The organism is Actinoplanes sp. SE50/110 (assembly GCF_900119315.1).
Classification (GTDB): Bacteria; Actinomycetota; Actinomycetes; order Mycobacteriales; family Micromonosporaceae; genus Actinoplanes.
This window is the reverse complement of sequence record NZ_LT827010.1, coordinates 2575001-2631938: the sequence shown is the minus strand read 5'-3', so window position 1 is coordinate 2631938 and position 56938 is coordinate 2575001. Positions and strand designations below refer to the sequence as shown.

Sequence of the window (56938 nt, the reverse complement as noted above, 5' to 3'; positions counted from 1 at the left end):
TGGCCGGCGTGGTGAGCAATTTCGCGTCCGGCAGCCCGGACGGGCTGGACGCGACGGCCCGGCAGGGCTGCACATTCGACGCGGCCGGCCGGATCACCGGCGGGCACTGCATGGCGCAGCGGGAGCAGGCGCATCAGATGGCGGACAGCCCGCTCGCCGGGTACGGCATCCGCGGCCTGCACCATGCGGCGCTGTCGACCGGGCTGGCCGGGGTGGCCGGGGTGCTGATCACGTTCGGGATCGGGCTGGGCGGGTTCTGGCTCGTCCGCCGGCGGAAGGTGTCCTGAGGATGGGGGCGGGGCACTCGCATCCGCTGTATCTGGACCGGCGGGGCCCCCTGCACCGGCTGGCGCCCGAGGTCAAGATCGTGGCGGCGCTGCTGTTCACGGTGGTCGTGGTGGTCACGCCACCGACGCTCTACGCCGCCTTCCTCGGCTACCTCCTCCTGGTGGCCCTGCTGGCCGCCGCCGCCCGGGTGCCGGTGGGGTGGCTGGCCAAACGCGCCAGCATCGAGCTGCCGTTCGTCCTGCTCGCGCTGGCACTGCCGGTCCTCGGGCACGGCGCACGGGTCACCTGGCTGGGCCTGTCGCTGTCGGTCGACGGGCTGCACGGGGCGTGGAACATCTTCGCCAAGGGCACCCTGGGCGTGCTCGCCTCGCTGCTGCTGGCCGCCACCACCACGATGCGTGACCTGATCCTCGGGCTGGACCGGCTGCGGGTGCCGTCGGTGTTCACCCAGATCGCCACGTTCATGCTGCGCTACATCGACGTGCTCGCCGACGACGCCCGGCGGATGCGGATCGCCCGGCTGTCCCGCGGCTACGATCCACGGTTCCTGTGGCAGGTCAAGGCGTTCGCGGTCGGCGTGGGTTCGCTGTTCCTGCGCTCCTACGAGCGGGGCGAGCGGGTCTACCTGGCGATGGTGTCGCGCGGCTACACCGGGCGGATGCCACAGCTGACCGGGCCGGTCGCGCCGGCCGGGCAGTGGGCGGTCTCCGCGGTACTGCCGCTGCTCACCGCCGGCATCGCGGTCGCCGCGGGGGTGCTCGGATGACCGCGCTGCGGATCACCGGGTTGCACTACTCCTACCCGGACGGCCGGGCCGCGCTGCGCGGCGTCGACCTGACCCTCGCCGCCGGCGAACGGGTCGCGCTGCTCGGCCCGAACGGCGCCGGCAAGACCACTCTGGTGCTGCACCTCAACGGCATCCTGCACGGCGGGGGCGGACAGGTCGAGGTCTCCGGACTGCCGGTCACCCCGGGCGACCGGGCCGCGATCGCCGAGGTCCGCCGCCGGGTCGGCATCGTCTTCCAGGACCCCGACGACCAGCTGTTCATGCCGTCGGTCGCGGAGGATGTCGCTTTCGGCCCGGCCAATTGCGGCGTACGCGGCGCCGAGCTCGAGGCCCGCGTCGACGAGGCGCTGCGGGCGGTCGGCATGGCCGAGCATCGGGATCAGGTCCCGCATCACCTGTCGTTCGGCCAGCGCCGCCGGGTGGCGGTGGCCACCGTGCTGGCGATGCGCCCGGAGATCCTGGTCCTGGACGAGCCGTCGTCGAACCTGGATCCGGCCAGCCGCCGGGAGCTCGCCGAGATCCTCGAGTCGCTGCCGGTCACGCTGCTGATGGTGACCCACGATCTGCCGTACGCGCTGGAGTTGTGCCCGCGCTCGGTGATCCTGGACGCGGGCCGGATCGTGGCCGACGGTGCGACGTCCGCGCTGCTGGCCGACCGGGACCTGATGCGGGGGCACCGGCTGGAGTTGCCGTTCGGCTTCGACCCGGTGGCCGCGGTCAGAGGACGCCGGGAGTCCGGCGCCCTCTGAGCGGGATCAGGCGGCCTCGGCCAGCGTTTCCGGGCCCGCTGCTTCCGGACCCGTTTCCGGGCCGGCGATGATGGCCTGCCAGGTCTGCCGGCCGACCACACCGTCGGCGTCGAGACCCGCCCGGGCCTGGAAGGCGCGGACCGCCGACTCGGTCTCCGGGCCGAACTCGCCGTCCGGCACCGACTCCCGGCGGAACTTGTGTTGGACCCCGGCGACCGCATTGCCCTGGGCGCCGGGTCCGACCTCCTTGATCAGCGCCAGCCACGTCTCCGCGCAGACGATGCCGTTGTCGGGGAGACCCTTCGTGCGCTGATAGGCGCGTACCGCATCACCGGTCTGGGCGCCGAAGACGCCGTCCACGGTGACCGTGTGACCGTGTGCACGCAGCAGGTATTGCAGCGTGGGCACGGGATGTTGCGTCGAACCCTGTCGGGTCGTCGGCCAAGGGCTGAGCGTACCGGCCATCCGGGGTCCCCTTCCTCAACGTCGAGTAGGCGTGTGTCATTCACCTTCGCGTCATCCGGCGTCGAAAGAAAGGGTGAAGTATCTCTCCGCCCACACTTTGTAAGGCGGAGAGGCACTCAAACCCTCCTAGATCAACTTTGCGCCCAGTCCTGGAGTGACCAATCCCGCACCTCGGGCATGTCCTCCAGGTGCTCCACCACGTAGGTCGCGTGCTTCTCCAGCTGCGCCTCGCACCACGCCTTCAGCTCCGACGCGCCGCTCGGCAGCCGCCTCGCGTTGTTGATCGCGTCGATCACCAGGTGGTAGCGGGACGCCTTGTTGCGCACCGTCATGTCGAACGGCGTGGTGGTGGTGCCCTGCTCGATGAAGCCGCGCACCCGGAACCGGTCGGCGTCCGGCCGGCCGTGCACCAGCTGGTGGATCGCCCCCGGGTAGCCGTGGAAGGAGAACACCACGTCGACGTGGTCGGTGAACAGCTCGCGGAACATCGTCTCGCTCATGCCGTGCGGGTGGTCCTTGGGCCGCGGCAGCGTCATCAGGTCGACCACGTTCACCACCCGGGTCCTCAGCTGCGGCAGCCGCTCCATCAGGATCCGCGCGGCGGCCACCGTCTCCATGGTGACCACGTCGCCGGCGCAGGCCAGCACGATGTCCGGGTCGCTGTTGCCGTCGTCGGTGCCGGCCCACTCCCAGATGCCGGCCCCCTTGGCGCAGTGGTCGATCGCCTGGTCCATGTCGAGCCACTGCAGCTGCGGCTGCTTGTCGATGACGATCAGGTTGATGTACGACCGGGAGCGGAAGCAGTGGTCGGCCACCGACAGCAGCGTGTTCGCGTCCGGCGGCAGGTAGACGCGGGCGACGTCGCCGCGCTGGGTGAGCACGTTCTGGATCAGACCGGGGCCCTGGTGCGAGAAGCCGTTGTGGTCGTTGCGCCAGGCGGTCGAGGTGAGCAGGATGTTGAGGCTCGGCACCTTGGCCCGCCAGGGCAGGTGCGAGGCCTCCTGCAGCCACTTGCCGTGCTGGATCGTCTGCGACGCGCTGACCATCGCGAAGGCCTCGTAGGTGGCGAACATGCCGTGCCGCCCGGTCAGCGTGTAACCCTCCAGCCAGCCGTGGCAGTTGTGCTCGGAGAGCACCTCCATCACCCGGCCGGTGGGGCTGAGCTGCACGTCGTCCGGGGTGACGGTCTCCATGAAGGCCCGGTCGGAGACCTCGAAGACGGCGCCGAGCCGGTTCGAGTTCGTCTCGTCGGGGCAGAACAGCCGGAACCGGTCGTCGTTGCGCGTGTAGATGTCGCGCATCATCTCGCCCAGCTTGCGGGTCGACTCGGCGCGCCCGGCGGCCGGCGTCTTCACCTCGACCGCATAGTCCCGGAAGTCGGGCAGGTCCAGATCCCGGGTGAGCCGGCCGCCGTTGGCGTGCGGGCTGGCACTCATCCGCAGGTCGCCCTCGGGCGCCAGGTCACGGACCGGGCCGGTGGGCGCACCGGTGGCGTCGAACAGCTCGTCCGGCCGGTAGGAGCGCAGCCACTCCTCGAGCATCCGCAGGTGGTCCGGGTTGTCCTTGACCCCGGAGAGCGGGACCTGGTGGGCGCGCCAGGTGCCGCCCACGGTCACCCCGTCGACCGTCTGCGGGCCGGTCCAGCCCTTCGGCGTGCGCAGGATGATCAGCGGCCAGTGTGGACGCCGGCCGTCCCCGGCCCCGCCGCGCGCCGCCGCCTGGATGGCCCGGATCCGGCCCCAGGCCTCGGCCAGCGCCTGCGCGAACCGGTGGTGCATGCCGGGCAGGTCGTCGCCGCCGACCTCGATGATCGCGTAACCGTGGCCCTCCAGGAGCTTGCGCACCTCGGCCGGATCCTTGCGGGCCAGCACGGTCGGGCCGGCGATCTTCGCGCCGTTGAGGTGCAGGATCGGCAGGACCGCGCCGTCGTGCTCCGGGTTGATGAACGAGATGCCCTTCCACGAGCCCTCCAGGGGCCCGGTCTCCGCCTCGCCGTCACCGACCACGGCGATGGTCAGCAGGTCGGGGTTGTCCATCACCGAGCCGAACGCGTGCACCAGCACATAGCCCAGCTCGCCGCCCTCGTGGATCGAGCCGGGCGTGGTCACCGATACGTGGCTGGGGATGCCGCCCGGGCTGGAGAACTGGCGGAACAGCCGCAGCAGCCCCTCCTCGTCCTGCCCGACCCGGGGGTAGACCTCCGCATAGGTCCCCTCCAGGTAGCCCGCGGCGACCAGCGCCGGGCCGCCGTGCCCCGGCCCGGCCAGATAGATCGCCTGCTGGCCGGTGGTCTTGATCAGCCGGGAGACGTGGGCGTAGATGAACGACAGGCCGGGGCTGGTGCCCCAGTGCCCGAGCAGCCGGGGTTTGATGTGCTCCGGCTTCAGCGGCTCCCGCAGCAGCGGATTGCCCTGCAGGTAGATCTGGCCGACGGTGAGGTAGTTGTTCGCCCGCCACCAGGCGTCGAGGCTCGCGACCTCGGTGTCGTCGGGGTGGGCCAGCCTGCGCACCAGGTCCTCATGGTCGAGCACAGCGGTCACGATCTTTCCTTCCCGGAAGGCTTCGTCGATGCTCACTCTTCTCGGCCAGGACCCTGCCGGGCAGGGTCCTTCGGCCCCTTCGAGCGGGACGATACCCCCGGGATCAGACGACATTCCGGGTCGTCGACGTGAACTACCGGGTGACCCGCTCCCGCAACGCGGTCAGCGCGGTCGCGTACATCCGGGTCTTGATCGTGCCGAGCGTGTCCCCCGCGTTCGGGGCCAGCGTCGCGGCGAGCCGCACCGCGGTCGGCAGCACCGCTTCCGCCTCCACCGCCTGGTCGACGATCGCCGCGGCCCGCGCGTCGGTCCCGCCGTAGCGCCGGCCGGCGGTCATCGCCTCGTGGGCCACCTGCGGTGCCAGCCGTCCCTGGATGAGCGCCGACATGCCCGGCGTGAACGGGATGCTGATGTTCACCTCGGGCAGGCACCAGAACCCGCGGTCGGCCCGCATCACCCGGAAGTCGTGCGTCAGCGTCAGCATCGCCCCGGCCGCGAACGCATGCCCCTGGATCGCCGCCACGGTCGGCAGCGGAAGAGCGAGAAACCGGGCGAGCAGATTCTGTACGTCCTGGGCATACTGCGCGAAATCGTCCCCGTGCGTGCCGAGCCACTCCAGGTCCAGCCCGTTCGAGTAGAACTTCCCGGACGCCGTGGTGACCAGCGCCTTCGGCGTGTCCGCCTTCTCCACCTCGTCGAGGGCGGCACCGACCGCCGCGAGCCAGTCGGGGTGGAACCGGTTCTCCGAGTCACCGAGGTCGAGAATGAAGACGTCGTCCTGACGGTCGAGCGTGGGCATGGCATCTCCTGTCGCTGATGTTACCCGTCGGTAACTTCGCCATCTTTCCGCACCCCGCCCAGCCGGTCAAGGCGACCCCGGCAGCGGCCGTCTACGCTCCCGGTGAGCCGCTGCGTCAGGGACCGATGGGGTGGCAGCTGTCACGCCGTGCAGAAGCGCATCGCCCATAGGCGTGCGGGAGTACAACACCGAACGGCCCGACCTGGCCTTGCCGACGAGCCCGGTGCCGAGCAGTATCGCGAGGTGATCGCCGACGGCTCCCGGTGCCAGCGCGAGAGTCCGCGCCAGTTGTGTCGTGCTCGTCGGCGTCGCCAGAGCGGTGATCAGCCGGGCCCGTGACCGGCCGAGCAGAGCTGCCAGCGAGGCGGCCGGCGGCGCGGGGTCGAAGAGCGTCGCGCTCCCGCGGGCGGGATGGACGATCGCCTTGGGCCAGGGGTCGTCGGCGAAGACGGCGACGCCGGGCCAGATGGTGACCGAGGGCACGAGCAGGAGGCTCTCGCCGTCGAGCGACACCGTGCCGCCCGAGCGGCCGGCCGCCTCGATCGTGCCCTCGCGCCAGCGGACCTGGGACGAGACACCGGCGAGCGCGGCAGTCCACCCGGCACGACCCAACTCGCCGGAACGGTGCACGACGTCGCGTTCGCAGACGGCGCGCAGACGTGGCCAGTCGTCGGACAGCAGCACGTCCAGGCGCGGGCGAGGAAGTCCGCCAGGCGGTCGAGCACATCGCCGGCGAGCAGGATGGAACGTGCCGGCGACGTGGCGTCCGGACAGCGCGCCAAGTACCAGTCGATCTCTTCGCGGACGGCGGGAAGGGGCTGAGAGCGAACCTGTAAAAGATCTTGATCGATGGTCTGCGCCACTGGGCCGTTCGCTGTTCAACGCCGCATCGGCCGGCGCGCAACTGCTCGGTCTGGCCCTCGGCGGCGCCGCGGTTGCGGCGATCGGCGCACGCCACGCGCTGCTGATCGGCGCCGGCTGCCACGCGGTCGCCGCCGTGACCGTCCGATTCGGGCTGCCGGACCTGACCGGCGCGGCGTCGACCGGTTCGCCGGTGCGGGCGAGCCTCACCGGTGCCGGCACACTGCTGAGCAACGGACCGGTCCGGCGGCTGCTGCTCGCGCAGTGGCTGCCGGCCGCGTCCATGATGGGCACCGACGGCCTGCTGGTGGCTTTCGCCTCCGGGCGAGGCTTTCCCGGTGCGGCTGCCAGTGTGCTCCTGGCCGCGTCGCCCGCCGGCATGTTCGCCGGCGAGCTGGTGATGGGCCGGCTCGTCCGCCCCGCCCACCGGCCACGACTGGTCGCACCTCTGATGCTGCTGACGGGTGCGCCGCTGCTCGCGCTCGGCGCCGTCGCTTTCCCGGCGTCCGTTGCGCTGCTCGTGCTCGCCGGCTTCGGTTTCGCCTACGGCGTGGGTCTGCAGCAACCGTTTCTCCAGGCGGTGCCCGCCGAGTCGCGCGGGCAGTCGTTCGCGCTCCTCAGCACCGGTGCGATGACGCTGCAGGGGCTCGGCCCCCTGGTCTTCGGCGCCGCCGCCCAGCTCACCACCCCGGGCTTGGCGATCGCCGCCGCCGGGCTGGCGACGATCGCCTGTCTCCCCCTGGTCAGGCCCTGGTCCGGTCGTCGCGGCAACGACTAACCCAGGGCCAGGGTGCAGCTGTCCTGATCGGCCCGCAGTTCGGTGATGCCGGAACCGAGTTGGACCCGCCACGGCAAGGCGTCGCCGGAGCGCCCGATCCGGATCTCGTCGCCCTCGCGAGCGACCGTGAACACCGTGTCCGCGCCGGACGGCCCGGGGACGACCACCGCGACCCGGTCCGCCGGCGGTTCACACAGGCGCAGCGTGACGCCGTCGCGGTAGTCGTAGTCGGGGCGGTCGTGGCGGGCGCCGACCGGGATCACCGCGCCCGGGCGGACCAGCAGGGGGACGCTGAAGAAGTCGTGGGTCTCGCGGACCCAGCCGGGTCCTTCGACGATCTCGCCGGTCAGGTAGTGGGTCCAGCGGCCCGCGGGCACGTAGTAGCGGACGTCGCCGGCGGCGCTGAACACCGGGGCGACCAGCAGGTCACCGCCGAGCAGGTACTGCCGGTCCAGGTAGGCGACGGCCGGGTCGTCGGGGAACGCCAGGTACAGCGGGCGCATCACCGGCAGGCCGGTCAGGTGTGCTTCGCGGGCGGCGCCGAAGACGTACGGCATCAATCGGTGTTTGAGGTGGGTGAAGGTGCGGAGCACGTCGACGGATTCCTCGTCGAAGTTCCACGGGACGCGGTACGACTTGGAGCCGTGCAGCCGGCTGTGCGAGGACAGCAGGCCGAACGCCACCCAGCGTTTGAAGACGGCCGGGTCGGGCAGGCCTTCAAAGCCGCCGATGTCGTGGCTCCAGAAGCCGAAACCGGACGACATCAGGGACAGGCCACCGCGCAGGCTCTCCGCCATCGAGGCGAAGTTGCCGGTGTTGTCGCCGCCCCAGTGGACCGGGAACTGCTGGCCGCCGACCGTGGCGGAGCGGGCGAACAGCACCGCCTCGCCCTCGCCGCGCGCTTCCCGCAGCACGTCGAAGACCACCCGGTTGTACAGCTGCGTGTAGTAGTTGTGCATACGTTCCGGGTCGGAGCCGTCGTGCCAGGCGATGCCGTCGACCGGGATCCGCTCGCCGAAGTCCGACTTGAACGCGTCCACGCCCATCTCGGTGAGGGCGCGCAGTTTCGCGGCGTACCACTGCCGGGCCTCGGGGTTGGTGAAGTCGACCAGCGCCATGCCGGCCTGCCAGCGGTCCCACTGCCAGACGTCGCCGCCGGTGGTGCGCACCAGGTAGCCGCCGGCCTTGCCCTCGGCGAACAGCGGGGATCGCTGGGCGATGTACGGGTTGATCCACAGGCAGACCCTGAGCCCCCGGCCGGCCAGTCGTTTCAGCATGCCGGCCGGGTCCGGGAAGATCCGGGTGTCCCACTCGAAGTCGCACCAGTTGAACTCGCGCATCCAGAACGTGTCGAAGTGGAACACGCTCAGCGGCAGGTCCCGGTCGGCCATCCCGTCGACGAACCTGTTGACCGTCTCCTCGTCGTACGACGTGGTGAACGAGGTGGTCAGCCACAGCCCGAAGGACCAGGCCGGGGGCAGCGCGGGCCGCCCGGTCAGCGCGGTGTACCGGCGGATCACGTCGGCCGGCGTCGGACCGTTGATGATCAGGTAGGAGAGGCGCTGCCCGGCGACGCTGAACTGGGTGCGGGTGACCATCTCGGAGGCCACCTCGAAGGAGACCCTGCCCGGGTGGTCGACGAGCACCCCGTAGCCGGCGCTGGTCAGGTAGAACGGGACGTTCTTGTACGCCTGCTCGCTGCTGGTGCCGCCGTCCTCGTTCCAGATGTCGATGCTCTGACCGTTCTTGACCAGGGGCCCGAACCGTTCGCCGAGGCCGTAGACGACCTCCCCCACCCCGAGGTCCAGCTGCTCGTGGACGAAGTCGCCGGCCGGCCCGGAGACGACGCCCATCCCCTTCCCGCCACTGCCGGTGATCCGCCGGTCGCCGGCCAGGAAGTCGAGTCCCCAGTCGTCGCCGGTGTCGACCCGGGCGGTCAGCGTCCCGGAGGTGAACGTCGACGCGGTGACCGTGACGTCGGCCGGCTGCCCGCCGATGGTGAACTCCGGACCCTTGGCGACACCGCCCTGGAAGTGTTCGACGGTGACCCGGATGACGTCGTCCATCGGCGCGGTCAGGGTGACCGTGATCAGCGGCGCGTCCAGGGTGTCGCCCCGGTCGCGCACCCGCCGGGTGGCGGCGTAGACGGTCAGCGAGTCCGGCCCGGGAACGCTGTCCTGCAGGTGAGCGGGGTGCACGACGGTGAGGCCGTCGCGCTTACGCCAGTAGCCGTCGGTGAACCTCATGTGTGGGTGTCCTTTTTTCTCAAGATCACTTGATGGCGCCGGCGGCGATGCCGCGCGTGAGGGTCCGCTGGAAGATCAGGAAGAAGACCATCGCCGGGATGATGCCGATCAGCGCGGACGCGCTGGTGGTCGTGGCGTCCATCATCCGGTCGCCCTGCAGCACGCCGAGGGCCACCGGGACGGTCTGGTTGTCGTTGGAGATCAGGAAGATCAGCGGCAGGAAGAACTCGTTCCACGTCCAGATGAAGAAGAACGTGAACAGCACCGCGAGGGTGGGCCGGCTGACCGGGACAACCACCCGCCACAGCGCGCGCCACTTCCCGGCGCCGTCGATCGCCGCCGCCTCCAGCAACTCCCTGGGGAACTCGGTGTAGACCGAGGTGAGCAGGTACGTGCCGAAGGCGCTCTGGATGACGGTGAAGATGATGACGATGGAGAACAGGCTGTCGTAGAGGCCGAGCTGCTTCGACAGGTAGTACAGCGGGTAGACCAGCACCTCCTGCGGCAGCAGGTTGGCGATCAGGAAGAAGACCAGGAACCAGATCCGGCCCTGGATCCGGCCGATGCCCAGGGCGTACGCGTTGAACACCGACAGGATCACGCCGAGGACCGCCACCACCAGGCTGGTGATGAAGCTGTTCCAGAGTTTGAGCCCGAAGTCGACCCGGTTCCAGAAGTCGACGATGCCCTGGAGGTAGAGGTGGTGCGGCAGCGCGAGCGGGCCGTGCGCGGCGTAGTCGGCCGGGCTCTTCACCGCGTTGACCGCGATCACCAGCAGCGGTGCGACGACGAGCAGGAGCAGGACGAGCAGCAGGGTCAGGATCAGGAAGCGGCCCGGGTGGCGTCCGCGCAGCGGGACACGTTCCGGGATGCGGGTCCGCGGTGCGCGCGTGGCGGTGACGGTCATCGGTGGTTCAGCTCCGCTCGGCACGGTTCTGCAGGCGCAGGAAGACGATCGCGAGGATCACGATCAGGACGGTGAGCACGGTGGAGATCGCCGACCCGTACCCGACCTGGGCTTTCTCGAAGAAGTTCTTGTAGGCGAAGTACGACGGGACCAGCGTCGCGTTGCTGGGGCCACCGCGGGTCAGCACGAAGATCTGCCCGAAGATCTTGAGCGAGGCGATCGTGGTGGTGACCAGTACGACGTACAGCTCGGGCCGGATCATCGCGATGGTGATCCTCCGGAACCGCTGCCACCAGGAGGCGCCGTCCAGGTCGGCCGCCTCGTACAGCTCGGGGTCGATGCGCTGCAGCCCGGACATGAACATGACGATCGGGTAGCCGAGCTGGCACCAGATCATCACCGCCATCACGCTGTACAGGGCGTACTTCGGATCGCCGAGCCAGTTGCGGGACAGCGAGCCCAGCCCGATCGTCTCCAGGATCCGGTTCAGCGCGCCGTAACCGGGGTGCAGGATCCAGCCCCAGATGATGCCGGTCACCGCCACCGGGAGCACCTGCGGCAGGTAGTAGCCGGAGCGCAGGATCGACGCCCAGCGGTCGCTGAACTTCTTGGCCACGTAGTCGAACAGCACCGCGGCCAGCACCAACCCGAGGAGGGTCGGCACCACGGCCATCGCCAGGATCAGCAGGACGATGTGGCCGAACGAGGCCCAGAAGTTGGCGTCGGCGAAGAGCCGGGTGTAGTTGCCGAAGCCGACCCAGCGGGGGCTGCCGATCCCGGTCCACCGGGTGAAGCTGATGTAGATCGTCATCACCAGCGGGACGACGATCACCGCGGTGGAGGCGACGAGTCCGGGCAGGAGATAGACGGCGTATCCGCGATTCTTCACGACCGGGAACCTTTCTCCGTCGTGGGCGGCCCGGTCCGGGCCATCCACGACCGGACATCACTTGCCGAGGTCGGCCAGGTTCTCGTGGTACGGCTTGGCGACCTCGTCGAGGAACGCCTTCGGGGTCTTGGAGCCGTTGATCAGCCCCTGCACGCCGGCGACCATGACGTCGTAGTAGCCGGGGGCCGGCCAGTCCGGGTAGAACGCCAGAGCGTCCGAGGTGGTGAGCCTGGTGAAGTTCTCGATCAGCTCCTTGTTCCTCGGATCGGTGATCGCCGCCGGGTCGGCCGCCACCGGCACGCCGCCGCTGTTGCCCAGCAGGTTCTGGATCTCGGGCGACATGGTGATGTCGATGAAGTCGTACGCCAGGCTCTTGGCCCTGCTCTTCGCCGGGACGACCCACAGGTTGCCGCTGGAGCCGGGGTGCAGCGTGTTGCCGGGGAACAGGAAGGTGCCCCAGTCGAAGTTCTTCACCTCTTTGGCGAACCGGCCGTACCACCAGGAGCCGCTGATCAGGATCGGGAACCTGCCCTGCTCCCAGGAGACGCCCATGTCCTCGGCCTTGATCCCGGCCGCGTCCTTGGCGAGGTAGCCCTTGGACACCCAGTCGGCGAAGGTCTGCGCGCCGTAGCTGAGCACCGGCCCGTTGAAGTCCACCTTGTTCTTGTACAGCTGGTAGTCGTCGACGAAGGCCCGGTCGGCCTTGGCGAGCGCGAGCTCGTAGAAGATCTGCTGGGCCGGGTACTCGGCGCCGCCGACCGCGAGCGGGGTGACCCTGTTCTTGACGAAGGTGTCCATCGCCGCGGTGAACTGGTCCAGGGTGGTGGGCACCGCGATCTTGAATTTGTCGAACAGTGCCTTGTTGTAATAGACCATGACGTACTCGCCGTAGTTGGGCACGCCGAAGAACTTGCCGCTGCCCATGATGCCCTGGTCGGTGTACTTGGCGGTGGTCTGCAGGCTGGCGCTGAGCTTTTTGTCCCAGCCGCGCCTGGTCGCCTCGTCGGTCAGGTCGGTCAGCAGGCCCTGCTTGGCGAGCAGGCCGGCGGTGGCGTTGCCCTTGTTGTACTCCAGGATGTCCGGCGCGCTGTCCGAGTTGAGGATCATCTGGGCGTTCTGCTGGATCTGCTCGAAGCTCTTCTCCTCGAACTTCACCTCGACGCCCGGGTGCTTCTGTTTGAAGATCTCGATCGCCCTGTTCCAGGCGATGCCCATCGCGCTGGTCGGGCCTTCGTAGTGCCAGAGGGTGAGGGTCTTGGCGTCGGCACCGTCGTCGGACGAACCACCGCCGCCACAGGCGGCCAGGGCGACGGAAGTGGTCGTCGCGAGGGCGCCGGTGAGCAGCCCACGTCGGGTGAGTGTCATGAGTGTCCTCCCAGGGGGAAGCTGAAAGGGAACTGTCGAAGCGCTTCGACCCGCTCGTCGCATTGTCGAAGCGCTTCGACAATGGCCTTGCCGCAGACGCTAGGGAACCGGGGACGCAGATGTCAACGGTGTGACGGCGGGATTTCGCGGCAGCTGTCCCGCTCGGCCAGGCTCGGCTCGAGCAGTCGGGTGAACTCGACCCGGCGGTTGTCCAGCAACCGCATCGCGGTCTCCACCGCGATGGTCCCGACGTCGTGCGCCGGGATGTCGATCGACGTCAGGGCGACCGGCATCGCGACCGCCACGTCCCGCGGGCAGAGCGCGACGATCGAGATGTCCTGCGGCACCCGCCGGCCGGCCGCGTGCAGCAGGTCGAGCAGCGGCCGCAGCGCCTCCTCGTTGTGCACCACCAGGGCGGTGAGCCCGGGCAACTCGGTGTCGAGGTCGGCCAGCGCGGCCCGGACGCCGTCGGCGCCGGGCTCGCACGGGTGGCTCACGGTCCGCAGCCCCAGTTCCGCGGAGGCGCGCAGGAAACCGGTCAGGAAGCGATCGGCGTACGTCGTCTGCCGCTGGTACACCGCGGGCGACGGACCGATCAGCCCGATCCGCCGATGCCCGTGCCCGGCCAGGTGCCGCAGGGCGAGGGCGGCGGCCGCCTCGAAATCCAGGTCGACGCAGGCGATCCCGGCGTGGTCGGCCGGCAGTCCGATCAGCACCGACGGCTGCTTGAGCCGCCGGATGGCGGGCAGCCGCAGGTCGTCGCGCTCGATGTCCATCAGGATCAGCGCGTCCACCATCGTGCTGTGCGCCACCCGCTCCAGCCCGGCGGTCCCCTCGTCCTTGGTCAGCAGCAGCACGTCGTGGTTGAACGACCGGGCCGCGGTCACCACGGCCGTCGCGAACTGCATGATGACCGGCACGTTCACGTCCAGCCGCAGCGGTGCCACCAGGGCCAGCACGTTGGTCTTGCTGCTGGCCAGCGCCCGGGCGCCGGCGTGCGGGTGGAAGCCGAGCTCGGCGATGGCGGCCTGGACCCGGGCCCGGGTCTCGGCGGAGATCGGACGGCGGCCGCTCAACACGTACGACACCGTGCTGGGCGACACGCCGGCCGCCCGTGCGACGTCGTTGATCGTCGGCACCGCGCCTCCCCCGGACATCCCGCTCCCTGCCCAACCCCGCTCCTCGCGATCCTAGTCACCACCCCGTCCACGGCCGGTCCCCACGGTGCCGCCACCGGCCGTGGGGCGAATCGCGGCGGGGAGCCCGCTCCCATCCGGCTCCCCGCCGCGAGTCTCATCGGATATCGAACGACGCGATCCGCAGCCCGGGACCGGGCAGCAGGTACACGTCCTGCCGGCCGGACGCCGCGGCGAGCGGCGCGGTGACGTCGGTGTACGCGTAGACGCCACCGGTGTCGCGCACCGTCGCCGTGCCGAGCAGGCGCCCGCCCGGCGACCCGAGCCGGACCTGGACCGTCCCGGCACCGGCCGCGCGGACCGTCACCGTCCGGCCGCCATGCAGCGCGGCGTCCCGGAAGGCGATCCAGTCGCCGGCCGTGACCCCGCCGACCACCGTGCCGGCGGCCCTGGTCTCATCCAGCAGCCGCACCCCGGCGTAGTCGTCGAAGGTCTCCGCCCGGGTCACCCGGGACAGATCGCGCGGCGGGATCGTCTCGCCCCGGACCGAGACGCTGCCCCGCTGCCGGATGTCCGCGGACGACGAGCCGACCAGCACGTCGTACACCGAGCTCTCGGTCACCCACCGTTGCCGGGTGACGTCCCACCGGGCCAGGTCCCGCGGCGTCAGCGGGAAGCTCACCACTCTGGTCTGCCCGGGTTGCAGCGTCACCTTCCGGAAGCCGCGCAACTGCTCGACCGCGGTGACGTCCCGGGACGTCCGCTGGTGCGTGTAGAGCTGGACCACCTCGCTGCCGGCGCGTTTGCCGGTGTTGGTCACCGCGACGGTGACCCGGCCGCCGCCGGCCTTCAGCCCGCTGTACCGGAAGGAGGTGTACGACAGCCCGTGGCCGAACGGATAGAGCGGCTCGGCCGAGCTGTACTGATACGTCTGACCGGTCTTGACGATGTCGTACCGGTTCAGGTCGGCCGGCAGCTGGTCCACCCCGCGGTACCAGGTCTGGGTCAGCCTCCCGCCCGGGTTCACGTCGCCGTAGAGCACGTCAGCCAGGGCGTGCCCGGTCTCCGCGCCGGCGTGCGTGGTCCAGACGATCCCCGGTACGTGCGCCTGCGCCCAGGTGATCGCCTCCGGGTAGCTGCTCTGCACCACCACGACGGTGCGCGGGTTGGCCGCCCGGACCGCCTCGATCAGCGCCTCCTGCCGGGCGCCGAGCCCCAGCCCGGTCCGGTCGTGCGCCTCCCGCCCGGCGACGAACGGGTTCGTCCCGACCACCACCACGGCGGTCCGCGCCCGGCGGGCCGCGGTGGCCGCCGCGGCCACCCCGTCGGCGATGACCTCCCTGGCGAAGTGGGCTGCCGAGGCGGCCGGGCCGAGCCCGAGCCGGCCGTCCGCGCCGATCGTCACGTACGTGTTCGGGCCGAACCAGCTCTCCTGTGTCTCGTACCCGGCGTAGTGCAGCACCACCGTGCCGTCCGTCTGGTCCTCCACCTTGAACTGTTGCTGCACGAACCAGCCGGTCGGCTCGGACTCCTTCGTCACGAACGGCCCCCAGTTGTAGCCGAGCAGCTTGCCGGTGCCGACGTTGCGCAGCGTCGACACCCCGTCGCCCCAGTCCACCGCGTCGAACTGGGCGGCGCTGCCCGCCGTGGCGGCGGTCGCGGCGACCGCGGACGGGTCGGCGGCGCTCACGTACCGCCCGGTCGCCACGTCCTTCAGCGCGATCCGGTCGGCGCCCGGCGCATAGGTGGCCGGCGACTTCGCGCTGATCCCGTCGAGCGGGGTGACCCGATACGGGAGCTGACCGCCGTACCAGTCGGTGTAGACGGTGTCGCCCAGCGGCCCGGAGACTGCGACCGATCCGCCGGCCGCCAGCGGCAGCACGCCGGTGTTCTTCAACAGCACCATCGACGAGGCCGCGGCCTCGCGGGCCAGCTGCCGGTGTGCCGGGCTGTCCACGTCGGACGCGGGTATCCCGGCGTACGGGCCGCCGTCGGGGTCGAACTCGCCGAGCCGGAAGCGGATGCTCAGGGCGTCGCCGACCGCGGTGTCCACCTGGCGCACGCTCAGCAGTCCCTGGTCGATCGCCTGCCTCAGCGCGGTCACGGTCGGAGCGCCGTCGGTGTCGTCGACCGTGAAGCTGTCCCCGCCCGCCTTGACGATCGCGGCGTCCGCCTCGGCCTGGGTCGCGAAGTAGCCCTGCGAACCGGTCAGATTGGTCGGCGCCCCGGCGTCCGTGACGTTGAACAGCCGCCGGTCACTCCAGCCGCGCACCAGGCCGCCGAGGTCGGGGTCGACGGTCGCCGGCCGTCCGTTGACCAGGTTGTAGGACGACATCACGCCGGTCGCGGCGTCGGCGCGCAGCGGGATCTCGAAGGTCTTGCGGTCGTACTCGTTGAGCACCCGCTGCGGCACGTTCGACGAGGTCCGGTCCCGCCCGGTCTCGTTGTTGTAGGCCGCGTAGTGCTTGAGCGTCGGCGCGGTCAGCAGATGGTCCGGGTCATCGCCCTGCAGGCCCCTGCCGTACGCGGTGGCCACCGTCCCGGACAGCAGCGGGTCCTCCGAGTAGCCCTCCTCGTTGCGCCCCCAGCGCGGGTCGCGCAGCAGGTTGACCACCGGCGCCCACAGGTTGAGGCCCCACACCGTCGGATTCTGCGCGTGCAGCCCGCGGGCCTCGTCGCCGACCGCGGCGCCGACCTGCCGGACCAGCGCCGGGTCCCAGCTGCTGGCCAGGCCGACCGCCTGCGGGAAGACGGTGGCCGTCGCGTCGGTCTTGGCGCCGCCGTTGGTGTAGTCGGTGGACCAGGCCACGCCGTGCAGCGCCTCGGTGCCGGACTTGAAGACGGCGATGCCGAGCCGCGGGATGGCCGGCTGGTACTGGTGCAGCAGGGACAGCTTCTCGTCGAGGGTGAGCCGGCCGACCAGGTCGTCGACGCGGGCCGGCAGCGCCAGGGTGGGGTCCCGGAACGGGTAGCTCTCGGCCGCGGGCGCGGGCGCGGCCGTCAAGGGCAGGGTGAGCAGGGCGGCGGCCAGGGCGGCGAGGCCGCGTCTCTTCCGCATGGCGATCTCCCTCGAAGCAGGCGAGGACGAGGACGGGCGTCGGATCGCTTCGACATCGTGGGCGGACCACCGCATCGAAGCGCTTCGACGCATGGGGGTCACCATAGAAGGAGCCCGATGCGAGAGGCAACACCCGCCGGAAATCCGGCCGAAACCGGGGCGCGCATCCCGGCACAATGGGCGAGTGCGATTAATCGTGATCGGCGGGGACGCGGCGGGCATGTCGGCGGCGTCCCAGGCACGCCGCAGGCGGGGCCCGGACGAGCTGGCCATCGTCGCCTTCGAGAGGGGTCGCTTCGTCTCCTACTCGGCGTGCGGCATCCCGTACTGGATCGGCGGCGCGGTCGACGGCCCCGAGGCGCTGGTCGCCCGCACCCCGGCGGAGTTCGCCAAGGCCGGCATCGAGGTGCGCACCCGCCACGAGGTGACCGACATCGATCTGAAGGCGCGGAGGGTCACCGTCCGCGATCTCGACGCCGGGCAGAGCCGGACCGAGCCGTTCGACGACCTGGTCTACGCCACCGGCGCCACCCCGGTCCGCCCACCCTGGGCGCGGACCGGGGCGCGCGGCGTCTTCGGGGTGCAGACCCTGGAGGACGGCGCCGCACTCGACGCCTTCCTGGCGGCGGAGCGGCCGGCCACCGCGGTCGTCGTCGGCGGCGGCTACATCGGCGTCGAGATGGCCGAGGCGATGATCAACCGGGGCCTGCGGGTCACCCTGATCGAGCGGTCCGCGCAGCCGATGGGCACCCTCGACGAGGACATGGGCGCACTGGTCGCCGCCGCGGTCCGCAACCTCGGCATCGACCTGCGCACCGGGGTCACCGTCGAGGCCCTGGAGTCGGCACACGGCAAGGTCACCGCGGTGGTCACCGACGCCGGGACGGTCCCGGCCGGCGTCGTGGTCGTCGGCTTGGGCGTACGACCGGCCGTGGCGCTCGCCGAGGCCGCCGGCCTGCCGTGCGGTGACTCCGGCGGCCTGCGCACCGACCTGGGGCAGCGGGTCGGCGAGCGGGTCTGGGCGGCCGGCGACTGCACCGAGGTGCTGCACCGGGTCAGCGGCCGGCGGATGCACGTTCCGCTCGGCACCCACGCCAACAAGCAGGGCCGGGTCGCCGGCATCAACATCGGCGGCGGCCACGCCACGTTCCCCGGCGTGATCGGCACCGCGGTCACCAAGGTCTGCGATCTGGAGGTGGCCCGCACCGGCCTCAGCGCGGCCGAGGCGGAGCAGGCCGGCTTCGGCACGGTCAGCGCCGTGGTGGAGTCGACGAGCCGGGCCGGCTACTTCCCGGGCGCCGCCCCGATGACCGTCAAACTGATCGCCGAGCGGGGCACCGGCCGCCTGCTGGGCGCCCAGATCGTCGGCCGGGCGGAGGCGGCCAAACGGATCGACGCCTGCGCGGTGGCGGTGTGGAATGAGATGACGGTGGGTGACATGACCGGGCTGGATCTGGGTTACGCCCCGCCCTACGCCCCGGTCTGGGATCCGATTCTGATCGCCGCCCGCAAAGCCGGGGACGCCCTCTGACAGCGGCGTCCCCGGTCCTTGAGCGGCCCTACCCGGTGACGGTCCCGATCTCGACGGCGCCGCGGCCGACGACCGCGCCCTCGTCGGTCTGGAAGGTGACCTCACCGAACAGGTGCCGGCCGGCCGGCGGGACCGCGGCAACGGTCACCGAGCCGGTCACCGACGCGCCGGCGCCGGCCGCCAGCGGCACCGGCGCGCCGGGCACGTCCACGCTGCCCAGCGCCGGGCTGAAGTAGGCATCCCGGTAGTCGTACGCGGTCGACCCGCTGGGCACCGAGTAGCCCTGCACCTCCACCTTGTACGTGCCGGCCGCCGGCGCGTTCACCGTGACCGCCTCCTCCGAGTCGCCGTCCGCCGACTTGCCGACCTGCACCCCGTTCTGGTCGTAGACGAACAGGTCCAGGTCGGCGGCCGGGTCGGCCGGGCTGCCGATCACCACGGTCAGCCGGCTCACGCCGGCCGGCACCACCACCGGGTAGTCCTGCACGCCGCCCTGCTCGATGGTCGGCCGCTGGCTCAGCGCGCTGCCCAGCGGGCCACCCTGCGGGACGACCGCGATCGGCCCGAACCGGTTGGTGACCGTCCAGGTGGCCGGGGTGGCCGTGCCGACCTGCACCGACGGCAGCGACACGGTGGCCGGTTCGACGGTGACACCCTGCACCTTGGCGGTCAGCGTGAACGGATTGCTCAGCACCGGCGACGTCCGCCGGGACTCGACCGCGAGCTCCCAGACGCCGGGCAGCGGGTTGTCGTACGACCGCTCCTCGGGTTTGCACGTCGCCGGGTCGGAGTAGTTGGTGTAGCAGTTCGGGCTGGAGTTGGACTCCACCGGCACGCCGTAGGGGTTGATCGCGGTCCACCGGGTCTGCGAGCCGGCGGTCAGGCCCGCGAGGTCCACCTGCAGCGTGGTGGCGTTCGCCGGCACGGTGACGAAGAACGAGGTGGTCGAGTTCCGGTCCACCGCGCCCGAGAACGTGCTGGCGTAGGCCGGCTGCACCGCGTCCAGCCCGGCGACCACGGTGTTGAGCACCTCGAAGTCGACGCCCGGGGTGACGGGGTCGTCCACCCTGAGCAGCGCGCTGGTCACGCCCCTGCCGGCGGTGACCCGGACCGGCACCTTGACGGTCTTGTTCAGCGGCAGCCCGATCACCGGCACCGTGGCGAACGCGTGCCGGTCACCCTGGAACGACAGGGTGTGCAGCAGGGTCCGGTCCGGTCCGCTGGTCCGGGTCAGCGACAGGGTGACCACCCTGGTCTGCCCCGGCCGGAAGCCGCCGGCCGACGCCGCGCACCGGTTGTAGATGCCGGTGCCGACCCCGGGCGGGGTCAGATACTGCGCCAGCGGGGTGCAGACCGCCGCCGAGGAGGTGTAGCCGCGCACCTCGGCGATCCGGGTCAGCAGCTTCCACGACGCCGGCACATCCAGCTGGCCGGTGCCCTGCTCGTACGTCTGCTCGCCGCGGATCGGGTCGGCGGTGGAGTAGATCGCGCGCCGCAGCTGGGCCGGGGTCACCGTCCGCTTGGTCTGCTTGGCCGCCGAGAGCAGCAGCGCGGCCGCGCCGGTGGCCTGCGGGGCGGCCATCGAGGTGCCGTTCTCCATGGCGTAACCGACCGGCAGGGTGTAGCCGACGGTGGTCAGACCGGCCACCGGCTCCCAGGTGGGGGTGGCCGAGATGGCCGAGCCGGGCGCGGTGATGTTCGGCTTGAAGCCGCCGTCCTCGCGCGGGCCGCGCGAGGAGAACGGGAACAGCTGCCGCGCCTTGCGGGTCTCCGAGCCGTAGTTGGCCAGCCAGGTCTGCTTGCTGATGCTGGCCGCCACGCTCACCGCGTCGGTGGCCACCGACGGGTCGCCGATGGTGTTCACGCCCGGGCCGGAGTTGCCGGCCGAGATGAACAGCTGGACGCCGTACTTGGTGATCAGCTGCTGGTAGAGCTGCGCCTGCGCGCTGGAGCCGTCGTTGAGCGCGGGCAGGCCGCCGATCGACAGGTTCACCACGTCGACGTGCCGGTTGACCACCAGGTCGACCATGCCGGTGGTCAGCGCGGCCGCGGTGCAGCCGCCGCCCCAGGAGCAGGCCCGGGCGGAGACGATCTTCGCGCCGGGCGCCTGGCCGTCGAAGTTCCGGTTGCCGAACAGGTCGTTGCCGGCCGCGATGCCGGCCACGTGGGTGGCGTGCAGACCCTCCGGGATGCCGATGTTGACGAAGTCGGCGACCTGGCCGGGCAGACCCGCCGGGGTGAGGTCGACGTCCTCGCGGTACTCCACGACGAACGGCATCCGCTCGGCGACCGGGGTGGCCGGGTTGTCCACGCCGAAGTAGCCGACGTCCTGCTTCTCGGCGTACGGCCGCATCACGGCGTCGTCGGTGAAGTCGTTGTTCTGGTTCACGTCGACCCGGATGTCGTGGCTCACCGGGTCGTAGAGGATGCCCCAGACGTCGGTGGTGTCGCCGTCGCGGTTGACGTCACCGGCCGGCTCGGAGGCCGCGGTGATCGACTCGGCGAACCGGTTGATCAGGTAGTTGCCGGCCGGTGCGGTCCAGGTCGCGCCGGCATAGGTGAAGCTCGGCCCGGCCACCGGGGTGCGCATGGCCCGCCAGGTGGCGTCGCTCTCGACCAGCGGGTCGGTGGCGGTCACCCAGTCGACGATCTTCCGCTCGCCGGTGGTGGTCTTCTGCAGGGCCGGGTGGGCCAGGTCGACACCGCTGTCCATGATGCCGATCGTCACGCCGCGCCCGTCCCAGGTGGGATGCCGGCGCTTGAAGTCGACCGAGCCGGTCTCACCGGTCGGCAGGTACGGGTTGTCCGCCGGGGTGTCCGCGCCCGGGCCGGCCGGAAGCGGGGCCTGCTTGCCGGCGCCGCGGTCGGCGGCCACGTCCGGCTCCGGCACCTTGACCGTCTCGTCCAGGTCCAGGCCGGTGACGCCGGGCAGCTTCGCGGCGCTGAGCACCTTGCCGGTCGGCACCGAGGCCAGCACGTAGCCGACCTGGTCGAAGCGGCGGGCCACGGTGCCACCCAGAGCCTTCAGCCGGCCGGCCACGTCGGCGGACCGGCCCTGGCCGGTGGCGATGATGACGGTGACGCTCGGCTTGTGCTCGGCCTGGGCCGCGGCGAGCAGCCCGGCGTCGTGCGCACCGAGCGTGCCGGTCGGCGACTCCTTGGGCGCCACGGTTCCGGTGTCCGGCGCGGTGTCCGGTGCGGTGTCCGGCGCCGGTGCGGCCGGCGCGGCGGTGGCCGGCAGCGAACCGTTCACCGTCGTCACGCCGGCCGCCAGGCCGATCGCCAGGACGGAGGTTAACCAGCGGGATGGTTGTCTCACGTGCGGGTCCTCCGGAGGATTGGCGCCCGAAGGGGTGACAGGGCGCTTCTCCCGGGATCCTCCGATCGATCCGCATGGAAGTCACTAGGCTCAATACGCTTCGTAATCTTCCCGTGACCATTGTGGACCGGACACGCCCGCGGAGATCGGTTTCCGCTCCACCGGGTCCGGCCCCGTCCACACGCGGACGGTCAGTCCCCCTCGGTGAGGCGGGCCAGCACCACCGGCTCGGGGCGGCCCGCCCACATGCCGGTCAGGACCGCGTCGCCCGGCAACGGGGCGGCCCACGGCGTACGGAACAGTTCGATGCCGCCCCCGGTCGTCTCGATCCGGACCACCTCCCCCTCGGCGACCTTCACCGGATCGCCGGGCGCCGGCGCGGCGGAGCCGGCGCCGCGCAGCAGCAGGCCCGGCTCCCGCACCACGACCCGCTCGCCGTCGTGCACCTCCTCGGCCGCCTGCGTGCCACCCGAGCGGATCACCTCGCCCAGCACGCTGACGAAGACCGGATCGTGACAGGCGTCGTACACCCAGCGGGTCCCGAGCACGCTGTGCTCGGTCGTGCCGATCGCCTCGGCCCCGGCCAGCGGCGCACCCCGGTAGGTCAGCGGCACGTGCAGCACCGGCCCGTCACCCACCCGGACGAGCATCACCTCCAGCCCCACCTCGCCGGCCGGATCGTCGAACCGGGCCGCGGCCACCCGGGTGACCTCGGGATTCGCCGGACCGGAAAACCACGGCCGGGTCGGCAGCCAGCCGCTGAGCAGTTCGAGTTTCGTCGGGCGGATCTCCGCCTTGTGCAGCAACGCCATACTGGTCACCCTAATGACGAACCGCACAGTGAACCGCCCCGGTAAACAACCGTCCGGCCGGCTGCGTCTTAACTCAGACGACGCACAGACCCGGGGGCAGGCATGAGAATGAGCATGGTGGCACGCGTGGCAGCCGCGGGGGCGCTGCTGACGATCCTCGCCGGGTGCAGCGGCTCCGGTGACAAGAGCGCCACCCCCACCTTCGTCAGCCCCTCCGCGGCCGGCGGCACGTCACCGGCGACCGAGTCGACGACCCAGGAGTCGGCGGCGCGCCAGGCGTTGCCGGCCGCGCTGCGGCACCGCGTCCCGACCTTCACCGAGCAGGCACCGGCCCCCACCAAGGTCACCCTGCCGCCCGGCCCGAAGGCGCCGAACTTCGCCCGGATCCCCACCACCGAGAAGATCGCGTTCATCACGATCGACGACGGCTGGGAGAAGAATCCGGAAGCACTCAAGCTGTTCCAGGCCGCGAACGTGCCGGTCACCCTGTTCCTCGAGGTCAACGCGATCAAGGACAACCCGACGTTCTTCACCCCGCTGCAGGGCGCCGGCGCCACGATCCAAGACCACACGATCACCCACCCGAACATGACGCACCTGTCGTACGACGCGCAGAAACACGAGATCTGCGCCGGCGCCGACGAGCTGAAGAAGCAGTACGGCAAACGCCCCACGCTGTTCCGCCCGCCGTTCGGCTCCTACAACGACAACACGCTGCGCGCCGTCCACGACTGCGGCCTGAAAGCGTCGTTCACCTGGATGGAGACCACCGACAAGGGCATCATCCGGTTCCAGCGCCCGACGCACCTGATCGCCCCGGGCGACATCATCCTGATGCACTTCCGGCCGGCCTTCATCGACGACTTCCTCGCCGTCCTCAACATCATCCACAAGTCCGGACTCACCCCGGCCCGGCTGGAGGACTACATCCCCTGATCGCCGCTTGAGTCTCCAGCGGGGGGAGACGTGAGGATATCGGCATGAACGGCGACATGCTCCTCTCGATCGGCGACCTGGCGCGCCGGACCGGGCTCACCGTCAAGACCGTCAGGTTCTACTCCGATCTCGGCGTCGTCGCTCCGGCCACCCGCAGCCCGGCCGGCTACCGGCGATACGCGGCGGACGCCGTCGCCCGTCTCGACCTGGTGCGCACCCTGCGCGAGCTCGGCATCGACCTGGCCACCATCCGGACGGTGGTGGACCGGCAGAGCACCCTCCCCGAGGTGGCCGCGGCGCACGCCGACGCGCTGCAGGCGCAGATCCGGGTGCTGCGGATCCGCCGCGCGGTGCTGACGGTGGCGGCCCGGCGCGGCGCCGGCCCCGCCCAGCTCGAGGTGATCCACCAGCTGGCCAGGCTGTCCGCCGGCGAACGCCGGGAACTGATCGACGACTTCCTCGGCGCCGTCTTCGCCGGGCTGCACGAGCACCCCGCCCTTCCCGCGGTCGCCCGCTCGATGACGCCCGACCTGCCGGCCGACCCGGAGCCGGAACAGATCGAGGCGTGGGTGGAACTGGCCGGCCTGTTCCAGGACGACGACTTCCGGGCCACCCTGCACGGCATGGCCCGCGAGATGGCCGGCGACCGGGCCGCGGACGACCGCACCGGCCTGCCCCGGGTCCTCGCCGACGCGATCCGGGCCCAGGTCGCCCCGGCGCTGCGGGCCGGCATCGACCCCGGCTCCCCCACCGCCGAGCCGACCATCGCGGCGCTCGTCGGGCACTACGCGCACATCACCGGGCACCCCGACGACGCCGCGCTGCGCCGGCGGTTCGAGACGCTGCTGAGGGGCATGAACGACCCGCGCCGAGACCGGTATCTGTCGCTGCTCGCCGTGGTCAACGGCCGGCCCGTGCCGGACAGCCTGGCGCCGATGCTCGACTGGGCGGTCGCGGCCCTGCGTGCAAGGACCGCGCGGTAGTGGGCGCGGACGCGGCCCCCGCCGCCTACCGGGCGCTGCTGGACCGACCCGGCTTCCGGCGGTACGCGATCATCGGCCTGGCGTCGAAACTGGCACCCGGCATGGCCGGTCTGAGTCTGCTGCTCCTGATCGGCGACCACTATTCGTTGGCGACCGCCGGACTGGCGGTCAGTGCCTCGGCCGTCGGGCAGGGGGTCAGCGCGCCGGTGCGCGGCCGGCTCATCGACCGGTTCGCCGCCGGTCCGGTCCTGATCGGTTGCCTCGCCGCACAGGTGGCGGCCACCGTCGCGCTGGTCGCCACGGCCGGCCGGACCGGGCCCGCCGTGGTGATGCTGACCTGTGCCGCGATCATGGGAGCGACCGGTCCGCCGGTGGCGGTCATGATGCGCACACTCTGGCGTCGGGTGACCGACGCCGGGACGTTGTCCACCGCGATGGCGCTGGACTCGTCGATGGCGGGCGCCGCCCTGATCGTCGGACCGGCGGTCGCCGGCTGGCTCAGCGTCGCCGTGTCCCCCGTCGCCCCGTTCGTGGTGATCACGGCGCTGACCGCCGGGACGGTCGTCCTGTTGATCGGCGTCACCGCGACACCGTCGCGAACCGGGTCGCCCCGGCACCGGCCGGGACGGGTCGCTGCGCCGCCCTCGCGCCAGCCGGATCGGCTCGGCACGACGCTCCCGAGCCGACCGGGTCCGGTCGCTGCGGCGCTCCCGCGCCGACCAGGTCTGCTCGCTGCCGCGCTCCCGCGCCGGCCGGGTCTGCTCGCCACGCCGTCGCTGCGCCGGCTGCTGGTCGCGAACGGACTCTTCGTCAGCGCGGTGACCGCCACCGACGTGGTGCTGCCCGGCTACGCACGGGAATTTCACGCCGCCGGACTGGCCGGGGTGTACCTGGGCGTGCTCTCCGTCGGCAGCGTGCTGGGCAGCTTCGCCGTGGGCGCCGCACCGGCCCTGCTGCGCCGCGGCAGCGGGCTGCGCCAACGGCTCGGCCTGTTCACCGCCGGATCCGCCGCTCTGGCGCTCGGCTCGTGGCTGTCCCCCGCGGCGGTCCTCCTGTTCTGCCCACTCACCGGCCTGATGATCGGCACCCTCTTCGCCACCCTGCGCACCACCGGCGGCGACCTGGCCCCACCCGACCGTGTCACCGAAACGATGTCCTGGCTCAGCACCATGGACCTGACCGGCGCCGCGGCCGGCGCCGCCGTCTTCGCCCACATCGCCGGCTCAGCGGGAAGCCGCACGGCGCTGGCCCTCATACCGGTCGTCCTGCTCGCCGCCACCGCGATCAGCCGCAACACCCCCGAAGGAGCGCCGACTCCCCACTGAGCGCGCCGTTCAGCCTTCCGCTCCACCCCACCGTCGCTGCAGAGGGTTTGCTACGTCATCAAGGGTGACTACGGTGCGTGCCGACCATCGCGCTGGGCAGCCGGCACGACACCCAGCGCGGGTCCTCTGCAGATCAGTGCGCCGGCAGCGGCCCGCCGCCGAGGACCGCTGGACGTGGCTGGTCATAGCCGCGCATACTCAGCCGCGTCTCGCCGGCCCTTCGCAAATGACCTACGCCGGCGACTTGGCATCGCCAGTTCCCCATTAGAAGTGGCCGAAGCGAAGAAGGGGAAGGTGCTGCGGGCGCGCCTTGGTACCGTCCTGGACGATCATCTGGGTCTGGATCCGGGGAGTGCGTCCGTGTTCGGTGTATGTGCGTCTCGGCGGGCGGCGCGGTGACAGTCGCAGAGGAACGGCTCAGCGCGCAAGGTCCGGTGTCCCCCTGGGCCCGGTGGTGGTCGCGGATGTCGCCCCGCATGCGGACAGTCGCCCTGTTCGTGTCCGTCGGTGTGTTCGTCGCGCTCGCCGGGTGGTCGGTGATTGCGGCGTTGACACGGCCGGCGTATGACCGGCTTGCCGATCTGCACGTCTATCTGGGCGCGGTGCGCGCGATGCGGGACGGGATCCCGCTGTATTCGTATGCGGCGGAGAACGGCGACCCGTTCACGTATCCACCGTTTGCGGCGCTGGTGTTCTGGCCGCTGGGCGCGGTGCCGGAACCGATGGTGCAGGTCGCCTGGACGCTGGTGACGGTGGCCGGGGTGATGGCCCTGGCGGCGGCCCTGACGGTCCGCAACGGCATCGCCGGCCGGCAGAGATTCCTGGTGGTGATGCTCGCGGCGGCCACGATGCTGCTGGCGTCGGCGCCGGTGCAGAGCAATCTGCGGTTCGGGCAGGTGAGCATCTTCGTGGTGCTGCTGGCCCTGGTGGATGCACTCGGATTGCTGCCCCGCCGGGCAGGTGGCGTGCTCATCGGCGTGGCGGCGGCGATCAAGCTGACCCCCCTGCTGTTCGTGCCGTATCTGTGGGTGGTCGGCCGGCGCCGGGACGCGATCCGATCCGGGGTGGCCTTCGCGGCGTGCGCGGCGGCGGCCTTCGCGGTGTGGCCGGCCGTCTCGGGGACGTTCTGGACCCAGGCGGTGTTCACCACGTCGCGGATCGGCGACCTGTCGTCGACCGGGAACCAGTCGCTGAACGGGACGCTGCTGCGCTACGCGATTCCCACCAGCGAGCGCATGGTCGCCTGGACGGCGTTGGCCGGACTGGTGTGTCTGGTCGCGTTCCTGTGCGCTCGGGAGTACCACCGGCGGGGACAGGTAGCCCTGGCCGCAGTGGTGATCGGGTGCGCGACGGTGGCGGTGTCGCCGGTGTCGTGGACTCACCACCAGATCTGGACCGTGCTGGCCGGGATCCTGCTGATCGCCGGGCCGCACCGTGGCCGGATCGCGGCCGGCGTGGTCGTGTTGGTCACGATGTCCGTGCAGGTCGGGGCGGTGCTGCCGGTCGGCGGGTTCCTGCACGACAACGCGCGGGCGTGGTGCGCGGTGGCGGTGTGCTGCGGCGGGGCGGTCAGCCTGTGGCCGGCGGCGGCCGGGCGGGTACGGCTGCTGCCGGGTCTCGCGGTGGTAGGCCGACCGCGCACGGCGTTGCTGTACTGCACGGCGGCCGCCGCGGGAATCGCCGGAGTCTTGGCGGTCACGCATGATCGAGCGGTCACCGCGCAGGTGTACGCGGCGGCGAACGCGCAGGATCCGGTCTGGTCACAGGTGTTCAGCAGCGGCCCGTGCGGAGGCATGGGACTGCGGGACGGCAGATACGTCTGCTCGGACCTGACCGGGCCGGCGATGGCCGGTGAGCAGCTGAACTTCGCGGCTGGTGACGACGGTGCCGGCCACATCGGGATCGAGGGACAGGCGGGCCCGGACGTGGTCCGTTTGGTGTATGTCCCGGTACAGGGCGCCAAGCCGGTCGACGTGCCGCTGTGGCCGGAACTGCCCGCCCCCAAGACCGCGCCGGACTCGGACGACCCACCCAAGCTGCTTCCGGTCGTGGACGAGCGCAGCATGACGACGCACCGCTTCGGGGTGCGCACGAACGACCCCACTGACGCGGTCCTGCTGGCCTACGACCGAAACGGTCAGGTCATCGGCACCGGGGGCGACAAACTGCACGACATGTCGTAGGCGGCTGCCGGCCGCGCCGTGGTCAGCCGGGACAGTGATCGACCCGGGGCGTACCGGTCAGGCTGAACCGCAGGTCAGCAAGGTCGCCTTCCGCCGCCGGCGGTTCTCCGGAAAAGGGGCCCCTCTTCAGGAGCCCCTTCCTCGGCGTTCGCGGACGGCGACCTACAGACCCATGTCCTTCGCGATGATCATCTTCATCACCTCGGAGGTGCCGCCGTAGATCCGGTTCACCCGGTTGTCGGCATAGAGCCGCGCGATCGGATACTCGTTGATGAACCCGTATCCGCCGTGCAACTGCAGGCACCGGTCGATCACCCGATGCGCCACCTCGGTGCAGAACAGTTTCGCCGAGGCCGCTTCGGCCGCCGTCAGTTCCCCGGCGTCGAGGGCCTCCAGCGCCCGATCGGCCACGGCCTGAGCCGCGTCCACCTCGGCCTGACAGGCGGCCAGTTCGAACTTGGTGTTCTGGAACGACGACACCGTCTGGCCGAACACCTTGCGTTCCTGCGTGTACTTCTTGGCGAATTCGACCGCGGCCGCCGCCTGCGCGTACGCGCCGTAGGCGATGCCGAGCCGCTCCTGCGGCAGGTTCTGCCCCAGGTACGAGAAGCCCTTGTTCTCCTCGCCCAGCAGATCCTCGACCGGCACGAGGACGTCCTGGAACGCCAATTCCGCGGTGTCGGACGTCTTCAGGCCCAGCTTGTCGAGTTTGCGGCCGACCGAGTAGCCGGGCAGTTTCGTGTCGACAACGAGCAGCGAGATGCCGAAGCGGCGGTCGTCGGGTTTCGGCGGGGAGGTGCGGGCGCAGACGATGACGCGGTCGGCGAGAACACCGCCGGTGATGAAGGTTTTCGCGCCGTTCAGGACGTAGTGTCTGCCGTCCTCGGTGAGTTTCGCGGTGGTGGACATGCCGGCCAGGTCGGAGCCGGTGCCGGGCTCGGTCATCGCGATCGCGAACATCATGTCGCCGCTGACGAAGGACGGCAGCCACCGCTGCTTCTGCTCGGGGGTGGCCAGGTTCAGCAGATACGGCAGGCAGAGAGCGACGTGCACGCCGGAGCCGCCGAACGAGACGCCGGCCCGGGCGGTCTCCTCGTACTGCACCGCGGCGAATTTGAACGAGTCGATGCCGGCGCCGCCGAACTCCTCGGGCACCTCGATGCCGAACAGACCGAGTTCGGCGAGCTTCTTGTAGAACTCGCGGGGCACCTCGCCGTTGTGCAGCCACTCGTCGTAATTCGGCACCACCTCGGCCTGCAGGAATTCCCGCAGCGTCTGCCGGAAGGCCTCGTGGTCCTCGTTGAAAATCGTGCGACGCATCGAAGAATCCCTCAGTGTTTAGAGACGGCGTCCGCCGTCGACGTAAATGGTCTGTCCGGTGACGAAGGAGGCGGCGTCACTGGCCAGGAAGGCGACCACCCGGGCGATGTCCTCCGGCTGCCCGACCCGGCGCAGCGGCGTGATCTCGGCTGCCTTGGCTTGCATATCGGCAGCCGAGACGCCGATCCGAGCGGCGGTGGCGTCCGTCATCTCGGTGACGATGAAGCCGGGCGCGACCGCGTTGACGTTGATCCCGAACGGGCCGAGCTCCATCGCCAGGGTGCGGGTGAAGCCCTGGATGCCGGCCTTGGCCGCGGCGTAGTTGGCCTGGCCCCGGTTGCCCAGCGCGGACACGCTGGACGTGTTGACGATCTTGCCGGTGCGCTGCGGGACCATGTGCCGCTGGGCGGCCCGGCTGCACAGGAACGCGCCGCGCAGGTGCACGTTCATCACCATGTCCCAGTCGGACGCGGGCATCTTGTGCAGCAGGTTGTCCCGGGTCACGCCGGCGTTGTTGACCAGCACGTGCACCCCGCCGAGCTCGGCGGCGACCTTGTCGATCACGGCGTCGACCTGGGCCTCGTCGGCCACATCGCAGCCGTGGGCGACCGCGGTGCCGCCCGCCGCTCTGATCCGGCCGACGACGTCGGCGCAGTCGTCCTCGTCGAGGTCGAGCACGGCGACGGCCGCGCCCTCGGTCGCGAATTGCAGTGCGGTGGCCGCGCCGATGCCGCGCGCGGCCCCGGTGACGATGGCTACCCGGCTCATTCAGAAACTCCTTTGGGGTGAGGAAGCACTGCCTAGAACGCGCTGATTCCGGTCAGCGCCCGGCCGATGAGCAGCTTCTGGATCTGACTGGTGCCCTCGTAGAGGGTCTGCACCCGGGCATCGCGCATGAACTTGCCGACCGGGAACTCGTCGATGTATCCATATCCGCCGAACACCTGGATCGCCTGATTGGCGGCCTTGACCGCGGCCTCGCTGGCGAACAGTTTGGCCATCGACGCGGCGGTGCCGAACGGCTGGCGCCGGTCGACCAGGTCGGCGGCGCGCCAGACGAGCAGCCGGGCCGCCTCGGTCTCCACCGCGATGTCCGCGAGCATCTCCTGGACGAGTTGGTACGACGCGATCGGCTTGGCGAACTGGGTGCGCTCCCCGGCGTAGGCCACCGCGGCCTCCAGACAGGCCCGGGACAGCCCGACGCAGCCGGAGGCGACCGCGATCCGTCCCTTGTCCAGCGCCGACATCGCGATCTTGAAGCCCGCACCGAGGTCGCCGAGGCGCTCCGCGTCGGCGACCCGGACCTGCTCGAAGCTGAGCTCGGCGGTGGCCTGCCCGCGCAGCCCCAGCTTGCCCTTGATCTCCCGGCGGGTGAGGCCCGCGCGGTCGGTCGGCACCAGGAACGCCGAGACGCCCTTCGGGCCGGGACCGCCGGTGCGGGCGAAGACCAGGGCCACCCCGGCCCACGTACCGTTGGTGATGAAGATCTTCTCGCCGCTGATCAGCCAGTCGTCGCCGTCGCGAACCGCCCGGGTGACCAGGTTGCCGGCGTCGGACCCGGTGCCCGGCTCGGTCAGCGCGAAGCAGCCCAGCGTCTCGCCGGAGCAGAACCGGGGCAGCCAGTGCGCCCGCTGCTCGTCCGTCCCGTACGCCTGAATGGTCTTGGCGACCAGGCCGAGGGTGACCGAGACGATGCCGCGCACCGCGGTGTCACCCCGGCCCAACTCCTCCATCACGATCGCGTAGTCGAGGAAGTCACCGCCCGACCCGCCGTGCGCCTCACTGATTCCCAGGCCGAGAAAGCCCAGCTCGGCGAGCTTGCCGACGATCTTCGGGTCGACCTGCTCGGCGCGATCCCACTCGGTGGCGTGCGGCACGACCTCGCGCTCCACCCAGTCCCGGGCGAGGTCGCGCAGCTGTTGCTGTTCCGCCGAGAGGGTGAGGTCCACGGCCCGCTCCTAAATTGAACGCTGTCAGGTTTCCCCGGCCATGTTAACTTAACAGCGTTAGGCATCACAACGGTCAGGAGAGCAACCCATGCCGCGGCCGACCACCCCGCTGCTCAGCAAGGCCGGGATCCGGGCCGCCGCGCTGGAGATCATCGACCAGGACGGGCTGGACGGGCTCAGCATGCGCAAGCTGGCCACCGCCCTCGGGGTCAGCGCCCCCGCGCTCTACTTCCACTACCCCACCAAGGAGCAACTGCTCGACGACGTGGCCAGCGAGATCATGGAGCAGGTGGACGTCTCCGGGTTCGCCGCCGGCTGGCGCGACGGGCTGCTCGGCTGGGCCCGGTCCTACCGGGCGGCACTCGCCGGGCACCCGAACATCGTGCCGTTCCTGGCACACGGCCCCGGCCAGCGCGACGCCTCGCTACGCCGGGCCGACGCCATCCACGGTGGCCTGGTCGCGGCCGGCTGGCCGGCCCGGGACGCCACGATGATCGGCGCCTCGACGAAATATCTGGTGGTCGGCGCCGCGATGGGCTCGTTCTCCCGCGGCTTCGTCGACGACGTGCAGGTCTACCTGGACCGCTATCCGGCACTCGGCGACGCGCACCGGCTCCGCGAGCACGCCGACGCCGTCGACCGGGACAGTTTCGAGTTCGCGCTCCTCACCTTTGTGGACGGACTTGCCGCCCGCCTCGCCCGATCGGCGACACCGCCGGTGCATTGATCACCGTTTTCCTGCATCGTGGAAACGATGGGGATCCGGCGGGTGTTCAAAAGTCAGCGGCTCTGGCTCGACCTGGCCGGGCTCGCGCTGTCCGCCGGCCTGTTCGTGGCGGCCTTCCACGCCCACGCCCCGGTGCAGGACATGCTCGTCGGGGTGGCCACCTCGTTCATCTTCGCCACCATCCTGGACATGTTCGTCACCCTGCAGAACAGGCTCGCCGACCGCGCCCGCGTGCATTTCTTCGGCGCCGAGCTGGTCCGCCGGGAAACGCTGCTCTGCTATCCCGACTTCGTCATGCACGACGACGTCCGGGCCACCCTGAACGACCACAACCAGCAGATGCTGTTCCAGCGTCCGCACTCCCGGTTCGTCGAGTTGACCGTGCACCGGATCGACATCCCGCGGGTGGTCGCCGCCAACGACATCCAGTCGCTGCTCTACGTCTCGTCCGCTTTCGAGGCCCGCAACACCTGCCCGGTGATGATCACGGTCGACACCGCGATCGTCGACGACTGCGCGCGCAGCTTCGTCAGTTTCGGCCTGTCCAGCAACGACTGCACGCACCTGTACGCCAACGAGCACGCCGACCCGCTGTTCACCATCATCGAGGACGAGGTCGGCTCCGAATTCATCCGGCTGCGCAACGGTTCGGAGTACCGCTCCACCAAGCGCAAGCAGTACGGCATCATCCTCCGCTACGCTCCGAACCCGGAGGAGTTCCCGGAACGTCGCTGGCTGCTGGTCGCCGGCCTCGGTCCGGTCGGCACCACCGCCACCGGGTGGTATCTGTCCCAGCACTGGCGCCAGCTGGCCGGCAGCGTGCCCCGCGACAAGAATTTCATCGCGGTCCTCTCCACCGGCGTCTACACCGACCACGCACCGCATCTCGAGGAGATCTGCCTGGATGACTGAGGTCCTGCTGGCCGGGCTGTGCACGCTCGACATCCTGCAACTCGTCGAGAAGTACCCGGCCGACAACGAGAAGGTCACCGCGCTCACCCAGACCGTCGCCGCCGGCGGCCCGGCCACCAACGCGGCCGCCACCGTCGCCCACCTCGGCGGTGATCCGGTCCTGCTGACCGCCGTCGGCCGCCACCCCCTCGCCGCCGGTATCCACGCCGACCTCTCCGCCCTCGGTGTCCGCCTCATCGACCTGACCGATACCGATCCCGGCGCCCCCAGCGTCTCCAGCATCGTCGTCAGCGCCGGCACCGGCAACCGGGCCGTCGTCTCCACCAACGGCGCGGCCCGCTCGGTCACCGTCCCGCACCTCGCCGCCCTCGTCGACGGCATGAGAGCAGTGCAAGTCGACGGCCACTATCCGGAGCTGGCCACCGCGGTCCTGACCGAGGCGCGGCGCCGGGGCATCCCGACCCTCATCGACGCCGGCAGCTGGAAACCGGTCACCCCGCGGCTGCTCCCGCTGCTCGACGTGGTGGTCTGCTCCGCCGACTTCCGACCGCCCGGGATCAGCACCCCGCACGACGTCGCCGCCTTCCTCGCCGACGCCGGCGTCCGCTGGATCGCCATCAGCCGCGGCGACCGGCCGCTGCTCCGCTGGACCGGCGGCGGCTTCACCGAGCAGCCGGTCCCGGCGACACCGGTGATCGACACACTCGGCGCCGGCGACGTCCTGCACGGCGCGCTCACCCTCGCGGTCGCGCGCCGCTGGCCACTCACCGACGCGACATTCGCCGAGGCGCTCGACGAGGCGGCGGCGGTGGCCAGCAGGTCGTGCGGCTCTTTCGGCACGCGTGCCTGGATGTCCTGAAGAATCAGGATCAAATTCTTCATACAGATGTCGTGCGCTGCGGCCGATAACTGATCGCCGCTCCCGCCGCACCGGGCGCGGCGATTTGGCCGCTGGCGCGTCCAGATCAATCGCCGCACCCTTCCACATCCGCTGTCGGTAACGGAGAAACGCGACCGGACCGAATGGATCACCCGCGCCTGATCACCGCGGGGACAGCACGAGCAGGGTCAGTTCGGAGACCGCCGGCTCGCGGACCCCGGAGTCCGCCGCCGCCCGCAGCGCCCGCAGCCCGGCGGCGAATTCGGCATCCGGGATGGCGTGCAGGGTGGTGTTGGCGCGATGCCGGACCTTCTCGTAATAGTCCTCCAGGGTCGCCGCGTTGATCTGCCGGACCCGGCGCTGCTCCCGCAGTGCGTAGCCGGCCGTCTCGAAAGCCGCCCGGACCTGCGCCACCGTCGGGAAGGTGTCCAGCACCGCTCCCGCCGTCGGGAAGAACCGGTACAGCGCGATCCGCTCCTGATCGCCGGGGAAGGCACTGCGGATCAGCACCGGCGCCTCCGGCAGCAGCACCCGGCGCAGCTCCCGCGCCGCCGCCGGCAGGTCCCCCACGTGGTGGATCATCGTGGACAGCCAGGCCGCACCGCAGCACCCGCTCGCGAGGGGGATCCGCTCGGCTCGCCCCACCGCCCGGTGCGCGGGCGGCGCGGCCTGCCGCAGCATCGCGAAGGCCGGCTCCACGGCCACCACCCGCACCCCGAACCAGGTGTGCAGCAGCCGCGCGTACAGCCCGGTGCCGGCACCCAGGTCCAGCACCGGGGCGGCCACCGGCAGGTGCGCGGCGAGCGCCGTCCGCCACCCGTCCAGGCCGCCGTCCGGCGCGCCGCGACCCGATTCGTACACCGCCGCGACCGGGCCCTCGAAGTCGATCCGCGCCATGGCAGCCCCCCGTCGGAGATCGAAGTTATTGCATATCCTGTCGGCTATGGGCGGCCTCGTCATCCTCGATCTGGACGACACCCTGCTGCGCACCGCGGCCGCCACCCGGGCCGCCCGCCGGCTGGTGGCGGACCGGGTCTTCCCCGGCGCCGCCGACCGGGTGCTGCCGATCTGGCGGCGGGTCACCCTGCTCTATCCGGACCAGCAGTTCGATGATCTCCTGTCGGTGGTGGCCGCGCTGCTCGGCACCCGTTTGCCGCCCGACCTCGACCTGCGGGAACTCGCCGCCGGCTATCAGGCTGCCGCGCTGGCGCGGATCACCGCCCGGCCGCGGGTGGTGGCCGCCGCACGCCGCCTGCGCGACGTCGGCGGGCATGATCTGGCGATCGTCTCGAACGGGGACGACGCCGTGCAGCGCACCAAGATCGAGCGGTGCGGTCTGGGTGATCTGGCACCGGCTGAGCGGGTGGTCATTTGCGACGGGGTACGCATTCCCCGCAAACCCCATCCGCAGGCGGTGCACGCCGTGCTGACCGGCGCCCCGGCCGTGCTGGTCGGCGACCGGACCACCGACGTGCTGTGCGCCCGGCGCGCCGGGATCCCGGTCGTCCGGCTACGCGCCCGCACCGCCGACCTGGAACGCGGCGCCGGCCTGCGCGCGATCGCCCGCCCGGACGCCCTCTGTTCGGCCGCCGAGCTCTACGAGGTGACCCGGGAACTCCTGGAGGAACGAGGATGACCACGCGCAGCCTGCCCGAGGAGACCGCGTTCCGCTGGCGTCAGTTCACCGGCCTGGGCACCACCCGGGTGCACTGGGACTGGCGGGGCGGCTGGCGGCCGGGCCGGTGGTCGTACTGGTGGTATCTGGATCTGACCGGCGCCGCGGAGCTCGCCGCGCTGGCCGCGGACCTGCTGGCCGAGCTGCGCCTGGAGTGCCTGGACCCGGCCGTGCACCTGCACGTCAGCCTGCAGCAGGTCGGCTTCACCGACGAGGTCACCGCCGGGCAGGCGCGGGCCCTGCTGGCCGCGGCCGGCCGGCTCGGCCTGGCGCCGCTGGAGCTCACCTTCGGTCCGGCCGACCCGAACCCGGAGTCGGTGGTGCTGCGGGTCAGCCCGTGGGAGCCGATCCAGCAGCACCGGCTGCGGCTGCGCCGGGTCACCGAGCCGATCGTCGGCACGCTCACCGGCGCCGACGACCACTTCTGGCCGCACGTCTCGATCGGTTACGTCAACGCCGTGGTGCCGGCCGCGCCGATCGCCGAGGCGCTGCGCGCGCTGCCCGACCGCCGGGTCACGCTGACCGCGCGCGAATTGCGGTTGGTCCGGCTCAACCGGGACGACCGCCTCTGGAAATGGGATGTGGTCGGCGCGGTGCCGCTCAGCGCCGGGCCGGCGAGACGATGACCGCGGCCCGGCCGGCCGCCGCGACGACCAGGCCGGTGTTGCGTTTGTCGTTGCCGTCGACCCAGGCCGCGGCCGCCTCCGGGGTGCGCCCGCCGGCCACCTGGCGGTCGACGAGACGCTGCCGGGTCACCTCCCAGGGCACGTCGAGATACCAGATCTCGTCGAGGCACTCGCCGACCCGGTCCCAGCCGTCATCGGGCAGCAGCAGGTAGTTGCCCTCGCTGATGATCAGCCGGACCGAGGCCGGGATCCGGTGCGCGTCCGGCACCGGCTCGTGCAGCTCGCGGCTGTACGCCGGGGCGCCGATCTCGTCCTGCGCGTCGCGCGCCCGGCACAGCAGGTCGGCGAAACCGTCCCGGTCGAAGGTTTCCGGCGCGCCCTTGCGATCCCGCAGGCCGCGCTCGGCGAGTACCGCGTTGCTCAGGTGGAACCCGTCCATCGGCACCTGCGCGACCAGCAGCGGATCGGCGCCGAACCGCTCGGTGACCCGCGCCTGCAACCAGGCGGCCAGGGTGCTCTTGCCGGCGCCGGGCGGGCCGGCGATCCCGATCAGCACCCGTCTGCCCGACCCGAGCAGTGGGACGACGCGCGCGAACAGCTGCTCCCGGTCCCGAACCACGTCGGCCATGCGGCACCTTCCAGCGCGAACGGACGGTCCCTGACAGGCTAACCCGCGGACGCCGGTTTCCAGCCCAGGGCCGGGCCGAGCCGCTCCGCCATGTCGGTGAGGATCTGCACGTAGTCGTCGTGCCCGAAGGTGAACGGCAGCGCGAACGCCACCTCGTCGATCTCCCGGAACGCGGCGTGCGCCTCGAGCCGCTCGGCGATCTCGGCGGAGGTGCCGACGATGTCGGGCGCGAACATCATCCGGGCCGGGCCCTGCGGGGTCGTCGTCCGCGGGGTGCGCTGCTCGGCGTACGCGGCATACCGGGCGCGCTGCTCGGCGGTGGCCGAGTCGGTGGGGATCACCACCAGGCCCTGCGAGACCCGGGCGCGATCGCCGTCCGGGTGGGCGGCCCGGAAGGCGCGCACGTGCGACAGCTGGATCTCGGCGAAGTCCTCCGACTCCTCGGCCTTGACGACGCTGCTGGTCAGGAAGTTGATCCCGTGCTCGCCGGCCCACCGCGCGGAGCGCAGGCTGCCGCCGCCGTACCACATCCGGGACGCGAGCCCGGGTGAGTGCGGCTGGACCCGGTCGGAGAACTGCTCGAACCCGATCGCTCCGCGCAGGTCGGTCGCCTGCTCACCGCGGACGAAAGCCAGCAGTCTCTCGACCCGGGAATAGCTGAAGTCCTCGGCGGCGGCCGTGTCGGGATAGAGCGCGTCCTTGACCCGGTCGTAGTTCATCGGCGGGCCGACGCTGATGCCCGGATGGAGCCGGCCCCCGGAGAGCAGGTCGACGGTGGCCAGATCCTCGGCGAGGCGCAGCGGGTTCTCCCAGCCGAGCGGGATGACCGCGGTGCCCAGGTCGATCCGGCTGGTCCGCTGCGAGGCGGCGGCCAACACCGCGACCGGCGACGAGATGCCGAACTGCAGGTGCCGGTGGCGCAGCCAGGCGCTGTCGAAGCCGAGCCGCTCGCCCAGCTCGATGATCTCCAGGGTCGACTCGTGACCCCGGCGCGGATCCACCTCGTCGAACAGCCCGATGGTGAGGAAACCCAGCTTGCGCAGCATGTCAGCACCCTATCCCGGAGATGTGAACCACTCGCCGTTCACAAGATCCTTCATGTTTCGCGACGGGTGGCTAGTCTGGGTCGATGTCCCGCCCCCGGACCCGTGCCTACCTGATCGCGGCGGCCGCCGCCGCGGTGCTCGCCGCCGGTGCGGCCGTCGCTGTCGCCCACGACCGCGCCCCCGATCCGGTCGCCGGGCAGTGGGTCGCGCCCGCCGCCGCGGCGCTCCGGCCCTCGCCCACCGCCTCGGCGAAACCGCTGCCCGCCGCGAAGCCGCCGGCCGGCCTCCCGGTGATCGAGTACGCGTCCGGCCCGTCCGGGCTGCCCGCCGACCCGGAGCAGAACTCGACCGTCGCACCGACCCGGGCCCTGCACCCCACCACCAGGATCGCGCTGTACGACGCACCGGGCGGCAAGCCGCGCGCCTACCTCCCGCCCGACATCAGCGGGTTGCGCACCGTCGTCCCGATCGTCGAGCAGCGCGACGGTTGGGTGGCCGTGCTGGTCCCGTCGGTCAACCGGCGGATCGGCTGGGTGCCGGTGGGCTCCGGCGAGACCGTCACGCTGCGCGACCAGCTGGTCGCCCAGCTCTCCGAGCACGCGTTGATCTGGCTGCGCGACGGCCAGGAGCAGCAGCGCTGGACGGTGGCGACCGGGTCGAAGGCGACCCCGACCCCGGTCGGGCGCACCTACGTGATGGGCACGACCCCGTTGAAGGGCGACATCTACCTCAACATGGGCGCGCTGGTGCTCGGCTCGGTGCCGGAGCAGCCGGAGAAGATGGCCGCGGTGTTCCAGCTGGCGCACACCGGCATCCACGCCTGGTACAACAAGTCAGCATTCGGCCACAGCGTGTCGAACGGCTGCCTGCGGATGCCGAAGGCCGCCCAGCAGAAGCTGCTCGACGAGATTCCGCCGGGAACGACCCTGACGGTGCTGTCCTAGCCTGTCGCGGCGCGGGCGCCGGCCGCTGACCGAGCAGGTCGGGCCGCGTCGCACCTGGTCGTGCACCGGCGCGACCTCGTAGCGGCCGGCCGGACGCAGCATCTGTTCCCGAACCAGCACCAGCAGGTCGGGCATCGGCAGGTTCAGGGCGCGGCAGATCGCGGCCAGCACCTCCGAGGAGGCCTCCTTGGTGCCGCGCTCGACCTCGGACAGATACGGCAGCGAGACCCCGGCCGCGGTGGCGACCTCCTTGAGCGTGCGGCCCTGACGCTGGCGCACGCGGCGCAGCACTTCCCCGATGACCCGGCGCAGCAGTGGCATGCCCGTCCCCTCCCCGATGTGTGACGTCCATCCTGCCCTACTGGGCCGCATCGCCGATCGGTGCTACCGTGGGCCCATCCCGGATGCCGGTGGCATTCCCCGCCCGGGTTTTTGTTTCTCCTCCCAGCGTCATGCGCACGCTGGCTTTCCTCAGGCTTCTGCTTCTCACCCACCGCGGCTTCGATGCCCGGCTAGGAGTTTTTCCATGACAGATCTTCGTACCCGGAAACCACCCGTGGCGACCGACGAGACCGTCGCCGTCGACGCCATCCTCGACATCACCGACGACCGTGGCTGGCTACGCGCCGACGGCTACCTGCCCGGCCCGTCCGACCTGCCGGTCGCCGTGCCCGACCTGCGCCGGCTCGGCCTGCGCCGCGGCGACCGGGTCACCGGCTTCGCCCGGATCAGCCGCCCCGGCAAACCGGTCACCCTGCAGCTCACCGCCGTCAACGGCCGCCCGCCCGGCGCCCGCCCCGACTTCTACCAGCTGACCGCCCTCTACCCGCAGCAGCGGCTGCGCCTGGAAACCGACCGGGAGGTGCTCGCGACCCGGGTGATCGACCTGGTGATGCCGATCGGCAAAGGCCAGCGCGCCCTGATCGTCGCGCCGCCCAAGGCCGGCAAGACCACGATCCTGCACCAGATCGCCAACGCGATCACCCGCAACCACCCGGAATGCCACCTGATGGCGGTGCTGGTCGACGAACGCCCGGAGGAGGTCACCGACTGGCAGCGCACCACCAAGGCGGAGATTTGCGCGGCCACCTTCGACCGTCCGCCACAGCACCACACCGCCGTCGCCGAGCTGGCCGTCGAACGCGCGAAACGGCTGGCCGAACTCGGCGAGGACGTCGTCGTCCTGCTCGATTCGATCACCCGCCTGGGCCGCGCCTATAATCTGACCGCCCCGGCCGGCCGCGGACGCACCCTCTCCGGTGGCCTGGACAGCACCGCCCTGCAGCCTCCGAAACGCCTGCTCGGCGCCGCCCGTAACATCGAAGGCGGCGGCTCCCTCACGATCATCGCCACCGCCCTGGTGGAGAACGGCTCCACCCTCGACACCTTCCTCTTCGAGGAGTACAAGGGCACCGGCAACGCTGAGCTGAAACTGGACCGCACCCTCGCCGAATCCCGCGTCTTCCCCGCCATCGACGTGGCCGGCTCCGGCACCCGGCACGACGAGCTGCTGGTGTCCCCCGCCGAGCTGACCGTCCTCGGCCAGCTGCGCCGGGCCCTCACCGGCGCCGACCGTCGCGACACCATGCAGCAGCTGCTCACCCAGCTCGGCACCACCCCCACCAACACCGATCTGCTGCGCCGCGTCGCACACTCCCTGTCCTGACCGCACCGGCAGCGACAAAGCCGCATCGCCCGCCTCCGTCGGGACCCCACCGGCAGCGGCAAAGCGGCGCCGCCCGCCTCCCGTCGAGACCGCACCGGCAGCGGTAAAGCCGCGCCGCCCGCCTCCCGTCGGGACCGCACCGGCAGCGGCAAAGCCGCGCCGCCTGCTCCCTGCCCGGGTGCGCCGCCCGCTCCCTGCCCGGGCCGCGACGGCAGCGATCTCATGAGGACGAAAAGCGGATTGCCGCGGCTGCGGTCCGGGGAACTAGGCTCCTGTCCAGGGAGGTTGGATCCTTGGCGGAGGAACACGACATCGGCGGGTCGACCGTGCGACGGCTGCAGGTCGGGGCGCACCTGCGCGCGTTGCGCCTGGCCGGTGGGCTGAGCCGGGAGAAGGCCGGATATGTCATCCGCGCCTCCGAGTCCAAGATCAGCCGGATGGAGCTGGGCCGGGTCGGGTTCAAGGAACGTGACATCGTCGACCTGCTCAAGCTGTACGGCGTGACCGACCGGAGCGAGCACGAGCGCCTGGTCGCGTTGGCCCGGGAGGCGAGCGCGCCGAGCTGGTGGCATTCCTACGCCGACGTGCTGGACACCTGGTTCCAGAACTATCTGGACCTGGAGCAGGCGGCCGAGCTGATCCGGACGTACGAGGTGCAGTTCGTGCCGGGGCTGCTGCAGACCGACGCGTACGCCCGGGCGGTGATCCGTCTCGGTCACGGCCATGCCGACAGCAGCACGGTCGAGCGCCGCGCCAGCCTCCGGATGCAACGGCAGAAGGTGTTGCGTCGGCCGGACGGGCCGCGCCTGTGGGCGGTTCTCGACGAGGCGGTGCTGCGCCGCCCGATCGGCGGCCGGGCGGTGCTGCGGGAGCAGATCGCCACGCTGATCGAGACCTGCCGCTCGCCGAACGTGCGGCTGCAGGTGGTGCCGTTCGAGTCGGGCGGGCACGCGGCGGCCGGCGGCGCGTTCAGCATTCTGCGCTTCCCGCACGAGGAGCTGCCCGACGTGGTCTACATCGAGCACCTGACCAGCGCCCTCTATCTGGACCGGCGGGACGAGGTCGACCACTACGCGGCCGCGATCGGCCGCCTGTTCATCGAGGCCGAGCCGCCCGCCGAGACCCCGGAGATCCTCACCCGCATCCTGCGCGAGCTGGACACCGGGAAGATCTGAGTCAGAAGCGGATCACCGCGCGGCTCCGGGTCACCAGAGCCACGCTGCAGCGGGCCCGGTGCAGCAGGTGCCGTCCCACCGAGGGCCGCAGCGCCACCCGCAGCGCCCGCCGCGCCCGCGCCCCGGCCACCACCAGCTGCGCGCCCGCCGCGGCCTGCGCCAGCACCTCACCCGGCGACCCGACCACCACTTCGGCGCTGACCGGCACCCGTGGATACCGCCGGCGCCAGCACTCGACCATCGCCTCCAGCCGGCCCCGCTCGTCGGCGATGGCCCGCAGGTTGGTGTCGCACAGCAGGTCGCGCCCGTCCGGCGGGGACCAGCCGTGCACCGCCCGGACCGGCACCCCGCGCACCACCGCCTGCTCGAAGGCGAAGCCGAGCACCGGACCGGCCGCCTCCGAGTCGTCGACCCCGGCCACCACCGGGTCGGTCTCCCGCGGCTCGCCGCGGACCACCACGACCGGGCAGCGGGCGTGCGCGCTGACCGACCCGCTGGTCGAGCCCAGCCAGGCCCGCACCCCGGTCGGCCGCCGGCCGCCGAGTACCACCAGGGACGCCTCGGCCGCGCGCTGGATCAGGGCGACCGCCGCGGTGGCGTGCTCGACCCGGGCGCGCACCGGGACCCCGGGGTGACTGCTCGTCGCGGCGTCCACCGCCCGCCCGAGCATGTCCGCGACGGCCAGGTCGGTGTCGAGGTCGGGGTAGACCGCGGCGGCCGGCATCATCGCCGCGGCCGGCACGTAGCTGGGCCACTCGTACGCGTAGACCAGCTCGACCGGCACGCCGCCGCGTTCGGCCTCGTCCAGCGCCCAGCGGGCCGCTTTGCGGGCCTCGACCGAGCCGTCGTAGCCGACGACGATCCTGCGGGTGTGCACGGCGCCGCCTCCTTCCGCGCTCCTGTCCCGATCGTCGCCGCTGGGCCCCGTCCGGGCAAGACTGTGGGGCCCGTCACATTATTAACTCAAGATTTCGATGTGGACAGCACCTTCGGCACTTCTCCGTCGCGCCGCGGCAGAGATCGGTGACGGGCGGGTTACCGGGATCACTCGTCCGCTGTCCGGGATCGGAAACATGGATTTGATCTACGACCGGTATTTTCCTCGCGCCGCGCCAGGGTCGTCCGGCACTGCCATCCGGCGCCGTTTTCGTCTGAGGAGAATGCCATGGCTGTCAAGGCCGAGTACCTGTGGGTCGACGGAACCCAGCCCACCGCCAAGCTGCGGTCCAAGACCAGGATCCTGGCCGACGGTGCGGAGCCCCCGATCTGGGGTTTCGACGGTTCCAGCACCAACCAGGCGCCCGGTGACAAGTCGGACTGTGTGCTCCGCCCGGTCTTCACCTGTCCGGACCCGATCCGCGGCGGCGACAACATCATCGTGCTGTGCGAGGTCGAGCTGATCGACGGCACCCCGCACCCGACCAACACCCGCGCCGCCTGCGTCGCGTCCGCCGAGAAGTACGCCGACCAGGAGCCGATCTTCGGCATCGAGCAGGAGTACACGTTCTTCAAGGACGGCCGCCCGCTCGGCTTCCCGGCCGGTGGCGGCTTCCCGGCCCCGCAGGGCGGTTACTACTGCGGTGTCGGCGCGGACGAGGTGTTCGGCCGGGACATCGTCGAGGCGCACATGGACGCCTGCCTCACGGCCGGCCTGCACCTGTCCGGCATCAACGCCGAGGTGATGCCGGGTCAGTGGGAGTTCCAGATCGGCCCGGTGGCCGCCCCGCAGGTGGCCGACGAGCTGTGGGTGGCCCGCTGGCTGCTGTACCGCATCGCCGAGGACTTCGGCATCTCCGCCACCCTGGACCCGAAGCCGGTCAAGGGTGACTGGAACGGCGCCGGGGCGCACACCAACTTCTCCACCAACGCGATGCGCGACAACTACGCCGCGATCATCACCGCGGCCGAGTCGCTGGGCAAGCGCCGCCAGGAGCACGTCGACGGTTACGGCGCGGGCATCGAGCACCGCCTGACCGGCCTCCACGAGACCGCACCCTGGACGGAGTACAGCTACGGCGTGTCCGACCGGGGCGCCTCGGTGCGCATCCCGTGGCAGGTGGAGAAGGACGGCAAGGGTTACCTCGAGGACCGCCGCCCGAACGCGAACGTCGACCCGTACGTGGTCACCCGCCTGCTGATCGACACCTGCTGCGCGGCGCTGGCGCAGGCCTGATCGCCCGGCTGGGATGACGCGCGGGCTCCGGTCGTCCGGTGCCCGCGCGTGTTCCTTTCCGGTCCTGGAATACTCCCCGGCGTCCGCGGGTGTCATGATGGGCCGGGCAGGTTTCCCCGGGCAGGGAAAGGTACGGCGGTCGATGGCGAGCTTCGAGGCGAGGACAGCCGCCGCGCCGGACCATGTCACCGTGTTCCTGGCCGGTGACTGTGACCTGGCGGCCCGCGACCGGCTGACCGCCGCGCTGCTCGACGCGGTGCCCCGCGCCGGCGAGGTGTTCGTCGATGTTTCGGGGGTCGGTTTCCTCGATTCGACCGGGGTGCACGCCCTGGTGACCGCCCATCACGCGGCTCGCGGGCGGGGTGGCCGGCTCTATGTCGTCGGCGCCGCCGGCTCGGTCGCCGCGGTGCTGGAAATGACCGGCCTGGACGCGCTTCTGAAAGCGCCCGGGGGTTCGACCGCCGAGGACGGGCGTCGCCATGCCTGACATCGACAGCATGTCCTACACCGAGCCGGACGATCTGCGCACCGTCCGCGTCTTCGTCGCGGAGCGGGCCCGCGCGCTGGGCCTGCCGGCCGCCCGGATCGAGCTGCTCACCCTCGCGGTCAGCGAGCTGACCACGAACACGCTGCAGCACACCGGCGGTGGCGGCCACATCCGGGTGTGGGCCGAGGACGGCCGGCTGGTCTGTGACGTGGTGGACGGCGGCGGCCCGCGCCCGTTCGGCCGCACGATGCCGTCGGCGGAGGCGATCCGCGGCCGCGGTCTGGCCATCGTGGAGCGGGTGTGCGACGCGGTCTACACGACCGCCGTGCCGGGCGGCACCATGGTCCGGATCTGTCTCAATCTCTGACCAGCACAGCGAGGGTGCAGGTGTCGTCGTCGGCGCTCGGCGCGTACAGCAATCGGTGAATGTGCGGCAGCGGGTCGGGACCCGGCGCCGCGGACACCGCGCTGAGACGGTCTCGCACCTCGGTCGTGCGCCGGGTCGCGTCGCCGCGGCGTTCCACCAGCCCGTCGGTGTAGAACAGGATCAGGTCGCCCGGGCGCAGCTCGGCGTCGGCGACCGGGAACTCGGTGTCCGCCTCGGCGCCCAGCAGCAGCCCGGGCGGGCGTTCCAGGTCGACGGCGCGGCCGCCGCGGCCCAGCATCGGGGCCATGTGCCCGGCGCGTGCCCAGGGCAGCCGCCCGGTGCCGGGGTCGTAGACGCCGACCACCGCCGTCCCGGTGATGCCGAGCTGGGCGCACAGCCGGTTCAGGTGCCGCAGCAGCAGTCCGGGGTCGCGGATGCCGACCGAGAGCCAGCCGACCAGGGCGAACCGCAGGTGGGCCATGCCGCTGGCGGCTTCCATGCCGTGTCCGGCGACGTCGCCGACGGCGAGCACGACGCGGCCGTCCGGCAGGGTCTGCGCGCAGTACCAGTCGCCGCCGACCTGGACCGCGCTCTCGGCCGGTTGGTAGCCGACCATCGCTTCGAGGTCGCCGAGCCGGAACGGGCCGGCCGGCACCGGCTGGATCATCTGCTGCAGCTGCCGGGCCAGCCGGTGCTCGGCGAGCGCGGTCAGCTCGCCGACCCGGACCTGGTCGCTGAGCCGCTCGATCTCGGTGCGGGAGGCGACCCGGGCGGTCACGTCCTGCACCACGGCGTAGATCTTCACCGGCCGGCCGGCCGCGTCGTGCGCCAGGTCGGAGAGGATCCGCAGGTGTTTGACGCGGTCGCCGATCCGGAACCGGACGGTCACGTCGGAGGTGGCCCCGACGTCCAGGGTCTGCCAGGCGGCCTCGGCGATCCCCCGGTCCTCGGCCAGCATCGCGGCGGCCTGCTCGACGCGGGACAGCGGGCCGTCGGCCGGGTCCCGCTCGAAGATCCGGTACATCCCCGGGGACCACTCGTTGCCGCCGGTGGCCAGCTCGTGCTCGGCCCAGCCGAGGCTGCCGAGCAGCTCGGTGCTCTCCAGCCGGCGGCGGTGCTCGTCGACCCGGGCCCACCAGACCAGCAGGCCGCCGAGGACCGGGTACACGCTGATCTCGAAGCGGGAGTCGGCGACCACCCCGGGGCGCGACTGCTCGAACCGGAACTCGTCCATGGTGGCGGGCGTGCCGGTGGTCAGCACCTCGACGTAGAGCCGCCACAGTGGTCCGTCCACCATGGACGGATACAGCTCGGCGAGCAGGCCGTCGACGCGTTGCGCGCCCCGGCCGTAGATGTCGTGGATCTGGTCACTGGTCGCGGCGACCCGGAAGTCGATGATCGCGCCGTCCGGCCCGGTGACCGGGACCAGCCAGGTGCAGCCGGCCGGAATCGCGGCGAGGAGTTCCCGGACCACGTCGTCGACGGCCATCCCCGAAGCCTACCGGCAGATCACAGCTTTCCCACCGGACACCGCTTGGCCGATATCCGGCGATAAGCCGTGAAAAGCCCTCTAGCACCACAACGAGATGAGCCGCAGCATCGGCGAGGCGGCCGGCGGCAGCACCAGCATCGCCGGCAGCATCACCGCGGTCGCCAGCGCCGCGCACGCGACCACGTCCGCGCTCGGCGAGGCGGACGCGTCGATGAGCGAGCTGACCCGGGTCGCCGGCGAGCTGCGCGACGTGGTCGCCCGGTTCCGGGTCTGAACGGGTCAGTGCCCGAGCAGCCGCTGCACCCGCTCCAGCAGATCGGCCGGGTCGATCGGCTTGACCAGGTAGTCCTCGGCGCCCACCACGCGTCCCAGGGCGATGTCGTCCGGCTCGGCGCGCCCGCTGATGAAGATCACCGGAATGTGCGCGGTCTCCGGCGACGAGTGCAGCTCGTAGCAGAAGCCCAGCCCGTCGAGGCCCGGCATGCACACGTCGAGCAGCACCAGTGAGGGCCGTTCGCCGACCGCGAGGGCCATCGCGGTGCGGCCGTCCGCGGCGATCAGGGTGCGGTACCCGGCCGCCCGCAGCTTGGTGCCGACCAGGTCGCGGATGCCTTCGTCGTCGTCGGCGATCAGCACGGTCGGCGGCTCGAGAGCGGCCGCCCAGTCACCCATCGGCCAGGTCAGGCCGGCCTCGGCGTCGCTGAACGTCAAGGCCGTGGTCGAGGTGTGCGGCATGCTGTCGGCTCCTTCTGTGCTGGGACCCGTGAGATCGTCCAGCCGGCCCGTCGCGGCAGGAAACCGGTGGGTGCCATCGGGTTGCGAACGCCCCCACAGATTAGGTTAGGGTTACCTAAACCGATCCGGGAGGCGACCTTGACCCCGACCGCTGCGCCATCGACCGAAGCACTCCCGTTCCGCTTCTTCCCGGTCGAGGTCCGCCGGGTCACCCGCCTGAGCCCCAGCTTCCTGCGCGTCACGTTCACCGGCGACGACCTCGACCGGTTCGCCGCCAACGGCCTCGACCAGCGCTGCAAGCTGATCCCCCCGCTGCCCGGCAGCGGCCTCGACCACCTGCCCACCGGCGACGACTGGTTCGCCGCCTGGCGCACCCTGCCCGACGAGCATCGCAACCCGATCCGGACGTACACGGTGCGCGCCGTCCGCCCCCTCCTCGCCGAGGTCGACATCGACATGGTCCTGCACGGCGAGACCGGTCCCGCCTCCCGCTGGGCGGTCACCGCCGCCCCCGGCTCGATCGCCTGCCTGCTCGGCCCGAACGCGGACTTCCCCGGCGTGCACGGCGGCATCGACTTCCACCCGCCGGTCGGCACCAGCCGCGTCCTGCTCGCCGGCGACGAGACGGCCGTCCCCGCGATCGCCGCCATTCTCGCCGCGCTCCCCGCCACCACCTGCGGCGACGCCGTCCTCGAGGTACCGGTCACCGGCGACGAGCTGCCGCTCACCGCGCCGGAGGGCGTGCGGATCACCTGGCTCCCGCGGGACGGCGCCGCCCACGGCGCGAAGCTCGTCCCGGCCGTTCAAGCGGTGATCGGCGTCAATGGCGTCACCGGCGCCGAGCTGGAGGACGTCGACGTCGACGCGGACATGCTCTGGGAGGTGCCGGACGGCTCCGCCGCCACCGACGGCTTCTACGCCTGGCTCGCCGGCGAGGCCGCCGTCATCAGGACGTTGCGCCGCCATCTGGTCACGACCTGCGGCGTCGATCGCCGGGCGGTGGCCTTCATGGGCTACTGGCGTCTCGGCCGGGCAGAATGCTGACCACGAACCGGTGCCGTCGGGTCCAAAATAGAGATGACAGTCGCCACCGGGCTCCCTAGGGTGCCGATCATGACTGCCGAATCCCGGGACCTCATCTGGCGCCCGCTGGCCGTGTCCGACGCCGCGGCGATGGCCGACCTCTTCAACGCGATCGACGACGAGGATCACGTCTGGGGGCAGTACACCGAGCAGGACGCGGCCGAGGAACTGGACTCACCGGTCGACGACCTCCCGACGTCCACGCTGGCGGTGTTCGACGGCGCGACGATGCTCGGCTTCTCCGCGGTCCACTACAAACCGGCAGCCCAGGTCGTCCACCGGGTACACGCGGCCGGCGCCGTCCGACCCACCCATCGCCGTCAGGGCCTCGGGACGAGGCTCATGCAGCACGGACTGGCGACCGCCAAGGCGCTGCACGCACGGCATCACCCCACGCTCCAGCTGGTCGTCGAATCCGTCTACGGCGAGCACGTGCACGGGGCCGTCGCCCTGTACCGCGCGGCGGGCATGACGTCGACGAAGTGGAGCCGGCACATGAGGCATCCGCTCGGCACCGCCATTCCGGACGCCCCCATCCCCGACGGTCTGCACATCGAGAGCTACACGGCGGAGACCGACGAGGAGTTCCGCACGGTCCGCAACGACGCCGCTCAGGCCTTGGGCCGGTCGCCGCTCAGCGCCGAGGAGTGGAAGGTCTGGGCCGTGAACGCGAACTTCCGGCCCGAGTTGAGCTTCCTGCTCCGTGACGTCGAAACCGGGACGGCGGCCGGGATCGTCCTGATCGTCTCGTGGGAGGCGGAAACGGCGGCGACCGGCGTCCGCGACGCGTATTTCCGGGTCATCGCCACGCGGCCCGCGTACGAGGAGCGCGGCGTGGCCGAAGCCCTGATCTCCCACACGCTCCGGGCCGCACAGGACCAGGGCTACGGACGGGCCAGCCTCAGGGGCGACGCGGACAGTTCGAGCAAAGAGTTCACGATGTACGAGAGGGCCGGCTTCATCACCCAGGACACTCAGGTGCACTACTGCATCGAACTCTGACGTGCGCACCGTCGACCTCGGCGCCTCCGGCATCACACCGGTGCAGTGCTGACGTCGTACACCATCGTCGGCGCCCGCCCCCTGTTGTCGGTGCCTCCTGCTACGGTCTCGCCGCTGGATCGAACGCGAGACAGGAGCCACCGATGTCGTTCTTCGCGAACGCCGAGACCTTCGCCGGCCAGGTCGTCGCCGACTACCCGGGCGGCCGACCGGACGCCACCGCCTGGTCCGTCGCCTGGCACGACGACGAGATGGACCAGGAGGGCGTGCTCTCCGACGGCTTCCGCGACATGTTCGAGGGCTTCGTCGCCGACCGGGGCGCCACCACCGAGACGCTGGTCATCGGCGCCTGGGGCTATGCGGCGTTCCGCCCGGCCCCGATCCGGCAGCTGGTCGACGCCGCCCCGCGCCTGCCCCGGCTGCGCGCGCTGTTCCTCGGCGACATCACCGGCGACGAGTGCGAGGTCTCCTGGATGAAGGTGGGCGACGTCAGCCCGCTGCTCACCGCGTTCCCCGCGCTGCGGGCCCTGCAGGTGCGCGGCGGTGAGGACTTCCGGTTCTCCCCGGTGCGCAACGACAGCCTGCGCCGCCTGGTCGTGGAGAGCGGCGGCCTGGGCTCCGCCTTCACCACCGCCGTGCTCGCCTCCTCGTTCCCCGAGCTCACCGACCTGGAGCTGTGGTTGGGCACCAGCGAGTACGGCGGTGACACCAGCCTCGCCGACCTGCGCCCGCTGCTCGACGGCACGCTGTTCCCGCGGCTGCGCCGGCTCGGGCTGCGCAACGCCGAGTCCGCCGACGAGATCGCGGTCGCGCTCGCCCAGGCGCCGGTCGTCGCCCGGCTGGAGTCGCTCGACCTGTCGATGGGCACGCTCGGCGACACCGGCGCCACCGCGCTGCTGGCCGGCCAGCCGCTCACCCATCTGCGCCGGCTCGACCTGCGCCACCACTACATGTCCGCGGAGGTCGCCGCCGCCGTGGTCGGCGCCCTGCCCGGCGTCGAGGTGGACATCGACGACCCGCAGGAGGACGACGTCTTCGACGACGTCGCCTACCGGTACACCGCGGTCTCGGAGTGACATGCGCACCCTGATCGGCAGCCACGACATCCTGATGGTCACCCTGGACACGCTGCGCTACGACGTGGCCGCCGAGCTGGCCGCGACCGGGCGCACCCCGCACCTGTCCCGGGTGCTGCCCGGCGGCCGATGGGAACGGCGCCAGTCGCCGGCGAGCTTCACCTACGCCGCGCACCACGCGTTCTTCGCCGGTTTCCTGCCCACCCCCGGGCCCCGACTCTTCGCGGCCGCCTTCCCCGGCAGCGCGAGCACCGGGCCGGACACCTGGGTCTTCGACGTGCCCGACCTGCCCACCGCGCTCGCCCGGCACGGCTATCACACGCTCTGCCTGGGCGGCGTCGGCTTCTTCAACCGGCGCACCGCACTCGGCTCGGTGCTGCCCGGGCTGTTCACCGAGGCGCACTGGGAGCCGTCGTTCGGGGTGACCGCTCCCGACTGCCTCGGCGCTCAGCTCGACCGGCTCGCGATCTCGCTGGCCGCGGTCCCGCCCGGGCAGCCGGTCTTCACGTTCCTCAACGTCGCCGCGATGCACCAACCGAACCGGCACTACGCCGGGCTCGCGGAGGACACCGTGGTCAGCCACGGTGCCGCGCTCGAATACGTCGACGGGCTGCTGCCCCGGCTGTTCGCGCTGGTGCGGGGACGCGGACGGCCGGTGTTCACCATCCTCTGCTCCGACCACGGCACGGCGTACGGCGAGGACGGCCACACCGGTCACCGCATCGGTCACGAGGTGGTGTGGACGGTGCCGTACGCGGACTTCACCCTCCCGGCGGCGTCATGATCGACGGCTCGCCCTACCAGGGCTACCTGTACGCGTATCCGCACAAGACGTCGTACCGCCCGCTCGACCCGCGCCCCGCGCTCGCCGACGTCTGGCGCGACGAGCCGCGCGACGCCCTCTTCCTCTACGTGCACGTGCCGTTCTGCGAGATGCGCTGCGGCTTCTGCAACCTGTTCACCCGCACCGGCGCCCCCGCCGAGCAGGTCACCGCGTATCTGCGGCAGCTGCGCCACCAGGCGTCCCGGGTCGCGCTCGACGGCGCCGTGTTCGCCCGCGCCGCGATCGGCGGTGGCACCCCGACCTATCTGGAGGCGGACGAGCTCGCCGCGCTCTTCGACATCTGCACCACGGTGATGGGCGCCCGGCTGCCCGGCATCCCGCTGTCGGTGGAGACGTCACCGGCCACCGCCACCCCCGACCGTCTGGCGGTGCTCACCGGGTACGGCACCACCCGGGTCAGCATCGGTGTGCAGAGCTTCCTGGACGCCGAGGCCCACGCGGCCGGCCGCCCGCAACGCCGCGCCGACGTCGAACGCGCCCTCGCCGCGATCCGCGACGCCCGGGTCCCGGTCCTCAACCTGGACCTGATCTACGGCATCGACGGCCAGACCGCCGACACGTGGCGGCAGAGTTTGGACGCGGCGCTCGCCTGGCGCCCCGAGGAGATCTTCCTCTATCCGCTCTACGTCCGCCCGCTGACCGGCCTGGGCCGGCGCGCGGCCACCCGCGACGACTGGGACGCCCAGCGGCTGGCCCTCTACCGCCAGGGCCGCGACACACTCCTCGCGGCCGGCTACCGGCAGGAGTCGATGCGGCAGTTCCGCCTCCCGGCCGCCGCCGACGACGGCCCCGACTACTCCTGCCAGGACGACGGCATGATCGGCCTCGGCTGCGGCGCCCGCTCCTACACCCGCGACCTGCATTACTCGTTCGACTACGCGGTCTCGGTCACCGAGGTCCGCGCGGTCCTCGATGACTACCTGTCCCGTCCACCCGCCGACTTCGCCTACGCCGAGGTCGGCTTCGCCCTCTCCCCCGCCGAGCAACGCCGCCGTTGGCTGATCAAATCCCTGCTCCGCGCCGACGGCGTCGACATCTCCGCCTACCGTCGACGCTTCGGCGCCGACCCGGTCGCCGACTTCCCCCAGCTCGCTGTCCTGTCCGACACCGGCCTCACCCACCCCGGCACCCTCCGTCTCACCCCGGCCGGCCTGGAACGCTCCGACGCCATCGGCCCATGGCTCACCTCAGCCCAGGTCCGCACCGCCATGGCCGGATACCACCTCCGATGACGGCACCTCCCCGAGCATCGGGCCTCGTCCGTCCGCCAGCAGCCGGCCGCTCCCCCGCCCCGGCACCGGAGGCTGTCCCGCCAACCCGCGACGCCGCCCCTTTCCCGGGCCTCGACGGCGCTCCTCCTCCGAGCGCCGGGGCCGCTCCTTCCCCGGCGTCCGGGGGTGATCCTTCTGCGTCGCTCGGGCTTGCGTCTGCGCCGGCTGCGGCGTCCGGCCTGCCATCCGCACCGGCCGCGGCACCCCGCCTGCCATCCGCACCGGCCGCGGCACCCCGCCTGCCATCCGCATCTGCTGTGGCGGCCGGTTCCGCGCCGGTCACTCTGCTGCCGCTGCCCACCGTGCGACGACCGGCGGAGCCGGCCGGGGATCTCGCGCCGTTGCCGCCAACCCTGACCGTGCTCTACCGCGGGCCGCTGGCCAGCTGCAACTACGACTGCCCGTACTGCCCTTTCGCCAAGCACCACGACCCACCGGCCCTGCTGCGTCGGGACCGCACCGCCCTGGAACGTTTCACAGCCTGGGCCGCCGCCACCACCGAGACCCGCCTGTCGATCCTGTTCACCCCGTGGGGCGAGGCGCTGACCCGTAGCTGGTACCGGGACACGATGATCACCCTCTCCCACCTGCCGCACGTCGACCGAGTGGCGATCCAGACCAATCTGGCCGCCCGCCCCGACTGGCTGACCGCCGCCAAGCCCGATGCCCTGGCCCTCTGGACCACCTACCACCCCGGCCAGGTAACCCGCGCCCGCTTCCTGTCCCGCTGCACCAGCCTGCTGCGCCTGGGTATCCGCTTCTCGGTCGGCATAGTGGGATTCCCGGAGCACCTCACCGAGGCCCGAGCCTTGAGAGCCGCTCTCCCCCCGGAGATCTACCTGTGGGTGAACGCGGCCGAGGGAAAGCACTACACCCCGGACGAGGAGGCCGACTGGACGGCGATTGACCCGCTCTTCGGCTACAGCGTCCGCCCCCACGCCTCCCTGAACCAACCCTGCCACACCGGCGAATCCGTCATCTCGGTCCTGGGCGACGGCACCGTCCGCCGCTGCCACTTCATCACAACCCCGATCGGCAACCTGTACGACAATTCCTGGCGCGCCGCCCTCCGCCCCCGCCCCTGCACCACCACGATCTGCGACTGCCACATCGGCTACGTCCATTTGAAGCCCTTGGACCTGCACACCACCTTCGCCGGCGGCCTCCTGGAACGCATCCCCGCCACCTGGCCCGCCGCCCCGACAACAAACAACGCCGGGCACCCCCGCCGCCCGAACTAGGCACCCCTCGGGCGGAGAATGAGGCACGCCGCGCGTTGAGGAAGCGCACCTCGAACCCACAGCGAGGGCCGCCGCCTGAACAACGCGTCCCTCCCGCGGGGCCGTGGGGCGCCGCCGCCTGGACACGGCCCCTTCCGCGCGGCAGTGCGAGGCGCCGTCGCCTGGATAAAGCAACCCTCCCGCGCGGCAGCGAGAGGCGCCGCCGCCTGAACGAAGCGCCTCTCCCCGGGCAGTGCGGGGCGCCGCCGCCTGAACGAAGCGCCTCTCCCCGGGCAGTGCGGGGCGCCGCCGCCTGAACGAAGCGCCTCTCCCCGGGCAGTGCGGGGCGCCGCCGCCTGGAGGAGGCGACGGCGCCGGCCGGTGCGAAAGATCAGCGGCTGAGGAATCCCGGCCGCCAGGCGGAACGCCGCGGCTTGGCCGCCCGCTTCCGGAGAATCGCGGTCGCCGCCGCAGCAGCCGCGGCGAGGGCAAGCACCGTGGCGGCCAAGGGTTTGCGATGGGTAGTGGCCGCCTGAGCAGGCCGGGACGTGCGAACCGCAGTCACCGCCCGGCGAACCTTGGACGGACTGGACTCCGACTCCGCCGAATCATACGAGTCACGAACCTTGTCGGGCGCGTTCGTTGTCATCGCTCACCTCTCCTAAGTGGTGGATAGGGCCGCTATGCCGCACTTATGCCCCTTCAACCCCCGCTCTCAATCCCCTCTGTCACCGAACCTAACCGCACAGTCACCCCAACGTTGTCCCCCATGCGACAGATCCCCCGACATCACCCCACAACCACCAAACCCGCCATGCGATTCGCGGTAGTCGCCGCACCCGGCCGACGATGACCTCCGCCCTGCCGTAGAGCCCTACTGAACAGGCCGAACATGCACGCGTGACCACGCAGCCACAGTCGACGGCGACGGCCGGGGAGGAGAGCGGACGCAAGGCGTACACCGGTAGGGCTTGACTTTGGGGCTGCCTTTTCGGCATAGAAGTCAGGAGGGATAGAGGGGAGCACGGGGGCCGAACACCACAAGGAGAGCCCATGCGGATCAGTGACATCCTGCGCGTCAAAGGCACCGGAGTAGTGACAGTCCCACCCGACCTCTCCGTGGAGGGCTTGATCGCCAAGCTGGCCCACCACAGGATCGGCGCCGCGATCGTCTCCCGGGACGGCACCGCGGTAGCCGGCATCGTCAGCGAACGAGACATAGTCCGGGCCTTGGCCAGCCACGGCCCGTCAGTCCTGACCGACCCGGTCAGCTCCATCCAGACCACCCAGGTCCGAACCGTCTCCCCGGACGCCCAACTGGAGGATGTCGAACGCCTGATGACCGACAACCGTTTCCGCCACGTCCCGGTCGTCCAGAACGGGCACCTAACCGGAATAGTCTCCATCGGCGACGTGGTCAAAAATCGAATCGACGAGCTCGAAACCGAACGCACCACCCTCGCCGATTACATAACCGGCGATCGGACCTGACGCCCTGGCCGGCCACACCCAACACCACAAACCAAGCCCCGGGCGCCCACCTCCCGAACCGGAGGCCGACCCCAGCCACCACCACCCACCTGCTGAGGCGAAGACCGCGACCGCAGCCGCCACGGCCCGACAACCTCGCGCCACCCCGAACAAGCACACAAGAAAGGCCCACCCGGATCCCGGAATGGGCCTGAAAAGACAAAAAGAAACGCCCACCCGTTCCCGGGTGGGCGTTTCTTCAAGTTGAGTCCGGCGGCGTCCTACTCTCCCACACCCTCCCGAGTGCAGTACCATCGGCGCTGGAGGGCTTAGCTACCGGGTTCGGAATGTAACCGGGCGTTTCCCCTCCGCTATGACCACCGAAACAGCCATCAGCAGAACAAACCAGCAACCCGGCACTCTTGAACCGGGGTGGTTGTTCGTTTGCTGTGAATCACACAGTGGACGCAAGCAGAAAATTTAGGGTGGTTAAGCCCTCGGCCTATTAGTACCGGTCAACTCAACACGTTACCGTGCTTACATCTCCGGCCTATCAACCCAGTAGTCTAGCTGGGAGCCTTACCCACTCAAGGTGGTGGGATACCTCATCTCGAAGCGAGCTTCCCGCTTAGATGCTTTCAGCGGTTATCCCTTCCGAACGTAGCCAACCAGCCGTGCTCTTGGCAGAACAACTGGCACACCAGAGGTTCGTCCGTCCCGGTCCTCTCGTACTAGGGACAGCCCTTCTCAAGTATCCAACGCGCACGGCGGATAGGGACCGAACTGTCTCACGACGTTCTAAACCCAGCTCGCGTACCGCTTTAATGGGCGAACAGCCCAACCCTTGGGACCTGCTACAGCCCCAGGATGCGACGAGCCGACATCGAGGTGCCAAACCATCCCGTCGATATGGACTCTTGGGGAAGATCAGCCTGTTATCCCCGGGGTACCTTTTATCCGTTGAGCGACACCGCTTCCACACGCAAGTGCCGGATCACTAGTCCCGACTTTCGTCCCTGCTCGACCCGTCAGTCTCACAGTCAAGCTCCCTTATGCACTTACACTCAACACCTGATTGCCAACCAGGCTGAGGGAACCTTTGGGCGCCTCCGTTACCCTTTAGGAGGCAACCGCCCCAGTTAAACTACCCACCAGACACTGTCCCTCGACCCGATCAGGGCCGCAAGTTAGATACCCAAACCCAACAGAGTGGTATTTCAACAATGACTCCACCCGAACTGGCGTCCGAGCTTCACAGTCTCCCACCTATCCTACACAATCGAATTCAGATACCAATGTCAAGCTATAGTAAAGGTCCCGGGGTCTTTCCGTCCTGCCGCGCGTAACGAGCATCTTTACTCGTACTGCAATTTCGCCGGGCCTGTGGTTGAGACAGTGGGGAAGTCGTTACGCCATTCGTGCAGGTCGGAACTTACCCGACAAGGAATTTCGCTACCTTAGGATGGTTATAGTTACCACCGCCGTTTACTGGCGCTTAAGTTCTCCGCTTCGCCCCGAAGAGCTAACAGGTCCCCTTAACGTTCCAGCACCGGGCAGGCGTCAGTCCATATACATCGTCTTACGACTTCGCATGGACCTGTGTTTTTAGTAAACAGTCGCTTCCCCCTGCTCTCTGCGGCCATACCACGCTCCACCAGCAAGTGGCTTCACGCGTCCGGCCCCCCTTCTCCCTAAGTTACGGGGGCAATTTGCCGAGTTCCTTAACCACAGTTCACCCGTCGCCTCGGTATTCTCTACCTGACCACCTGTGTCGGTTTAGGGTACGGGCCGCTCGAAACATCGCTAGAGGCTTTTCTCGGCAGCATAGGATCAATGACTTCACCAGAACGGCTCGGCATCACGTCTCAGCCTACATGCACCGCGGATTTGCCTACGGTACGGCCTACACGCTTACCCCGGCACAACCACCGGCCGGGATCATCTACCTTCCTGCGTCACCCCATCACTAAACTACTACCACCCAAGGTCCTAGTCTCCCGCATCGCCGGCCGAAGCCATTGAATTGATCAAGTAGTTAGTACAGATGGGTTCGTCTTGGGCGTTTCTTTGCGGGTACGGGAATATCAACCCGTTATCCATCGACTACGCCTCTCGGCCTCGCCTTAGGCCCCGACTCACCCAGGGCGGATTAGCCTGGCCCTGGAACCCTTGGTCATCCGGCGGAAGGGGTTCTCACCCTTCATTCGCTACTC

48 protein-coding genes, 2 rRNA genes and 2 pseudogenes (2 of these 52 cut by a window edge) are annotated in these 56938 nt (G+C 70.9%); 28 read left to right on the top strand and 24 right to left on the bottom strand.

From position 1 onward, the window contains the following. The 3 genes in view from ACSP50_RS11760 to ACSP50_RS11750 are tightly spaced (at most 2 nt apart) and all read left to right on the top strand, a layout consistent with a single transcriptional unit that may run on beyond the window. A protein-coding gene (locus ACSP50_RS11760) for a PDGLE domain-containing protein (RefSeq protein ID WP_014689408.1) crosses the window boundary here: on the top strand, window positions 1–287 show its 3' portion. 49 nt of this gene lie to the left of the window's left edge; the window shows 287 of its 336 coding nt (coding positions 50–336); its start codon lies beyond the left edge, outside the window; the stop codon is at window positions 285–287. A 2-nt stretch (window positions 288–289) separates the two neighbouring features. Next, entirely contained in the window at window positions 290–1054 is a 765-nt protein-coding gene (cbiQ, locus tag ACSP50_RS11755; protein ID WP_014689407.1) for a cobalt ECF transporter T component CbiQ, read from the top strand. Then, window positions 1051–1824: an energy-coupling factor ABC transporter ATP-binding protein gene (locus tag ACSP50_RS11750; protein WP_014689406.1), complete on the top strand. Its 774-nt coding sequence runs from the start codon at window positions 1051–1053 to the stop codon at window positions 1822–1824. The genes cbiQ and ACSP50_RS11750 overlap by 4 nt, the downstream gene beginning before the upstream one ends. A 6-nt stretch (window positions 1825–1830) precedes the next feature. Here the strand turns inward: ACSP50_RS11750 and ACSP50_RS11745 are convergent, their stop codons facing one another. The 4 genes from ACSP50_RS11745 to ACSP50_RS11730 all read right to left on the bottom strand — a co-directional run bounded on the left by ACSP50_RS11745 (window position 1831) and on the right by ACSP50_RS11730 (window position 6312). Further along, complete coding sequence (locus ACSP50_RS11745) at window positions 1831–2232, bottom strand: peptidoglycan-binding protein (protein ID WP_231956909.1); 402 nt, start codon at window positions 2230–2232, stop codon at window positions 1831–1833. A 188-nt stretch (window positions 2233–2420) separates the two neighbouring features. After that, entirely contained in the window at window positions 2421–4829 is a 2409-nt protein-coding gene (locus ACSP50_RS11740) for a phosphoketolase (protein ID WP_014689404.1), read from the bottom strand. Window positions 4830–4962: 133 nt separating this feature from the next. Beyond that, window positions 4963–5628 carry an enoyl-CoA hydratase-related protein gene (locus ACSP50_RS11735; protein ID WP_014689403.1) on the bottom strand — a complete coding sequence of 222 codons (666 nt, stop codon included), beginning with the start codon at window positions 5626–5628 and terminating at the stop codon, window positions 4963–4965. Between the two features lie 66 nt (window positions 5629–5694). Beyond that, a complete protein-coding gene (locus tag ACSP50_RS11730; protein WP_014689402.1) occupies window positions 5695–6312 on the bottom strand; it encodes a DUF5937 family protein in 618 nt (205 codons plus the stop codon). Between the two features lie 313 nt (window positions 6313–6625). Between ACSP50_RS11730 and ACSP50_RS11725 the strand changes: the two genes are divergently transcribed. Further along, complete coding sequence (locus ACSP50_RS11725; protein ID WP_052311561.1) at window positions 6626–7267, top strand: hypothetical protein; 642 nt, start codon at window positions 6626–6628, stop codon at window positions 7265–7267. Here ACSP50_RS11725 and yicI read toward each other — a convergent pair. The 6 genes from yicI to ACSP50_RS11695 all read right to left on the bottom strand — a co-directional run bounded on the left by yicI (window position 7264) and on the right by ACSP50_RS11695 (window position 16868). Next, window positions 7264–9513 carry an alpha-xylosidase gene (gene yicI, locus ACSP50_RS11720; RefSeq protein WP_014689400.1) on the bottom strand — a complete coding sequence of 750 codons (2250 nt, stop codon included), beginning with the start codon at window positions 9511–9513 and terminating at the stop codon, window positions 7264–7266. The two genes, ACSP50_RS11725 and yicI, sit on opposite strands and share 4 nt — an antisense overlap. Before the next feature lie 25 nt (window positions 9514–9538). Then, a complete protein-coding gene (locus ACSP50_RS11715) occupies window positions 9539–10420 on the bottom strand; it encodes a carbohydrate ABC transporter permease (RefSeq protein WP_014689399.1) in 882 nt (293 codons plus the stop codon). Window positions 10421–10427: 7 nt separating this feature from the next. Then, window positions 10428–11309, bottom strand: a complete 882-nt coding sequence (locus ACSP50_RS11710) for a carbohydrate ABC transporter permease (protein WP_043513976.1) — start codon at window positions 11307–11309, stop codon at window positions 10428–10430. 57 nt (window positions 11310–11366) lie between these two features. Then, window positions 11367–12674 (bottom strand): ABC transporter substrate-binding protein, encoded by a 1308-nt coding sequence (locus tag ACSP50_RS11705; RefSeq protein ID WP_014689397.1) that lies wholly within the window; start codon window positions 12672–12674, stop codon window positions 11367–11369. Window positions 12675–12796: 122 nt separating this feature from the next. Then, window positions 12797–13813, bottom strand: a complete 1017-nt coding sequence (locus ACSP50_RS11700; protein ID WP_014689396.1) for a LacI family DNA-binding transcriptional regulator — start codon at window positions 13811–13813, stop codon at window positions 12797–12799. A gap of 154 nt (window positions 13814–13967) precedes the next feature. Further along, the gene (locus ACSP50_RS11695; protein ID WP_014689395.1) at window positions 13968–16868 is read right to left on the bottom strand and encodes a glycoside hydrolase family 3 protein; all 2901 of its coding nucleotides are present in this window, start codon (window positions 16866–16868) and stop codon (window positions 13968–13970) included. 220 nt (window positions 16869–17088) lie between these two features. Here ACSP50_RS11695 and ACSP50_RS11690 point away from each other — a divergent pair, with 220 nt between their 5' ends. After that, the gene (locus ACSP50_RS11690) at window positions 17089–18399 is read left to right on the top strand and encodes an FAD-dependent oxidoreductase (RefSeq protein WP_052311560.1); all 1311 of its coding nucleotides are present in this window, start codon (window positions 17089–17091) and stop codon (window positions 18397–18399) included. A gap of 28 nt (window positions 18400–18427) precedes the next feature. Here the strand turns inward: ACSP50_RS11690 and ACSP50_RS11685 are convergent, their stop codons facing one another. Further along, window positions 18428–21718 carry a S8 family serine peptidase gene (locus ACSP50_RS11685; RefSeq protein WP_014689393.1) on the bottom strand — a complete coding sequence of 1097 codons (3291 nt, stop codon included), beginning with the start codon at window positions 21716–21718 and terminating at the stop codon, window positions 18428–18430. A 191-nt stretch (window positions 21719–21909) separates the two neighbouring features. Continuing rightward, window positions 21910–22530 carry a hypothetical protein gene (locus ACSP50_RS11680; RefSeq protein WP_014689392.1) on the bottom strand — a complete coding sequence of 207 codons (621 nt, stop codon included), beginning with the start codon at window positions 22528–22530 and terminating at the stop codon, window positions 21910–21912. A gap of 126 nt (window positions 22531–22656) precedes the next feature. Between ACSP50_RS11680 and ACSP50_RS11675 the strand changes: the two genes are divergently transcribed. The 4 genes from ACSP50_RS11675 (at window position 22657) to ACSP50_RS11660 (ending at window position 27957) form a co-directional block, all read left to right on the top strand. Further along, window positions 22657–23466 (top strand): polysaccharide deacetylase family protein, encoded by an 810-nt coding sequence (locus ACSP50_RS11675; protein ID WP_231956907.1) that lies wholly within the window; start codon window positions 22657–22659, stop codon window positions 23464–23466. Between the two features lie 44 nt (window positions 23467–23510). Then, window positions 23511–24449, top strand: coding sequence for a MerR family transcriptional regulator (locus ACSP50_RS11670; protein WP_014689390.1), 939 nt, complete (start codon window positions 23511–23513; stop codon window positions 24447–24449). Beyond that, entirely contained in the window at window positions 24449–25774 is a 1326-nt protein-coding gene (locus tag ACSP50_RS11665) for an MFS transporter (protein WP_014689389.1), read from the top strand. Before ACSP50_RS11670 ends, ACSP50_RS11665 begins: the two co-directional genes overlap by 1 nt. Window positions 25775–26250: 476 nt before the next feature. Beyond that, the gene (locus ACSP50_RS11660) at window positions 26251–27957 is read left to right on the top strand and encodes a glycosyltransferase 87 family protein (RefSeq protein WP_052311559.1); all 1707 of its coding nucleotides are present in this window, start codon (window positions 26251–26253) and stop codon (window positions 27955–27957) included. 162 nt (window positions 27958–28119) lie between these two features. On the opposite strand, the gene ACSP50_RS11655 is transcribed toward ACSP50_RS11660, so the two are convergent. The 3 genes from ACSP50_RS11655 to ACSP50_RS11645 are packed head-to-tail and all read right to left on the bottom strand — an operon-like array spanning window position 28120 to window position 31226. Continuing rightward, complete coding sequence (locus tag ACSP50_RS11655) at window positions 28120–29277, bottom strand: acyl-CoA dehydrogenase family protein (RefSeq protein ID WP_014689387.1); 1158 nt, start codon at window positions 29275–29277, stop codon at window positions 28120–28122. Window positions 29278–29295: 18 nt separating this feature from the next. After that, window positions 29296–30045 carry a 3-oxoacyl-ACP reductase FabG gene (gene fabG, locus ACSP50_RS11650; RefSeq protein WP_014689386.1) on the bottom strand — a complete coding sequence of 250 codons (750 nt, stop codon included), beginning with the start codon at window positions 30043–30045 and terminating at the stop codon, window positions 29296–29298. Between the two features lie 32 nt (window positions 30046–30077). Further along, a complete protein-coding gene (locus tag ACSP50_RS11645) occupies window positions 30078–31226 on the bottom strand; it encodes an acyl-CoA dehydrogenase family protein (protein ID WP_014689385.1) in 1149 nt (382 codons plus the stop codon). Window positions 31227–31314: 88 nt separating this feature from the next. On the opposite strand from ACSP50_RS11645, the gene ACSP50_RS11640 reads away from it, so the two are divergent. From ACSP50_RS11640 to ACSP50_RS11630, 3 genes are read left to right on the top strand one after another with little or no spacing between them, the layout of a single operon-like run. Beyond that, window positions 31315–31953 carry a TetR/AcrR family transcriptional regulator gene (locus tag ACSP50_RS11640; RefSeq protein ID WP_014689384.1) on the top strand — a complete coding sequence of 213 codons (639 nt, stop codon included), beginning with the start codon at window positions 31315–31317 and terminating at the stop codon, window positions 31951–31953. Between the two features lie 42 nt (window positions 31954–31995). Beyond that, window positions 31996–32865 (top strand): hypothetical protein, encoded by an 870-nt coding sequence (locus tag ACSP50_RS11635; protein ID WP_155123480.1) that lies wholly within the window; start codon window positions 31996–31998, stop codon window positions 32863–32865. Continuing rightward, window positions 32858–33724 (top strand): PfkB family carbohydrate kinase, encoded by an 867-nt coding sequence (locus ACSP50_RS11630; protein WP_014689382.1) that lies wholly within the window; start codon window positions 32858–32860, stop codon window positions 33722–33724. The genes ACSP50_RS11635 and ACSP50_RS11630 overlap by 8 nt, the downstream gene beginning before the upstream one ends. A 183-nt stretch (window positions 33725–33907) precedes the next feature. Here ACSP50_RS11630 and ACSP50_RS11625 read toward each other — a convergent pair whose 3' ends face one another. Continuing rightward, window positions 33908–34642 carry a class I SAM-dependent methyltransferase gene (locus ACSP50_RS11625; RefSeq protein WP_014689381.1) on the bottom strand — a complete coding sequence of 245 codons (735 nt, stop codon included), beginning with the start codon at window positions 34640–34642 and terminating at the stop codon, window positions 33908–33910. 46 nt (window positions 34643–34688) lie between these two features. On the opposite strand from ACSP50_RS11625, the gene ACSP50_RS11620 reads away from it, so the two are divergent. Continuing rightward, window positions 34689–35381 carry an HAD family hydrolase gene (locus ACSP50_RS11620; RefSeq protein ID WP_014689380.1) on the top strand — a complete coding sequence of 231 codons (693 nt, stop codon included), beginning with the start codon at window positions 34689–34691 and terminating at the stop codon, window positions 35379–35381. After that, window positions 35378–36046: a 2'-5' RNA ligase family protein gene (locus tag ACSP50_RS11615; RefSeq protein WP_014689379.1), complete on the top strand. Its 669-nt coding sequence runs from the start codon at window positions 35378–35380 to the stop codon at window positions 36044–36046. The genes ACSP50_RS11620 and ACSP50_RS11615 overlap by 4 nt, the downstream gene beginning before the upstream one ends. Here the strand turns inward: ACSP50_RS11615 and ACSP50_RS11610 are convergent. Both ACSP50_RS11610 and ACSP50_RS11605 read right to left on the bottom strand, forming a co-directional pair. After that, window positions 36021–36674 (bottom strand): nucleoside/nucleotide kinase family protein, encoded by a 654-nt coding sequence (locus ACSP50_RS11610; RefSeq protein WP_014689378.1) that lies wholly within the window; start codon window positions 36672–36674, stop codon window positions 36021–36023. The genes ACSP50_RS11615 and ACSP50_RS11610 overlap by 26 nt on opposite strands. A 38-nt stretch (window positions 36675–36712) precedes the next feature. Then, window positions 36713–37720 (bottom strand): LLM class flavin-dependent oxidoreductase, encoded by a 1008-nt coding sequence (locus ACSP50_RS11605; protein WP_014689377.1) that lies wholly within the window; start codon window positions 37718–37720, stop codon window positions 36713–36715. Between the two features lie 83 nt (window positions 37721–37803). Here ACSP50_RS11605 and ACSP50_RS11600 point away from each other — a divergent pair, with 83 nt between their 5' ends. Next, window positions 37804–38664, top strand: coding sequence for a L,D-transpeptidase (locus ACSP50_RS11600; RefSeq protein ID WP_014689376.1), 861 nt, complete (start codon window positions 37804–37806; stop codon window positions 38662–38664). A 140-nt stretch (window positions 38665–38804) separates the two neighbouring features. Here ACSP50_RS11600 and ACSP50_RS43870 read toward each other — a convergent pair. Further along, a pseudogene (locus ACSP50_RS43870) lies at window positions 38805–38985 on the bottom strand (helix-turn-helix domain-containing protein); the annotation flags it as partial. 223 nt (window positions 38986–39208) lie between these two features. Between ACSP50_RS43870 and rho the strand changes: the two are divergent. Both rho and ACSP50_RS11585 read left to right on the top strand, forming a co-directional pair. Next, window positions 39209–40330 (top strand): annotated as a pseudogene (rho, locus tag ACSP50_RS11590) (transcription termination factor Rho); the annotation flags it as partial. Window positions 40331–40623: 293 nt separating this feature from the next. Next, entirely contained in the window at window positions 40624–41505 is an 882-nt protein-coding gene (locus tag ACSP50_RS11585) for a helix-turn-helix transcriptional regulator (RefSeq protein WP_014689373.1), read from the top strand. Window position 41506: 1 nt separating this feature from the next. On the opposite strand, the gene ACSP50_RS11580 is transcribed toward ACSP50_RS11585, so the two are convergent. Continuing rightward, window positions 41507–42382 (bottom strand): universal stress protein, encoded by an 876-nt coding sequence (locus ACSP50_RS11580; protein ID WP_014689372.1) that lies wholly within the window; start codon window positions 42380–42382, stop codon window positions 41507–41509. A 288-nt stretch (window positions 42383–42670) separates the two neighbouring features. On the opposite strand from ACSP50_RS11580, the gene glnII reads away from it, so the two are divergent. The 3 genes from glnII to ACSP50_RS11565 all read left to right on the top strand — a co-directional run bounded on the left by glnII (window position 42671) and on the right by ACSP50_RS11565 (window position 44532). Next, a complete protein-coding gene (gene glnII, locus ACSP50_RS11575) occupies window positions 42671–43678 on the top strand; it encodes a glutamine synthetase (protein ID WP_014689371.1) in 1008 nt (335 codons plus the stop codon). Window positions 43679–43820: 142 nt separating this feature from the next. Next, the gene (locus ACSP50_RS11570) at window positions 43821–44165 is read left to right on the top strand and encodes an STAS domain-containing protein (RefSeq protein WP_014689370.1); all 345 of its coding nucleotides are present in this window, start codon (window positions 43821–43823) and stop codon (window positions 44163–44165) included. Continuing rightward, entirely contained in the window at window positions 44158–44532 is a 375-nt protein-coding gene (locus ACSP50_RS11565; protein ID WP_014689369.1) for an ATP-binding protein, read from the top strand. Before ACSP50_RS11570 ends, ACSP50_RS11565 begins: the two co-directional genes overlap by 8 nt. Here the strand turns inward: ACSP50_RS11565 and ACSP50_RS11560 are convergent. Then, window positions 44522–46021 carry a PP2C family protein-serine/threonine phosphatase gene (locus ACSP50_RS11560; protein ID WP_014689368.1) on the bottom strand — a complete coding sequence of 500 codons (1500 nt, stop codon included), beginning with the start codon at window positions 46019–46021 and terminating at the stop codon, window positions 44522–44524. The two genes, ACSP50_RS11565 and ACSP50_RS11560, sit on opposite strands and share 11 nt — an antisense overlap. Before the next feature lie 97 nt (window positions 46022–46118). Between ACSP50_RS11560 and ACSP50_RS11555 the strand changes: the two genes are divergently transcribed. After that, window positions 46119–46298, top strand: coding sequence for a hypothetical protein (locus ACSP50_RS11555; protein ID WP_014689367.1), 180 nt, complete (start codon window positions 46119–46121; stop codon window positions 46296–46298). Window positions 46299–46303: 5 nt separating this feature from the next. Here ACSP50_RS11555 and ACSP50_RS11550 read toward each other — a convergent pair whose 3' ends face one another. Beyond that, a complete protein-coding gene (locus ACSP50_RS11550) occupies window positions 46304–46759 on the bottom strand; it encodes a PleD family two-component system response regulator (RefSeq protein WP_014689366.1) in 456 nt (151 codons plus the stop codon). A gap of 138 nt (window positions 46760–46897) precedes the next feature. On the opposite strand from ACSP50_RS11550, the gene ACSP50_RS11545 reads away from it, so the two are divergent. The 7 genes from ACSP50_RS11545 to ACSP50_RS11515 all read left to right on the top strand — a co-directional run bounded on the left by ACSP50_RS11545 (window position 46898) and on the right by ACSP50_RS11515 (window position 54746). Further along, a complete protein-coding gene (locus tag ACSP50_RS11545; protein WP_014689365.1) occupies window positions 46898–47803 on the top strand; it encodes a siderophore-interacting protein in 906 nt (301 codons plus the stop codon). 69 nt (window positions 47804–47872) lie between these two features. After that, window positions 47873–48844 carry a GNAT family N-acetyltransferase gene (locus ACSP50_RS11540; RefSeq protein WP_043513971.1) on the top strand — a complete coding sequence of 324 codons (972 nt, stop codon included), beginning with the start codon at window positions 47873–47875 and terminating at the stop codon, window positions 48842–48844. A 143-nt stretch (window positions 48845–48987) separates the two neighbouring features. Continuing rightward, complete coding sequence (locus tag ACSP50_RS11535; protein WP_014689363.1) at window positions 48988–49920, top strand: STM4015 family protein; 933 nt, start codon at window positions 48988–48990, stop codon at window positions 49918–49920. A gap of 1 nt (window position 49921) precedes the next feature. After that, complete coding sequence (locus ACSP50_RS11530; RefSeq protein ID WP_014689362.1) at window positions 49922–50704, top strand: STM4013/SEN3800 family hydrolase; 783 nt, start codon at window positions 49922–49924, stop codon at window positions 50702–50704. Continuing rightward, window positions 50701–51996, top strand: a complete 1296-nt coding sequence (locus tag ACSP50_RS11525; RefSeq protein WP_014689361.1) for an STM4012 family radical SAM protein — start codon at window positions 50701–50703, stop codon at window positions 51994–51996. Before ACSP50_RS11530 ends, ACSP50_RS11525 begins: the two co-directional genes overlap by 4 nt. Before the next feature lie 296 nt (window positions 51997–52292). Next, a complete protein-coding gene (locus ACSP50_RS11520) occupies window positions 52293–53276 on the top strand; it encodes an STM4011 family radical SAM protein (RefSeq protein ID WP_014689360.1) in 984 nt (327 codons plus the stop codon). A gap of 1032 nt (window positions 53277–54308) precedes the next feature. Further along, a complete protein-coding gene (locus ACSP50_RS11515; protein WP_014689358.1) occupies window positions 54309–54746 on the top strand; it encodes a CBS domain-containing protein in 438 nt (145 codons plus the stop codon). 247 nt (window positions 54747–54993) lie between these two features. Here ACSP50_RS11515 and rrf read toward each other — a convergent pair. Together rrf and ACSP50_RS11505 are read right to left on the bottom strand one after the other, a co-directional pair. Continuing rightward, window positions 54994–55110, bottom strand: a 5S ribosomal RNA gene (gene rrf / locus ACSP50_RS11510). A 100-nt stretch (window positions 55111–55210) separates the two neighbouring features. Continuing rightward, window positions 55211–56938 (bottom strand): 23S ribosomal RNA (locus ACSP50_RS11505) (it continues 1346 nt past the right edge of the window).

Excerpts from the sequence above, each read along its gene's own strand:
- cbiQ (WP_014689407.1), top strand. The coding sequence starts at position 290 with ATGGGGGCGGGGCACTCGCATCCGCTGTATCTGGACCGGCGGGGCCCC.
- ACSP50_RS11750 (WP_014689406.1), top strand. The coding sequence starts at position 1,051 with ATGACCGCGCTGCGGATCACCGGGTTGCACTACTCCTACCCGGACGGC.
- ACSP50_RS11735 (WP_014689403.1), bottom strand. The coding sequence starts at position 5,628 with ATGCCCACGCTCGACCGTCAGGACGACGTCTTCATTCTCGACCTCGGT.
- yicI (WP_014689400.1), bottom strand. The coding sequence starts at position 9,513 with ATGAGGTTCACCGACGGCTACTGGCGTAAGCGCGACGGCCTCACCGTC.
- ACSP50_RS11715 (WP_014689399.1), bottom strand. The coding sequence starts at position 10,420 with ATGACCGTCACCGCCACGCGCGCACCGCGGACCCGCATCCCGGAACGT.
- ACSP50_RS11705 (WP_014689397.1), bottom strand. The coding sequence starts at position 12,674 with ATGACACTCACCCGACGTGGGCTGCTCACCGGCGCCCTCGCGACGACC.
- ACSP50_RS11695 (WP_014689395.1), bottom strand. The coding sequence starts at position 16,868 with ATGCGGAAGAGACGCGGCCTCGCCGCCCTGGCCGCCGCCCTGCTCACC.
- ACSP50_RS11690 (WP_052311560.1), top strand. The coding sequence starts at position 17,089 with ATGTCGGCGGCGTCCCAGGCACGCCGCAGGCGGGGCCCGGACGAGCTG.
- ACSP50_RS11680 (WP_014689392.1), bottom strand. The coding sequence starts at position 22,530 with ATGGCGTTGCTGCACAAGGCGGAGATCCGCCCGACGAAACTCGAACTG.
- ACSP50_RS11670 (WP_014689390.1), top strand. The coding sequence starts at position 23,511 with ATGAACGGCGACATGCTCCTCTCGATCGGCGACCTGGCGCGCCGGACC.
- ACSP50_RS11660 (WP_052311559.1), top strand. The coding sequence starts at position 26,251 with ATGCGGACAGTCGCCCTGTTCGTGTCCGTCGGTGTGTTCGTCGCGCTC.
- ACSP50_RS11655 (WP_014689387.1), bottom strand. The coding sequence starts at position 29,277 with ATGCGTCGCACGATTTTCAACGAGGACCACGAGGCCTTCCGGCAGACG.
- fabG (WP_014689386.1), bottom strand. The coding sequence starts at position 30,045 with ATGAGCCGGGTAGCCATCGTCACCGGGGCCGCGCGCGGCATCGGCGCG.
- ACSP50_RS11640 (WP_014689384.1), top strand. The coding sequence starts at position 31,315 with ATGCCGCGGCCGACCACCCCGCTGCTCAGCAAGGCCGGGATCCGGGCC.
- ACSP50_RS11630 (WP_014689382.1), top strand. The coding sequence starts at position 32,858 with ATGACTGAGGTCCTGCTGGCCGGGCTGTGCACGCTCGACATCCTGCAA.
- ACSP50_RS11625 (WP_014689381.1), bottom strand. The coding sequence starts at position 34,642 with ATGGCGCGGATCGACTTCGAGGGCCCGGTCGCGGCGGTGTACGAATCG.
- ACSP50_RS11620 (WP_014689380.1), top strand. The coding sequence starts at position 34,689 with ATGGGCGGCCTCGTCATCCTCGATCTGGACGACACCCTGCTGCGCACC.
- ACSP50_RS11615 (WP_014689379.1), top strand. The coding sequence starts at position 35,378 with ATGACCACGCGCAGCCTGCCCGAGGAGACCGCGTTCCGCTGGCGTCAG.
- ACSP50_RS11610 (WP_014689378.1), bottom strand. The coding sequence starts at position 36,674 with ATGGCCGACGTGGTTCGGGACCGGGAGCAGCTGTTCGCGCGCGTCGTC.
- ACSP50_RS11605 (WP_014689377.1), bottom strand. The coding sequence starts at position 37,720 with ATGCTGCGCAAGCTGGGTTTCCTCACCATCGGGCTGTTCGACGAGGTG.
- ACSP50_RS11600 (WP_014689376.1), top strand. The coding sequence starts at position 37,804 with ATGTCCCGCCCCCGGACCCGTGCCTACCTGATCGCGGCGGCCGCCGCC.
- glnII (WP_014689371.1), top strand. The coding sequence starts at position 42,671 with ATGGCTGTCAAGGCCGAGTACCTGTGGGTCGACGGAACCCAGCCCACC.
- ACSP50_RS11570 (WP_014689370.1), top strand. The coding sequence starts at position 43,821 with ATGGCGAGCTTCGAGGCGAGGACAGCCGCCGCGCCGGACCATGTCACC.
- ACSP50_RS11565 (WP_014689369.1), top strand. The coding sequence starts at position 44,158 with ATGCCTGACATCGACAGCATGTCCTACACCGAGCCGGACGATCTGCGC.
- ACSP50_RS11560 (WP_014689368.1), bottom strand. The coding sequence starts at position 46,021 with ATGGCCGTCGACGACGTGGTCCGGGAACTCCTCGCCGCGATTCCGGCC.
- ACSP50_RS11555 (WP_014689367.1), top strand. The coding sequence starts at position 46,119 with ATGAGCCGCAGCATCGGCGAGGCGGCCGGCGGCAGCACCAGCATCGCC.
- ACSP50_RS11550 (WP_014689366.1), bottom strand. The coding sequence starts at position 46,759 with ATGCCGCACACCTCGACCACGGCCTTGACGTTCAGCGACGCCGAGGCC.
- ACSP50_RS11540 (WP_043513971.1), top strand. The coding sequence starts at position 47,873 with ATGACTGCCGAATCCCGGGACCTCATCTGGCGCCCGCTGGCCGTGTCC.
- ACSP50_RS11535 (WP_014689363.1), top strand. The coding sequence starts at position 48,988 with ATGTCGTTCTTCGCGAACGCCGAGACCTTCGCCGGCCAGGTCGTCGCC.
- ACSP50_RS11530 (WP_014689362.1), top strand. The coding sequence starts at position 49,922 with ATGCGCACCCTGATCGGCAGCCACGACATCCTGATGGTCACCCTGGAC.
- ACSP50_RS11525 (WP_014689361.1), top strand. The coding sequence starts at position 50,701 with ATGATCGACGGCTCGCCCTACCAGGGCTACCTGTACGCGTATCCGCAC.
- ACSP50_RS11515 (WP_014689358.1), top strand. The coding sequence starts at position 54,309 with ATGCGGATCAGTGACATCCTGCGCGTCAAAGGCACCGGAGTAGTGACA.